The organism is Arthrobacter sp. HLT1-20 (assembly GCF_054510895.1).
In genome coordinates this window covers 1-55,480 of record NZ_JBTNDR010000021.1, presented here as the reverse complement: position 1 = coordinate 55,480, position 55,480 = coordinate 1, and the positions used below count along the sequence as shown (strand labels likewise).

Sequence of the window (55,480 nt, the reverse complement as noted above, 5' to 3'; positions counted from 1 at the left end):
CATGTAAACCACGCATTCAAGGCCCAGCAGGGCGGCGGCGGTGGCGCTGGCCACGCCGTGCTGGCCCGCGCCAGTTTCGGCAATGATGCGGGTCTTGCCCATGCGCTTGGCCAACAATGCCTGGCCCAGGACGTTGTTGATCTTGTGGGAACCTGTGTGGTTCAAGTCCTCGCGCTTGAGGAAGACGCGGGCGCCGCCAGCGTGCTTGCTGAAGTTCTTGGCCTCGGTCAACAGGGACGGACGGCCAGAATAGTTCTTGTTCAACTCGGCAATCTGCTCGAGGAACTCCGGATCAACCTTGGCTTTTTCAAAGGTGTCTTCAAGCTCATCCAGGGCCGCAATGAGCGACTCCGGCATCCAGCGGCCACCATAATTGCCAAAGTAGGGCCCGGGCGCGTGCCGCAGCGAATGCTCGCCGGAGAATTCCGGCGCTGCTGTGCCGCCCTGTAAGAATGCTGTTGCCGGATCCACCATGTCAGCGGGATCCTGAGACGAAGCTGCTGGCACGTTAGCCATCAGTTCCACCGTCCTGTTCCTGGATAATTGTGCACTAATAGTCTTAGGCGGCAGCTACGGACCCTAAACTGCCATTTATTGCCATGAAGCCTGGCTGCCGCACCCTGCGAAGGGGCGCGGCAGCCAGGCAGGGGCTGCTTTAGCGGGCGCTGATGGCCAGTGCCCCGGCGGCCTTGAATTCGGTGATGCGCTCACGCGGTGTGGAATCCTTCACCAACGCTTCGCCCACCAAGATGGCGTGGGCGCCGTGGGCGCTGTAATGCTGAACATCGGCAACGTCGCGGACACCGGACTCGGCAACCACAATGGGGCCGGCAGGAATGGTTCCGGCGAGGGCCGCAAACACGCCCCGGTCAACGTCCAAGGTCTTCAGGTTGCGCACATTGATGCCAATGATCTTGGCATTAACCGCCACGGCCCGGGCAATCTCCTCCGCCGTGTGTGTTTCCACCACGGCGTTCATGCCCAGCTGGTGAGTCAACTCCAGGTAGCTGCGCAGTTCCTCATCGCTCAGGGCCGCAACAATGAGCAGCACCAGGTCTGCCCCGTGGGCGCGCGCTTCCCAAATCATGTACGGATCGCAGGTGAAATCCTTGCGCAGCACCGGGATGTCCACAGCTGCGCGAACGGCGTCCAAATCAGCCAGGGAACCGCTGAAGCGGCGCTCCTCGGTGAGGACGCTAATGACACTGGCGCCGCCGTCGCGGTACTGCACAGCCAGTGCGGCAGGATCGGCAATGCCGGCCAGCTCGCCCTTGGAGGGGCTGCGGCGCTTGACCTCGGCAATGACCATCAGCTCAGGGCGTTGCGCCAGGTTTCCGCCCAGGGCAGCCCACGCGTCCAGTGCCGGGGCAACGTGGCCGACCCGCTCCTGAAGCTCGGCCAAACTCACCAGTTCCTGGCGGGCCCGAAGGTCCTCCCGAACTCCGGCAATGATGTCCAGCAAAACACTCACGATTAGTGGCCGGTGTTTTTCAGCTTGCTGCCGCCAACACCGTAGCCCGCCGACCGCAGGACCGGGCCCGCGATGAGGCCAACAACAATGACGCCCACGCCGATCCAAAACAGGGTGGTTGCGCTCTCGCCAATGACGAAGGCGATGCAGCCGATGATGGTACCAACCAGCATGATGGTCACGCTGGTCCATGCTGCCGGGCTGTTGCCGTGACCCAGTTCAATGCTGTGATCAACGGGCTCGTGTTCGGTAACTGCCTGCGCCGACTTGTTGCTCATGGTAAATCTCCCTATTTAACGCGGATACTGAAATACATTCTGCCATTAGTTAGCCAAGGAAACCGAAACTGCTGGGCCTCTTGGATGCGTGCCGTGCCTAGGCTGTGGGGTCTTCCCCGCGGCTGAGCTGGTCCCACCGGTCAATTTCGTCCATCGGCTCACCGGCGTTGGCGCCCGGCGTGGTCTTGGCGGCGTCATATTTGGTGCGCACGGTCCAGCCACGCCCAAACCATAGAACGGCCAGCGCGGCCAGGGCCAGCACCGCCGCGGCGGCTACGGCCAGGACGGGAAAAATGGTGGTGGTGGCGTCCGAATTTTGGCCGATGATGCCCGTTGCAGCCCCTACCTCGGACATGGCCGCCGCTGCCGGATTCGTCAGAACCCCCAGCACGACGGCGATGATCCCCACCGCGCCCAGCAAGACGATGGAGGAGGCGACAACACGGGCCACTTTGCCGGCAATGGTGATGGCCAGCGCTCCGGCCAGGGCCACCAGCGCCAACGCCGAGACGGCCACGGCTGCCTTGCTGCCGGGAATATTGAGGTCCGTCTGGGCCACTTCACCGGGTGCAATAGCCACGTGGATCCATGTTTGGGTGGTGGTGCCGAAAACGGCCAGCGCAGCCAGGATGGCCAACAGGATCAACGTTGACTTGCGCTGCCACGGCGCCGTCTTGGTGGCACTGGTGTGCGGCGCCACCGAACCCAGGACGTCGTCACCGTCGTGCTCGTGTGATTCCGGAACGGAACTGCTCACAACTCTTCACCGACATTCTCGTCAAGGGCCCGCAGGGAGGCGGCGGCATAAACGGCGCGCAGGGGTGCTGCCGCCTTGTTGACTGTTTCCAGGGCTTCGGTCTCGTTGACGGAGTCCGCCACGATGCCGCCGCCAGCCTGGACATAGGCTTTGCCGTCACGCAGCAGGGCCGACCGGATGGCGATGGCCATGTCCATGTTGCCGGCAAAGTCCAGGTAGCCCACCACTCCGCCGTAGATGCCGCGTCGGTGGGGCTCCAGTTCGTCAATGAGACGCAGCGCCCTCGGCTTCGGCGCACCGGAAAGGGTTCCGGCGGGGAACGTCGCGGCCAGGACGTCATAGGCATTCTTGTCCGGGCTGAGGGTGCCCACCACGGTGGAGACCAGGTGCATGATGTGGCTGAAACGCTCCACCTCCATGAACTGGGTGACATCCACTGTGCCGGGGACGCACACCTTGGAGAGGTCATTGCGGGAAAGATCCACCAGCATCAGGTGCTCGGAGCGTTCCTTGTCATCCTCGAGCAGGTCCTTGGACAGCCATTTGTCATCCTCAACCGTGCCGCCGCGTGGGCGCGAGCCTGCGATGGGGTGGGTGATGACTTCATTGCCGCTGACGCTGACCAGGGCTTCCGGCGAGGAGCCCACAATGGAGTAGGGGGCACCGTTGGAGTCCTCGAAGCTGTACAGGTACATGTACGGGCTGGGGTTGGTGTTGCGCAGGACGCGGTAAACGTCCAGGGCCGTGGCCTGGCATGCCATTTCAAAGCGGCGCGAAATCACCACCTGGAACACCTCACCGTCCACAATGGCTTCCTTGCTGCGGTCAAGCGCGGCAAGGTACTGGTTCCGGTCCCAGCGTTCCTGCACGCTCTCGGCAAAGCTGGCTGCCGGGACGTCCACCACTGACATGGGCTGGACCACTGGCCTGCGCAACTGCTCCACCATGGAACGGACCCGGGCCACGGCGTCATGCCACGCGCCGTCAACGTTCTCGTCGGTGCCGTTGGCGTTGATGGCGTTGGCAATCAACAGCACAGTGCCTTCATTGTTGTCATGCACTGCCATGTCGGCCACAAGGTTCAGCGCCACCTCGGGCAGGTGCAGGTCATCGACGGGCGGCTGCGGGAGTTTTTCCCAGTGCCGCACGGCCTCCCACCCCACAAAGCCCACCAAGCCCGAGGTGAACGGCGGCAAACCCTCAAACCGCTCGGTGCCCAACAGTTTCAGGGTCGCCTCCATGGCATCCACCGGGCTGCCACCCAAGGGCACGCCTACGGGAGGTTCGCCCTGCCAGAACGTCTCGCCGTCGCGCGTTGTCAGTGTTGCGCTGGAGCGCACACCAATGAACGAGTAGCGGGACCACACCCCGCCCACGGCGGCCGATTCCATCAAGAACGTCCCCGGGGCCTCGGCCGCGAGGGAACGGTACAGGCCAATGGGCGTTTGCGCGTCGGCGAGGACCTTCAGATGGACGGGGACAACCCGGCGGCTGCGGGCCAATTCCCGAAATTCCGCCAGGGAGGGGCTGATGACACCTAGATCTTGCATGAAATGGTTGGCTTCCTTGAGTCAATCGGGTGAATGAAGCAAAACTAAAAAGCGCTGCGGCTCGTGGGGGCTATTCGCCGCGGTGACCCACCACTGCCGTGAGTTCACGGTTGTCGAAGCAGGTGTGGGTGCCGGTGTGGCAGGCCGCGCCAACCTGGTCAACCGCGATCAGGAGGGCGTCGCCGTCGCAGTCCAGGGCCACGGATTTCACATACTGGAAGTGCCCGGAGGTGTCGCCCTTGCGCCAGTATTCCTGGCGTGAGCGCGAGTAGAAGGTGACACGCCCGCTGCTCAGGGTCCGGCGCAGCGCCTCATCGTCCATCCAGCCGAGCATGAGCACCTCTTGGGTGTCGAACTGTTGGATGATGGCAGCCACAAGTCCCGCATCATCATGCTTGAGCAGGGCGGCCACCTCGGCGGGCAGATGCACGGCGTCGGTGACGGCTTCGGCAGCGCTTGGCTGCGTGGCGGAATTGGCGGGCATTGACTGGGGTTCTGGGCTGTGCTGCATCAGTGCCAATTCTAGTGCCAGAAAGCGTCTCAAACCGTCATCGGGCGGCCGCCGCGACCTTAACCAAGAAGGAATTCTCGAAGCCATGGGCAGCAAAGCGGCGGTTCCTAATGCCAATTGGCGCCAATACATGCTAATTTCACAAGTGATGCGATTTGTAGAGCCGTCCCGAGAAGTGCTCGCCGAGACCTTGCTGGCTGCAGGGCCGGGAGCAGACACCCTCTGTGCAGGATGGCGGACCCAGGAACTGGCCGCTCACCTTTACCTGCGCGAACACAATCCCCGCGCCGGCCTAGGCATGGTACTCAAACCCTGGCGCAAGGCCACCGAGAAGGCCATCGCCAAGCTCGCGGCCGAGTCCAGCACGCCCGAGGCCTTCGCCGCCTTGGTGGAGAAGTTCCGTGCCGGGCCGCCTAAGATTTCCCCGTTTGCGCTGAAGGCCGTTGACCACAGCGCAAACCTCACGGAGTTCTTCATCCACACGGAGGACGTTCGCCGCGCCACGGACAGGTGGGCTCCGCGCGCACTCGACGCCGACTACTCACAAGCACTCTGGGCTGAATTAATCACCCGGGCAGCCATCCTTTACCGCAGCGTTGATCTAGGTGTTGTGCTGGTCAATTCCAGCGGACCCCGGCACGTTGCCAAGCGGGCTCCCGTGTCCGTGGCCATTATTGGCGAACCCGGCGAGCTGCTCATGCACGCCAGCGGCCGCACGGGCCAAGCCCTGGTGTCCTTTGAGGGCCAGCAGGACGCCGTGGCACTTTTGCAGACAGCACCGGTGGGGCTGTAGTTTTTTGCTAGTTATCCTGGGCCGCCGGCGGACACATCTAGTGGATGGAGAAGTTCATGAGTGCACTTGACTGGGGCAACGCCGGAACGAAGGAGTCCCCGTGGCTGCTGAAAACCCCGCCCGGCACCTCCGAGTACACCATGTACCGTGACGAGTCGGTGGATCCGGCGGAACTCGTGTGCACTGTGGGTAAAACCGTGTTGAAATACCAGCTGCGCCTGGTGGCCGACTTGGCCGCCATGCTTACCGAGCACGGCGACTGGATGGAACTCGGCAGCGCCGACGAGCAGAAAGCCGCCAAGGACGGCACGGTGGAGGCCTGGGCCCGCGCAGAGTCCAACCCCGTGGGTGGCTGGTACGGGTTGAAGAAGGGCTACCGTGGACGGGTGGGCATGTATCTGCCCCCGCTGCTGGAGTCTCTGGGCCTGGCCGAGGTGGAACACAACCCGCGCAACAACCGGATGCGCGCCCTCTAACCCCGCCTCGCGAACGTACAGTTAATGCCGATGTTTGACTGAAACATCGGCATTAACTGTACGTTCGCGAGGCGGGGGGCGGGACTAGCGGACTTCGTAGCCGGCGTCGCGAATGGCCTTTTTGACATCGGCTATGGCGTGGTCCGGACCAAAGTGGAACACGGATGCGGCCAGCACGGCGTTGGCGCCTGCAGCAACAGCCGGCGGGAAGTGCTCCGGCTTGCCGGCGCCACCGGAGGCGATGATGGGGATGTGCACGGCGGCGCGAACCAGCCGGATCAGCTCCAGGTCGAAGCCTTCCTTGGTGCCGTCGGCGTCGATCGAGTTGAGCAGGATCTCCCCCACACCGCGGTCGGCAGCTTCCTTGGCCCATTCGATGGCATCCATGCCGGTGCCCTCGCGGCCACCGTGGGTTGTCACTTCATAGCCCGACGGCGTGTTCCCGCCCTGGGTGCGCCGCGCGTCAACGCTGAGCACCAGAACCTGGGAACCGAACCGGTGGGTAATTTCATTGATGACGGCGGGACGGGCGATGGCGGCCGTGTTGATGGAGGCCTTGTCGGCCCCAAAACGCAGCAGCTTGTCCACATCGGAAACCTCGCGCACTCCCCCGCCAACTGTCAGCGGGATGAAGATCTGCTCGGCCGCGCGGGAAACAACATCGAAGGTTGTCTCCCTGTTGCCGGAGGACGCCGTGACATCCAGGAACGTCAGCTCATCCGCCCCGGCCAGGTCGTAACGTTTGGCCAGCTCAACCGGGTCACCGGCGTCGCGCAGGTTTTGGAACTTGACGCCCTTGACCACGCGGCCGGCGTCGACGTCGAGGCAGGGAATGACTCTGATGGCAACACTCATGGGGCTTCTCCCTAGATGCGGCAGGCGTGGATGTTGCTGACCAGGATGGCGCGAGCACCAAGATCGTACAACTCGTCCATGATGCGGTTGGTGTCCTTGGACAAAACCATGGAGCGCACAGCCACCCAGTCCGAGTCGCGCAGCGGCGAAACCGTAGGCGATTCCAGGCCAGGGGTCAGGGCCGTGGCCTTCTCCATCAGCGTCTTGGGCACATCGTAGTCAAGGAGCACGTACTGGCGCGCCACCAAAACACTGTGCAGGCGGCGGATCAAAACCTCCACACCGGCCGGCGGGGTGACGCCGCGGCGGCCAATCAGCAGGGCCTCCGAGTTCAGGATGGGTTCGCCAAAGATTTCCATGCCGGCAGCCTTGAGCGTGCTGCCGGTTTCCACGACGTCGGCAATGGCGTCAGCAACGCCCAACCGCACGGAGGACTCTACGGCGCCGTCGAGGCGGACCACCTTGGCGTTGATGCCAAGCTCGGCCAGGTATTCACGCAGCAGGCCGTCATAGCTGGTAGCCAGGCGCTTGCCCTCGAGCTCGGCGGCCTTACTGAAGTGGCCCACGGGGCCGGCAAAGCGGAACGTGGATCGGGCAAAGCCCAGCGGCAGCAGTTCCTCGGCATCCACTTGGGCGTCCATGAGCAGGTCACGGCCGGTGATACCAACATCCAGAGTTCCGGCGCCAACATATACGGCGATGTCGCGGGGACGGAGGAAGAAGAATTCAACGTTGTTCTCGGGGTCAACCATGACCAGCTCGCGGCTGTCGCGGCGCTGGCGGTATCCAGCCTCCGACAACATGGCTGAAGCGGCTTCGGACAGGGCACCCTTGTTGGGGACGGCAACACGCAGCATGTGAAAGTTTCTTTCAGATCGGGTCAAGCAAAAGGTTTTTCGGGCGTTTTCAACGCCATTTCAGGGGTCGGTTAAAGCAGCCACAGCGCGTGGCTATAGATGCTTGTAAACGTCCTGAAGGGTCAGTCCTTTGGCGATCATCATGACCTGCAGGTGGTAGAACAGCTGGGAAATCTCTTCGGCACAGGCCTCTTCCGACTCATACTCGGCGGCCATCCACACCTCAGCAGCTTCCTCAACCACTTTCTTGCCGATACCGTGAATGCCGGATTCAAGTTCGGCGACGGTACGGGAGCCAGCGGGCCGGGCTGCGGCTTTCGCACTGAGCTCATCAAAAAGGGATTCGAAGGTCTTCACGGTGTCCAGCTTACTTGCTTTGATCGCCGTCCAAGGATTCGCGCACCAGCTGCGTCCACCATGTGGACGGTTTCATGGCGGGTTCGTGGCCGGCGTCGGACAACAACGTGGCGTAAATGTGCGCTTTGGCGGCTTGTCGGCGGTTCATAAACCGCAGGCAAGCCGCCAAAGCGCCGGCAAGCCGCCAAGGCGCAGTTAGACGCCGAGCTGGGCCAGGGTGAGGGCTGCTGCAAGGGCAGCCGTGATGGCCTCATGCCCCTTGTCCTCCACCGAGCCCGGTAGTCCGGCACGGTCAAGGCCCTGCTGTTCGGTGTCGCAGGTGAGCACGCCGAAACCAACGGGCACGCCGGTGCGGACACTGACGTCGGTGAGACCCATCGTGGCAGCCTGGCACACGTAGTCAAAGTGCGGGGTGCCGCCGCGGATCACCACTCCCAGGGCGACTACGGCGTCGAACTTGGGTGCCAGCCGCGCAGCCGCAACGGGTAGCTCAAAACTGCCGGGCACCCGCACCACGGTGGGCTCGGCGATGCCCGCGTCGGCAGCCCCGCGCAGGGCGCCGGCGAGCAGGCCGTCCATGATCTCGGTGTGCCAGCTCGCGGCAACGATGGCAACCTTCAGCGTTGACGTGTGGGATTTTTCTTCCGGGGTGAATCCGATGACTGGTGCTCCGTGGCCGCTCATGCTGAGGGTCCTTCCTGGGGGTTTGAGGTGGTGTGCTTGTTGTCTTCTTGGGGCGTGCTGACGTTGAGCACATGGCGCATCCGGTCACGCTTGGTTTTCAGGTAGCGGAGGTTCTCGCTGCGCGCCGGAACCTCGGTGGCCACGATCTCGCTGATGGCGATGCCGTGGCGGCCCAGTTCCTCCGACTTCAACGGGTTATTGCTGAGCAATTTGATCCGGTTCAGGCCCAGTGCCTCCAGAATTCCTGCGGCTGAGGCGTAGTCGCGCGCATCCGCGGGGAATCCCAGTTGCTCGTTGGCGTCCACTGTGTCCGCACCGGCCTCCTGCAGGGCGTAGGCGCGCATCTTGTTGGCCAGGCCAATGCCCCTGCCCTCATGGCCGCGCAGGTAAACCAGTGTTCCGCCGTGGCTGTAGATGAGCCCCAGCGCGTAGTCCAGTTGCTCACCGCAATCGCACCGGTAGGAGCCAAACGCATCTCCCGTGAGGCACTCCGAATGCAGCCGGACCAGGGGATCACCCGCCGCAGCATTCGGTGAGGTGACGCTGAGGTGCTCGGCGCCCGTGACCGTGTCCGTCCACGCCTGGGCGGCGAACACACCAAACTTGGTGGGCAGCGAAACCAGTGGGCCGCCGCTGACACAGCTCTCAGTCATGGCCGGGCCCCTCGGCCAGGTGCTCCACCAGGTCGGCGATGGAAATCAGAAGCAGGCCCTGCTCATCCGCGAACTGGCGCAGGCCGGGCAGCCTGACCATTTCCCCGGAATCATCCACCACCTCGGCAATGACCCCCACCGGCTGCAATCCCGCCAACTTGCACAGGTCAACGGCCGCTTCGGTGTGGCCGGGGCGCTGCCGCACTCCCCCAGCCACAGCGCGAAGGGGGAACATGTGCCCGGGCCGGGTGACGGCGTCGGGCAGCGAGGCTGGGTCTGCCAAAACTGTTGCGCTCAAGGACCTGTCGGTGGCGCTGATGCCCGTGGACACTCCATGCGCGGCGTCGCAGCTAACCGTGTAGGCCGTACCCTTAGCGTCCTGGTTGACCTCCACCATGGGAGGCAGGGCCATGGCGTCGGCGCGGCCGTGGTCCATGGGTATGCAGATGACCCCTGAGCTGTGGCGGATGGTCCAGCCCATGAGAGCTGGCGTGCTGTGCTGGGCGGCAAAAATGATGTCGCCCTCGTTTTCCCTGTCCGCGTCATCCACCACTAGGACCGCCTCGCCCCGGGCCATCGCGGCAATGGCCAGCGGGACGGGGTCCAGCAGTGTGACGGGATCTGTTACGGCGCTCACGGGGCATCCGCCCCGGGTGTGCTAAATTCCAGCAGGCGCTGAGCGTATTTGGCCAGCACGTCCACTTCCAGGTTGACGGTGCCGCCCACGCCCTTGGCGCCAAGGCCCGTCTTTTCCAGCGTGACGGGAATCAAGCCCACCTCAAACCACTGTTCAGGCAAGGCCGCCGGGCTGACGGCCGTGACGGTGAGGGATACGCCGTCGATAGCGATGGACCCCTTCTCGGCAATGTAGCGCGATAACTCGCGGGGCACAGCAAAGCGCAGGCGGTCCCACTTGCCCTGGTTCTCGCGTTCTTGCAGGGAGCCAACACCGTCCACGTGGCCTTGCACAACATGGCCGTCCAACCGCCCCCCAGCCACGACGCAGCGTTCCAGGTTCACGGTGTCGCCCACCTGCAGCGCACCCGTTGTGGTGCGCTTGAGCGTCTCGCCCATGACATCAACTTCAACCGTTCCGGCGTCCAGGCGCACGGCGCTCAGGCATACACCGTTGACGGCGAGGGAGCCGCCAAGGTTGAGCCCGTCCAGCACCGATCCGGCCCGGAGCACCAGCACGGCGCTGTCCGACTCCGGCTGCTGCTCAAGACTTACCACAGTGCCGCGGCCCTCAATAATTCCAGTAAACATGCGCTATTTTCCTTCCACGCTGGCGGCCTTGGCCGGCATCAACGTCAATTTTAGGTCCGGGCCCAGAATTTCCACGGGCCCCCGGGTGGTGCTGTCCCATTCCCAACGTTGGGCGTTTTCCAGGGTTCCAATGCCCAGATCGGTCAGGGCCGGAATGCCGGCGCCCAACAGGGTCGGGGCAAGGTAGACAACCAGCTCATCCACCAGCCCCTGCGCCAGGAACGCCGCGTTGATCATGGCGCCGCCCTCAATCATCAGGTGCCCCACTCCGCGTGACTTCAATTCCCGTACGACGGCGGCCGGATCGTGGGTTTGCAGCGCCAGGAAGTCGTCGGCGCCAGCATCGCCACGGACGGCTGCGTCCGCAGGAATCTCGCGCATGCCCATCACCACGCGCAGGGGTTGCCTGGCTGCTGCCGTGCCGTCGGCGGCGCGGGCGTTGAGCCTCGGGTTGTCTGCAATCACGGTTCCGGTGCCCACCACAATGGCATCCACCCGGGCGCGCAGCTCGTGGGAGTCCTGCCGGGATTCCTTGGAGGTGATCCACTGGCTGGTGCCGTCAACCGCCGCAATCCGCCCGTCAACTGTTTGGGCCAGCCTGGCGGTAATGAAGGGCCGGTTCTCCCGGACGGCAACAAACCACTGCCGGTTGAGGTCTTCGGCCTCGGCGGCCATCAACCCCATGCGGACGTTGATGCCCTCATTGTGCAGGATCTCCGCTCCCCCGGCCGACATCTCGTTCGGATCCGACACCGCAAACACCACATTGCCAATTCCGGCGTCCAAAATGGCCTGGGTGCAGGGCCCGGTCCGGCCCACGTGGCTGCACGGCTCGAGGGTGACGATGAGGGTTGCCGCCGAGAGGTCGCGCTTCACACCGGTGCCGAGCAGGCGGTTGATCACATCAGCTTCGGCGTGCGCAGTGCCGGCCCCCTTGTGATAGCCGATGGCCAGGAACGTACCGTCGGCGTCGATGATTACAGCCCCCACCAACGGGTTGGAGCTGCGGACGCCCTGACGAGCCGCCGAGAGCGCAGTCTCCATGCCGAGCACCTCAGCGTGGGTGAAGTGCTCGGGTTCGGGGCTCGAACCGCCCTGGTCCAGGGTGCTGAAATTCATGATTTGACCTCTCGATTGCTCACAGTGATGTCGGGGAACGTGGCATCCACTGATACCTGGCCAGCCAAGGCGTCGCTGGTGCGCCGCACCCGCCACCACACAAAGAATCCAGCCAGCGTAAAGGCGCCGTAGAAGATATACATGAACGCTGAGGCATAGTAGCCGGCGCTAAAGAGCAGCGGGACGCCCACCAGGTCCACGGCCACCCAGATGAGCCAGAACTCCACCCAGCCCTTGGCCATCCCGTAGGTTGCCAAAAGGGAGCCCATGAAAATCCAGGCGTCGGCCCAGACGGGTTCGTAAGAACCCATGGCGCGGAAAATGGGGGTGAGAATTGCTGTGCCGGCGATCATGGTGCCCACCAGGGCCCAGCGTACGCGGACTCCGGCCCAGCGCGGCTCAACGGCCTCGCCAACGTGGGTGCCGCCGTCGAGCTTCCCATGACGGGTTTGGCTCCACCGGTGCCAGCCGTACACGGAGACCGCGATGAACATGATTTGGCGGCCGGCCTGGCCCAGCAGGTTGACGTGATCGGCCGAGCCGAAGACTGAGCCCATGAAAACTGTGAACAGCAGGACGTTGCCAATGATGCCCACGGGCCATGCCCAGATTTTACGGCGCATTCCGCCGAGGGCGCTGGCGAGCCCAAAAAGATTGCCTATGACTTCACGCCAGAGCAGGAATCCGCCACCGGCGAATTCAAGTTTGGCGTCAAAGAGCCATCGCAGAAAGTCCATCGTTACCTTTACCCTTTCAAGACCGCGATGGCTCCGGGGGTAACGACAGAATGGGCTCACCCGTACGACGGCGGCAACAGCGTATGCTGCTGCGACACCTTTGGCGGGTGGCCAAAACTGTTCGTGCTTCTCCCATCCAGACTTTAACTGTCGGTTCCGGAATTTCACCAGATCAACCGTGCGCTGCAAGCTGTTTCCAGCTGGCTGCGCGCGGGTCGCGGACTATAACCGCCGGTTCGGAATTACACCGACCCCGGAGCACGTGATACTTCTTTTTTGCTGCCCGCAATTGCGAACAGCACTTACAGTATGGCACCTTTTACGGCGCCATTTGCATTGCTTACTTCTTGTGTAATGCGCGGTGAGTCCGATTCATTCCCGCCCCTAAATCTGTGGCGCAGTTATTGCACCGAATTCCGCCAGGAAAGCGTTATCCGATGCAACTACTGCGTCATAGTTGGGCGGAGGCGGGCTTAGCCGAAGGCCAGCTGACCCTTGGCCCGCAAGGATTCGATGGCTGCCTCCGGCGAAGGCTTGCCGTAAACGGCCGATCCGGCCACAAAAATGTTGGCCCCGGCCTCGGCGGCACGGGTGATGGTTTCCTCGGTAATGCCGCCGTCCACCTGAATGGCCACGTTGACGCCGCTGCCTTCGATGGCTGCCCTGGCCCGGCGGATCTTGGGCAGGGTCAGCTCTAGGAACGACTGCCCACCGAAACCCGGTTCAACCGTCATGATGAGCAACATGTCCAGTTCGGTGAGCAGGTCCAGATAGGGTTCCACGGGCGTGGCCGGGCGCAGCGCCATGCCCGCCTTGGACCCGCGGGCACGCAGTTCACGGGCCAGTTTAATGGGGGCGTTGGATGCCTCAACATGGAACGTCACCGAGGCCAGGCCGGCGTCCGCATACTGCGGGGCCCACCTGTCCACGTCGGCGATCATCAGATGCGCGTCCAAGGGAATGGGGCTGACCTGCTGGATCCGCTCCACTACAGGAAGCCCCAGGGTCAGATTCGGCACAAAGTGATTGTCCATGACGTCAACGTGGACGGCGTCGGCGTTGCTGATGCGCGCCAACTCCGCTTGGAGGTTGACAAAGTCGGCGGACAAAATGCTCGGGTTGATGCAGCATTTGAGCGGATTACTGGTCACGAAGAAGCCTCATCTTTTCTGCTGGGATTTTCTGCTGTGCCACGTGTAGCGCCTGTGGCGGTGCAGGCGGGCTAGTTCTTGCGGATCAACGCAAGGAACATGGCATCGCTTTGGTGGATGTGCGGCCACAGCTGCGCCATTTTCTGGTGGGCAGGCACGGCCGAGGTGGTGTTGCCGGCACCCACGTTGTGGCTGAGGCTGACAGCGTCAAGGGCCGCACCGGCGTCGAGCAGTTCAAGATCGTCACGCTTGCGCATCACGTCCTCCACCACGGCGATGGTCTCGGCCACGTGCGGGGAGCAGGTCACGTACGCAACCACGCCGCCGGGCTTCACCGCCGAGAGTGCCGATGTCAGCAGTTCACGCTGCAGCGGGCCCAGCTGGGTCACGTCGGAGAGCTTGCGGCGCCACCGGGATTCCGGGCGACGGCGCAAGGCCCCCAGTCCCGTGCAGGGCGCGTCAACCAGGATCCTGTCAAAGGCTTCCGGGTGCTCCTTGCCAATGTCGCGGCCGTCGCCCGTGCGCACGGTCCAGGTGTCGGCAGGGACTGCCGCGAGGGCTTGGGAGACCAGCTTGGCGCGGTGCACGGAGGGCTCGTTCGCCAAAATCCAGGCACCCTTTTCCGCGGCGAGGGCTGCCAGTAGGGCCGCCTTTCCACCGGGGCCGGCACACAGGTCAAGCCAGCGCTCCTCGCCGTCGTTCGGCTCGGAGGTGATCTCCACGGCCGCCAAAGCCCTGGCCACCAGCTGCGAACCGGCGTCTTGAACCCGGACTGAACCGTCACGGACACTCTCCAGACGGCTCAAGTCGCCGCCGGAGGACAACGCGGAATCGGCCACCAATTCACCGGGCGTGAAGCCGGCCTCGAACGCCTCGGACAGATCACCCAGGCCCGGCAGGGCCACAAGGTTCACCACGGGGGCCTCGTTGTCGGCCTCCAGCAATGCCGTGATCTCGGAGACGTCACGGCCGTGGGCCACCAGGGCCTGGCGCATGGAACGCACAATCCATTCCGGGTGGGAATGCTCAATCGAGGCAATCTTCACGTCGTCGCTGAGACCCTCGGTGAGCTCGCTGAGCCACTGCGGCAATTCCTTGGCAGCCACCTTGCGCAGCACAGCATTGACCAAGCCCGACGGGCCTGCACCAATGACGGCGCGGGCCAAGCCAACAGTCTGGTCCAGGGCGGCGTGCGTGGGCACGCGCATGGCCATGAGCTGGTGGGCGCCAATGCGCAGGGCATCCAAAATGGCCGGGTCCAGCTCGCTAAGTGGGCGGTCCACGCACTGGGCAAGGATGGCATCATAGGTGCCCTGGGCGCGCAAGGCACCATAGGTGAGTTCCGTGGCGAAGCCGGCGTCGCGGCGGTCCAGGCCGTGCTTGCGGATCCGCGTGGGCAGGACCAGGTTGGCGTAGGCGTCGTCAGCGGAGACTGCCCGCAATACTTCGAAGGCCACCAGGCGCGCCGGATCGGCTACTCGGGTGCGCTGCCCGGGAGCAGTATCTGTCCGGTTGCGCGTGGTGCTGCGGTTCCGCTCGCGCCCTGCATCATCACGACGCCGGACACCTCCGGAATTGCCGCCCTGCCCCGATCGGTTGCCTTGGTGGCTCGAACGTCCGCCTTGCTCGCTGGTCATTCAAACACCACATCTTCCTTGTTGGCCAGGCCACGGGCCCAGTCTGTTGCTTTCATAAGTTTTTTGCCTGCTGGTTGCACGCTCACTAGCTCAATGGCGTGCGATCCCGTGCCCACCAGCACAGATTTTGCCTCGGCGCGAAGCTGCCCCGGCGCAAGATCGGTGACATCCGGACGCAGCACTACCGGTTCCAGTTTGAAGCGTTGGCCGCCGAGTAGCGTCCACGCGCCGGGTTCGTTGGTGACCCCGCGCACTCGCCGGTCGATCGCCAGGGCCGGATCGCTCCAGCGCACGTGGCCGTCTTCCAGGGTCAGTTTGGGGGCCAACGAAATGTCGCCGTGCTGGGTAACACCGCTGAGCGCCCCTGCGGCCAGGCCGTCAATGGTTTGGGCCAGGAGCACCGCACCGCTGTGGGAGAGCCGTTCCAGCAGCTCGGCGCTGGTGTCTGTGGGGCGGATGCCCTCAGTCATGGTGCCGTACACGGGGCCCGTGTCCAGGCCCTTTTCCAGCTGGAAGGTGGCGGCACCCGTCACCTGGTCCCCGTTGATGACGGAGTGCTGTACGGGGGCTGCGCCGCGCCACGATGGGAGCAAGGAGAAGTGCAGGTTGATCCAGCCAAGGCTGGGAATGGTCAGCGCGGCTTCGGGAATCAACGCACCATAGGCAACAATGGCGCCCACCTGCGGCGCTGCGGCGGCGATGGCCGCGGCAGTTTCGGCGTCGATCGTGTTGGCCTTGATGACGGGCAGGCCAAGTTCCTGCGCGCGGGCAGCAACGGGCGACGGCGTGAGCACCCGTTTGCGGCCCAGCGGCGCGTCGGGGCGGGTCAGGACGGCAACAATCTCGTGCCCGGCGGCGCGCAGGGCCTCCAGGGACGGCAGTGCCACAGCTGGTGTTCCGGCAAAAAGTACCCTCATTGGGCGGCGCCTGCACCAAATGCGGAGCCCACGGTGCGGGCCCGCTTGGCAACAGTTTGTGCCGTCACATCGTGGTAGTTGGCGGTGCGAATGGCGCGCAGGGCGTCCTTGCGGTCCTCTCCTTCAAGGCGGTCAACATAGAGCTTGCCCATCAGGTGGTCCGTCTCGTGCTGGAAGCACTTGGCCAGAACGCCTGTAGCCTCCATGTCGATGGGGTGACCGTTCTTGTCCACGCCCGTGATGCGCACCCACCTGTGACGCTCAACCTTGTAGCCCAACCCCGGCACTGACAAGCAACCTTCAGCATCCTGCGCAGGCGCAAAGTCGTCGCTGGCCACCAGGATGGGATTGATGATGTGGCCTTCCTGGCCATCCACCGAATACGTGAAGATCTGCTTGTTGACACCAACTTGGGGTGCCGCCAGGCCGGCTCCGCGAACATCCACCATTGTCTGATGCATGTCGTCAATGAGCTTGGCCAGTTCGGGACCAAAGGTTGTCACTTCCTCGGCCACTGTTCGCAGGACAGGGTCGCCAATGATGCGAATGCTCAGGATGGCCATGGGTGGGGACCTCACTTTGGAATTGATGCGTTCCGGTTCAGGGGAATGCTGGGGCTTCTAAGTCTAGTTGGCGCTCAACGTCCGGGCGGCGAAATTTCCAGCAAAGGTGTCCCTGCGGCGGCGGCATCCAATGAGGTTTGCCACACACGGCGCAGCGAGGCGAACTTAAACCAGTGGGCCTTGAGCACTTCAGGGTTGGCCCGCAGTGTGCGGACTTCGGTTTCGCCGATGGCAACGCCGAGCAGGATGGGGTCAGCACCGTACTTCCAGGGTTCCCAGGTGCCGGCGGATTCGTCAACAACGGACTCCTCGGCCTTCATGCCGGCAACCAACTGCATGACCACCTTGGCATCTAGGCTCTTGACCTGTCCGTTCCTGTCGGTGCCCTTGGTTTTGTAGTCGATGATGCAGAGCTTGCCGCCAATGGTGGCCACCAGGTCCAGGGTCCCGGCATAGCCCAGTGTTTCATTCCAGACGGTGACCTCCGGGGCCAGTGGCTTGACCTGGTAGTCCTCCCACCACGTGTCAAAACGCAGGGCGAAGTTTTCTTCGCCCTGCTCGGCCAGGGCCTCACGGGCCTCCGCCAATTGGTGTGGCCTGTCCAGGGCGCGCAGGGCCACCTGTTCGCAGTAGTTGTGCACCCTGTCGCCACGGGCCGCCGCCGCGTCGCGGAACTGCTCAGCCGCGTTGGAGCTGTCCCGCACCACTGTGCGCAACTGACCCGGATTGCCCACGGCGGCACCCAGATCAGGGTGTTTCGCCACGGCGGTTGCCGCCATGTAACCAATCCAGCCGTCCAGGGTGTTGGATTGCTGGCCAATGACCGTGGTGATGGAAGGGACCTTGGGCGGGTCCTGCAGGGAACGGGCGTACATGCGCCCCAATTCGGTGCTGTGTGCCAAAGCTGGTGCTGTCATACCTCTACTATTCCACTACCGTCGGACACCGCGGCGCACTAGGGGGCTCAGCTGTGGATAAGTCCACCCAGCGTAAGCTCACGGGTTAAACAGAAATGCCGGAACCCTGTGGATTCCGGCATTTCTTTATTGAGCGGTTGACGAGATTCGAACTCGCGACATCCACCTTGGCAAGGTGGTGCTCTACCAGCTGAGCTACAACCGCATTTACTGCTGTACCGATTTGCATCAGCTGAACGAGCTAGGCTCATTCGTGGGCGATACTGGGATCGAACCAGTGACCTCTTCCGTGTCAGGGAAGCGCGCTACCGCTGCGCCAATCGCCCAAAGTGCGCCAAAATACAGAGCACCGCATAAAACTGCCGGAATCCAACAGGATTCCGGCAGTTTTTTTGCATACATCCGAGCGGTTGACGAGATTCGAACTCGCGACATCCACCTTGGCAAGGTGGTGCTCTACCAGCTGAGCTACAACCGCATTTACTGCTTACTGATTTGCATCAGCTGAACGAGCTAGGCTCATTCGTGGGCGATACTGGGATCGAACCAGTGACCTCTTCCGTGTCAGGGAAGCGCGCTACCGCTGCGCCAATCGCCCAATGCATCCCGCTGAACTATACAGCAAAATACCTTGTGTCAGTCAAACTGGAGGTGGGAACGGGATTCGAACCCGTGTGCACGGATTTGCAGTCCGTTGCCTCGCCTCTCGGCCACCCCACCATGAATACTGAACTGTGTCATGCGAGCGGTTGACGAGATTCGAACTCGCGACATCCACCTTGGCAAGGTGGTGCTCTACCAGCTGAGCTACAACCGCATGAGTAACATTTTCTCCGTTTGCGTCTCCGCTTCGGTAGTCCGTGTTGCTGCGGTAAAAACAATACCCGAGGCCTTTCCCAATCACCAAATCGACCACGCACTCCTGAGCGCCCTGGCCGTGACAGTCACTCAAGATCGTTGAGATGGCGCGGCGGATGGCACTTTCATTCGAATTACAACCATGTGATTCCTGGGCGTTTTCGGGGTGTTTTTGCCACGTTCACCCACAATTTCCCGTGAGGCGCTCGTCACATTTCCACTATTAATGTTCGACGCCGGCCACTCGCCCACTGCTTTTAGGCCACCTTGGGTGCCGCAGTAGTGGGGCGATCGGTACGCACGCTGCGGAGACAGCGTGTGGCAGCACTGCATGAGAAAACGGGCGATTATGAGCACGGGAAAGTTTGAGCTATTGTTTTGAACGCACCACAGGAACGCGCATGTATCGCTTGGCGATTATGCAGTTCATCTTGGGCGATTGGCGCAGTGGTAGCGCGTTCCGTTCACACCGGAGAGGTCGCTGGTTCGAACCCAGTATCGCCCACCCAAAGATAAAGCCCCTCTGATCAGCACCAACGCTGACCAGAGGGGCTTTTTCGTGCCCAAAACGAGCTGCGGGGGCAGAGCGCTGCCGATGTGGCAATTCGCTGCCCATATATCAACAGCGAATCACCACTTCGGCAGCGCGGCGTGCCGGGCCCGCCATTTCGAAGGGTTAGTGGGCGAGCTTGAGCCCCACGATGCAGCCCACCAGGCCCAGCAACAGCAGGATCTTCAGCAGTGAGACGGCTTCCGTGCCGGTGATCATGGCGTAGGCAACCGTTAGCGTTGCGCCAATGCCCACCCACACCGCGTACGAGGTCCCAATGGGGAGGGTGCGCATGGCCCAGGCAAGCCCGGCCATGCTGGCAATCAACGCCACAACAAACACAATGCTGGGGGCTAATTTACTAAAGCCCTCGCTCTTTCCCAGGGCCGTGGCCCACACAGCCTCGAGCAATCCCGAGACGATCAAAATAATCCAGGCCATGACTTTTTCTCCTAGACGCCGTCTTGTCGCTGGCCGGGTACGGCGCACCTCGTCCGGGTGCCATCTGGCATCATCCAGTCTGGCACATCTAGCGGGGGAGCAAAAAAGATACGGCAAACTGCCAGCAAAAATACGGTTGACAACATGTCCTCACCCACTAGGCTGGAAAAAGTTGGGGCGCAAAAGACCCCAGGAGCGAAGGGAGGTGCCTATTGTCTATTTTTGACGATATCAAGGGCAAGGCTGAGGGACTGATCGCCGGCAAGGAAGACGCCATCAAGAATGGCATTGAAAAAGTTGGTGACTTTGTCGATGAGAAGACTGGTGACAAGTTCAAGGACCAGATCGACTCAGCGCAGCAGGCCGCGTCAGGTTTTGTAGACGGCGCAGCAAAGTAACTCACTTCGCTCTTGATCAGAGCGTCAAGGGGGCGTCGGTCCCGTCGAGAGACGGCACCGACGCCTTCCGCGTTTAAGCGCCGAGCCGGCTACCCCACGGGCGCGGGCACACTCAGTTCCTGGGCCTCACGGGCCAGCGCCGTTAGTCGCGAAACGGCACGGAAGTACTTTTTCTGGTAGCCGCCGGCCATCATTTCCGGGGTGAACAGCTGATCCAAGGGAGCTCCACTGGCCAGGATCGGCACATCCTTGTCGTACAGCCGGTCGGCCAGCACCACAAAACGCAGCGCAACGGACTGCTCGGTGATGGTGTGGACGTTGCGCCACACCACCGCGTCAATGCCGGCGAGCATCTGGCGGTACCGCGACGGGTGGACGCCGGCCAGGTGGTCAACCAGCGTGCCAAAGTCATCCACGGCCACTGTGCGCCCGGCAAAGTCCTGGCGCATGCGCGCATCCAGGTCGCTGTTGGCAACCGGCTCCGGAGGGGTGGGCAGGCCGCGGTGGCGGAAGTCTTCCCCGTCAATGTGCAGGATCTCGAACTGGTCCGCCAGCACCTGGATCTCGCGCTGGAAGTCAACGGCCGCAAAGCGCCCGTCGCCCAGGGACCCCGGCAGGGTGTTGGAGGTGGCAGCGAGCTTCACACCGGCGTCGGCCAGTTCACGCATGAGACGCGACATCAGCACGGTGTCTCCGGGATCGTCCAACTCAAACTCGTCAATGCAGACCAGCTTGTAGGCACTGAGCGCCTCGACGGTTTTGCGGAAGGACAAGGCGCCCACCAGGTTGGTGTACTCAACGAAGGTGCCGATAGCTTTGGGGCCCTTCACTTGGTGCCACAGGGAGGACAGCAGGTGGGTCTTGCCCACGCCAAAGCCGCCGTCGAGGTAGATTCCGGCGCGACCGGCGGGGACCTTGGGCTTTCCGCCGAAGAGTTTCCGCAGGCCGGTGGCGGGCTTGTGCGCGGCGCCGGCAGCAAATTCTTGCAGCATGGTCACGGCCTCGGCCTGTGAGGGCTGGGAAGGGTCCGGGCGGTAGGTGGCGAAGGCAACCTCACCAAAACGCGGCGACGGGACGAATCCCGCCAGCAGTTCCTCCACCGAAACTGCCGGGCGGCGGGTGGAAAGTTGCTCAACGTGTACCAAGGATGTTTCCCATCATCAAAAATTTTCAGGCGTTCGTGATAGGCGCATCACGGATACAAGAATACCCACCCCATATTGCCTTGCGTTAACGGCCGGGAAGTAAAGCGAGCCCCAACTGGTTACGCTGATAGTCAGGAACAGCCGCCGCACCTCAATTCGCGGCGGCACGCTTTATACGAAGGGGCATCATGCCTATTGCAGTTGAATCAAACGAGAAATTCGCCGCCTACGCCCACCCGGAGCGCCTGGTTTCCACGCAGTGGCTCGCGGACGCCCTGGCCAGCGGTGCCACGGCAGACGGCGCCCTAGTGGTGGTGGAGTCCGACGAGGACGTGCTGCTGTACGAGACAGGCCACATCCCCGGCTCGGTCAAGATTGACTGGCACACTGACCTGAACGACGACGTTACCCGGGACTACATCGACGGCGCGGCTTTTGCCCTCCTCTCCACCGCCAAGGGCATCTCGCGCGACACCACGGTGGTTGTCTATGGCGACAAGTCCAACTGGTGGGCTGCCTACGCATTGTGGGTTTTCACCTTGTTCGGCCACGAAGATGTCCGCCTGCTCGACGGCGGCCGCGACAAGTGGATTGCCGAGGGGCGCGAACTGACCACCGAGTCCACACCCTCCTCCCCCTCCGCCGGTTACCCGGTGGTGGAACGCAACGACGCCCCCATCCGCGCCTACAAGGATGACGTGCTGGCACACCTGGGCAAGCCGCTGATCGATGTCCGCTCCACCGAGGAGTACACCGGCGAGCGCACCCACATGCCCGCCTACCCCCAGGAAGGTACCCTGCGGGGCGGCCACATTCCCACGGCCGCGTCCATCCCGTGGGCTCGCGCCGCAGCAGAAGACGGTAGCTACCGCAGCCGCGAAGAACTCGAAGCCCTGTACCTGGATGAGGCTGGATTGGTTCCCGGCGACGACGTTGTGGCGTACTGCCGCATCGGCGAGCGCTCCAGCCACACCTGGTTCGCGTTGAAGTACCTGTTGGGCTTTGACACGGTGCGCAACTACGACGGTTCCTGGACCGAATGGGGCAACGCTGTCCGTGTTCCCATCGCCATTGGTTCCGAGCGTGGCGAACTGCCCACGACCAACTGATCCCCAGCTACCGGGTTATGAGAAAGAATCGTACTGTTTAGAGAATGACTACTTCACCAGCACTTCCGCCGTCACTGGCCGAGATCGTCAACGATTTCCAGGAACTAGAGGAGCGCGACCGTCTCACCCTGCTTCTGGAGTTCTCGCGGTCCCTGCCGGACTTGCCCGAACGTCTCACTAACCATCCCGAGCTGTTGGAACAGGTGATGGAATGCCAGTCGCCGCTGTTCCTGACGGTTGAGTCTGAGCAGACTGACACGGGTGAGGTTATCCGACTCTTCTTCAAGGCTCCCCCGGAAGCACCCACCACCCGGGGCTTTGCCTCGGTCCTGTTCGAGGGACTGGATGGTTTGACGGCTGCGGAGATCCTGGCCATTCCCGATGACATGCCTGAGCAATTGGGACTGACACGCGCCATCTCGCCCCTGCGCATGCGCGGCATGTCCGCCATGTTGGGACGCGTTAAGCGCAAGATCACTGCCGGTGTTCGCCCCGCTGCTTAACAACAAATGTCCTCATGAAATGCCCCACCATGTCTCCCTCTCGTAATGGAGACATGGTGGGGCATTTTTCATGGCCGCATTCTCCGCAGCCCGATTTTTCGCAGGGCAGTAGCACGCTGACATAATGTCTGCATGGCCAAAAAGACCCCGCCCGCCAGTGCAGGCACCCCGGCGACGCTCGCTCTCACGGCAGCGGGAGTTCCGTTCACCGCCCACAGCTATGCGCATGATCCCGCCAACACTAGCTACGGCATGGAGGCAGCAGAGGTTCTTGGCGTCCCGCCGGAGCGTGTCTTCAAAACCCTCATGGCGGATGTGGCCGGAACCCTGATGGTGGCCATTGTCCCGGTCAACGGGATGCTGGATCTGAAGGCCCTGGCCCAGGCGGTTGGCCACAAGAAGGCAACGATGGCCGATCCCGCCGCAGCCCAGCGCCGCACAGGCTATGTGTTGGGCGGCATTTCACCCCTTGGCCAGCGCCAGCAATCCCCCACGGTGTTGGATGAATCGGCATTGCTCAGTGAGTCCATCTACGTCTCCGGCGGCCGGCGTGGGTTCGACGTGGAGCTCTCCCCCACCGACCTCATCAGCCTGACCAAGGCGACCACGGCCAAGATCGGCGCCCCGGGCTAGGCGGGACGCCGCAACGCGCTACTCTCGCGGCAGCCCGTACCGGCCCAGGCGGGGTCGCAGCCAGGTTTCCACGGCGCTTTCCCAACGCTGCGGGTCAACGTTCCACTCCTTGGTGTGCCGTGCCTTGCTGAACGGTTCAAAAGTGACCATCTCCGGGTTGCGCCGGGCGAGTTCGGCGGTGGGCTCGTAGGGGACAAAGTCGTCGTCAATGCTGTGCAGGATCAACGACGGCGTCCGCAGCTCAATGGCGCGGGCCACCCAGTCCATGCTCTTGAAGTCCACGGGCGCTGCCAGGCCCGTGATGCGCCGGCCCAGCGGATGGCTGAGCATGAGCTGGCCGTACCGGCCAATATAGTCCGGGATCCGGTTCACCTGGGCCTGGTGGGCTAAGACATTGACCCAGCTGATGACGGGGGCGTCGAGCACCATGGCCAGAACATGCTTGCGGTTGCGGGCCTGGTCGGCTGCCTGCAGGCTGATGGCCCCGCCCATGGAATTCCCAAACAGGACCACGTCCTTGGCACCGCGGGAGATGGCAAAGTCAATGGCCACCTCCACGTCCTGCCACTCGGTGATGCCTAGACCGTACCTGCCATCCGGGGTGGCTGGCGCTTCGCCGTCGTTCCGGTAGGACATCAGCAGCGCGCTCATGCCCAGCCGGTGCGCCGTGGCAATGGCACGCAATCCTTCGGTGCGGGTGGCACCGCGGCCATGGACCATGATGGCCCAGGTGGGTCCGGGGTTCAGCGCCGGAATCAGCCAGGCCGGCGCCTCGCCAACCGGCAGGTTGAGTGTGACATCCTCGTACGGCAGGTCCAGCTGTTCGGGATGGGAATACAGGTTGCCGGACCACCATCCTGCCGTTGCCATGCGAAGATCGCCGCCATAGACGGCGAGCACCTCGCGGGTGATGCTGCCTTCGCGCGGCACATAGGAAATGATCCGGCCAATGATGGCGTGGGCTGTGCTGTCATTGAAGTACAGGCCGTAGCTGCCCTCAATGATGGTGTCAGCTGTGGCCTCAAGCACCACCTGCTGCTCGGGGCCGTTGGCTATGACGGCCAGGATGGCGATGTCGGCAACACGCTGCTTCTCAGGTGTCACCACCCTGCGGGCAAAATAAGCTGCCAGCCCGGAGGTGGCCGTGACCACCACCGCGGCCCCAATTCCTGCCGCTCCGGCGCCCAGGGCGCCCCATTTAAGCCATTTGTTGGACTGCTGCACCGAGGTAGCCATAGGACCATTGTGCCCACCACGCCGGGGCGCGTCGAGCGGCACACCGGACACATCCGTAACTTTCTTCGCACAACTTGCCCGCGTGGCATTGTTTATAGTCCACGGAAGCCTAAGCTGGTGCCATGAGCGATACGATCATCATCCTGACCGAAGAACCGCTGACCGCCGTGGACGTGACCAACATTTCCGATTTGTATGGCCCCGAGGACGACGTGGAACTGGTGCTGCTGGTTCCTGCCGACACCAAACGGAATTTGTTTGTGGATGTCATTGACCAGTTGACCATGCTGGATCTGCCCGGTGCCCTGCGTGAAATCCGGGAGAAGCCAGACGCCGACGCCGTGCGTGCCGAGGCCAATGAGACGCTGGCGGAGTCCCTGGCCGTCTTGGCGGCTTCCGGTGTCAAGTTCAGCGGCAGCGTTGCCGTGGGCGACGCCGTTGCCTCCCTGGTTGCCAAGGTCACCGAGACTGGTGCCCGGCAGGCAGTTGTGGTCACCCGCCCCCATGCAGTAGCCGACACCTTCCGGCAGGACTGGGCGCATCAGGCACAGCGCAAGCTCGGTCTGCCCGTTTTGCATTTGTACTCGGGTTCGGGATTTATTGGCGACTCCTAAACGTTGGAACAACTATGACCACCTCTGAAAACCAGGCCACGCCTGCAGTAGTAAAGACCGAGCAACAATGGCGCAACGAGCTCACTCCGGCGGAGTATCAGGTGCTGCGCCAGGCCGGCACCGAAAGGCCGTACACCGGAGAATACTGGGACTCCACCCAGGAAGGCGTCTACGAGTGCCGGGCCTGTGGCGCCGAACTGTTCACCTCCAAGGAAAAGTTCTCCGCACATTGCGGCTGGCCCGCCTTCTATGCCCCGCTGGCAGAGGGCACCGTGCGCTACCTGCATGACACCACCTTGGGGATGAAGCGCATTGAGGTGCGGTGCATGGCGTGCGATTCGCACCTGGGCCACCTTTTTGAGGGCGAGGGCTATGGCACTCCCACGGACCAACGTTTTTGCATCAACTCGGTGAGCCTGAAACTGCGTGAGGGTCCGGTGGCGCTGTTGCCAGAAGCACCAGAAAACACCTGAGCACGAGAGTTTCTTATGCTCGAGGCATTTGCACATTAGATTTGCTGTTCCGTTGCTACGCTCGGGAAAAGACCTGAACGCACAGTAGTAAAGGACAAATCCCATGACTCTTTCCTTGGCATCGGCATCCGTGGCAACAACGGATGCCAGCACATTTGACTACGGCACGCTGGCAGCCGATCCTGCCTGGCTGGCCCTGAAAAACGCGGCCACGCAGTTGGCATTGCTGCAAGTCAAGGACGGCTCCGTGCCCGAGCCACAGGATCATGGCGCCGCCGCGTCCTTGATCGAAACCATCACGGTTTCCATCAAGGACCTGGCCCCGCACTTCCCGCACGACGGCGAATACCTGCACCTTTTGGTGCAGGACTTTGACACGTGGGTGGGGCAGGGCCTGGGCGTCCCAGACTTCCTGGACTCACTGCTGGCCTTCAACCCGCAGGAACACCGGATCAACGGCCTGGGTCACCTGGTGGTGTTCCCCATGTACACCCAAAACGGCTCAACCTCCCGCCTGGTGGAAGCCGTTCTGGTGGAGGTCATCTGGCCCGAGTTCATCGGCGAGCTGGAAGCCGGCAACTACTCCAACAAGCTTTTCGTCCCGCTGCGCTTCATTGACTTCACCCCCGGCTATGACAGCAACTCAGCTGTGCTGTTCCCGGAGAGCGTGGCCGTGCGGGAGACACCGACCTTCACCTGGGGCGCCATCTTCCAGGACCGTGAGGCTGCCCGCTTCCGCCGGGTGGTGCGCGAGGCCGCCAAGGTCACCCGCCTGGAACTGCCGGCCGACGCCCTGGAACTGTTGGAGAACCAGGCGCTCACCCAGGAAACCTTCGTCATGTGGGACTTGATCCACGACAGGACCCACATGCGCGGCGACCTGCCCTTTGACCCGTTCATGATCAAGCAGCGCATGCCGTACTTCCTGTACTCGCTGGAGGAACTGCGCTGCGACTTGACGGCATACCGCGAATCGGTGGCCATTGAACATGACGAGGCCGCCTCCCCCGAAGCCCGTCAGCACGCCAAGTTGGTGCAGTACGCCGTGATCTTTGACAGGATCTTCCGTTTCGCGATCACCGGTTCCCGTGTCCGCAACTATGACGGACTGGGCGGGCAGCTGCTCTTCGCCTGGCTGCACCAGCACCACGTGCTGCACTGGACGGACACCCGCCTGACCATCGATTGGGACCAGGTTCCGGAGGTGGTGATTGCGCTGGGTCGTGAGATCGAGGACCTCTACTGGCGCTCGATCGACCGTCCCAAGCTGGCGCACTGGTTGGCCGCTTACCAGCTGGTGGCAACCACCCTGACCCCGAATCCCGCCTCCACCTGGGCCAAGGGTCCCGATGCCCTGCCGCTGACAGCACCGCTGCGTGAAATCACGGACCAGGTCATGGATGACGAATTCCCGCTGTCCATGTTTTACGAGGCCCTGAACAAGAAAATGGCCGCCGTCATTGAGTCCACCTCCGGCATGACGGGTACCAGTGCTGCCTAAGTGGGTACTCTAGAAACCATGACAACTCCCCTGGTACTCATTGCCGGCGGCAGCAGCGCCGCCGGCATTGCCGTGGCCCGCGAACTGCTCGGCGCGGGCATGCGCGTGCTCACGGTAGGGTCCGACGCCGGACGCATCAGTGCCGCCGCCACGCTCACCGCCGGCGCCGTCCCCCTGGTGTGTGAGCTGTCCGATCCGGCGGCCGTGGCCCAATTGGCGGACACGGTCCACACGGAGTTTGGCCCGCTTGACGGGCTCATCCACCTGGTGGGCGGCTGGCGCGGCGGAGCAGGCATCGCCGAACAAAGCGACACCGACTGGGACTTCCTGCACGCCTCGGTGCTGGGGACCATGCGCAACACCAGCAAGGCGTTCTTTGCCGACCTTGCGGCGTCCCCTGTGGGCCGGTTGGCCATCGTCTCCTCCACCTCCGTCACGGCACCCACCGCCAGCAATGCCAACTACGCCGCCATCAAGGCAGCGGCGGAAACGTGGGTGCAGGCCGTGGCCCAGGGCTTCGAGGCCGAGGCGGGCAAGCAGACGGGGGCGGGCGGGGCCCCCAACTCCAGTGCCGCCGTCGTCCTGGTGGTGAAGGCCCTGGTGGATGACACCATGCGGGCCCGCTCCCCCGAACGCACATTTCCCGGCTTCACCGACGTGGGCCTGCTGGGCCGCACCGTGGCGGAGCTGTTTTCCACCGACGCCAGCGAGCTTAACGGCGCGCGCGTCATCCTTAACTAGAGAAGGTCTCTGTGAACCCCGACTCCACCCAGCTTCACGACCCCGCTGTGATCAGCTTCGCCTCGGACAACTACTCCGGCATCCACCCGGAAGTCTTGGCGGCCGTGGCCGCGGCCAATGGCGGGCACCAGGTGGCTTACGGCGAGGACGACTACACCACCCGTCTGCGCCAGGAGATGGGGCTGCTCTTTGGCCGCGACGTTGAGGTGTTCCCCGTTTTCAACGGCACCGGCGCCAATGTGCTGGCCCTGCAGTCGCTGTTGCCGCGCTGGGGTGCCGTGGTGTGCGCCGCAACCGCTCACATCAACATGGATGAGAACGGCGCCCCGGAGCGGGTAGGTGGCATGAAGCTGCTGGCCGTCCCCACCGACAACGGCAAGCTGACACCCGAGCTGATTGACAAGGAGGCGTGGGGGTTCGGCGATGAACACCGCGCCCAGCCGCTGGCCGTCTCCATCACCCAGACCACTGAGCTGGGCACCTGCTACACCCCGGCCGAGGTGCGTGCCATCTGCGAGCACGCGCACTCCCTGGGCATGAAGGTCCACATGGACGGGGCCCGGCTGGCCAACGCGGCCGCCCACCTGGGCGTTCCCGTGCGTGAATTCACCGCCGACGCCGGCGTGGATGTCCTGTCCTTTGGCGGCACTAAGAACGGGATCATGTTTGGCGAGGCGGTGGTGGCGTTGAACCCGCAGGCCACCGATGGGCTGATTTACCTGCGCAAGATGAACATGCAGCTTTCCTCGAAGATGCGTTTCATCTCCGCCCAGCTGCTGGCCCTGCTGGCCGATGACCTCTGGCTGCGGTCGGCGTCGCACGCCAACGCCATGGCCGCCCGGCTGCGGGCAGCCGTAGCGGACTTGCCCGGCGTGCAGTGCACCCAGCCCACCGAATCGAACGGCGTGTTTGCCATCTTGCCCGACGGCGTGGCCGAACGTTTGCGGGAGAAGTTCCGTTTCTACGACTGGGACCAGGCCGCCCGCGAGGTGCGCTGGATGTGCTCCTTTGACACCCAGGAATCAGATGTTGACGCTTTTGTGGCCGCCCTGCAGGCGGAGCTGGCAGCCTAGAGCGGCACCCTGATTGCGGCGCGCCTGCCGAGGTTTAGGCCGGCGTCGTCATAATCTGCCAAGGTGAGTCAAATCCCACAGCTTCCCGCTGACTTCCAAACCGCCTTGGCGTCCCTGCGGGCGGGGCGAAGCCGCAGCGAATTGACGCTGGCCGAAGTCCCCGCCCCGGCACGGCTTGCCCCCTTCGGCGTGGCACTTGGTGCCGAGGTCATGGTGGACGGCGACGAACTTGCCACGGGACGCTTCATCCTGCTCCACGACCCCCACGGCTCGGAGCTGTGGGACGGCACCTTCCGCATTGTCACCTATGTGCGGGCGCAGCTTGAGGCGGACATGGGAAACGACGCCCTGCTGGGCAACGTGGCCTGGGCCTGGCTGGTGGAGGCCCTTGAGGCAGCGGATGCCCGGTACCGCTGCGCGGGCGGCACGGCCACCCGCGTCCTCTCCGAAGGCTTTGGCGCCCTGGCTTCCCGCCCCGATTCCATTGACATTGAACTGCGCGCCTCATGGACTCCGGAGGGGCCCGATGTCCGCGCGCACCTGCAAGCGTGGAGCAATCTGGTCTGCACGTTTGCCGGCCTGCCTCCCGTGCCGCATGGTGTGACACTACTCCCACAGCGGCGCCACAACAGCGGCTGGTGACGCTGCGTGGGAGGCTCGGCGCGGCCGGCGGCGGTTCCCACCCCAGCAGATCCTGCACCATTCGGTAGACTAAGGGCATCATGACCAACCCAGAATCCAGCGCACACAGCCGCGCCCGGGCCAAAAAGTCCGTTGCACACCATGGCACCGACTCCCCCTCCAACACCCCGGCGGGCACAGGGGCCGCACACGAAGCCGCCACCGCCGTCGAACTGGCCCCCGCACCGCTGACCAGCGTGGTCATTGACGGTGTCCGGGTGGAACTCGGCGACCTGCCCGATTTGGTGGTGCTGGATATGCCACAGGACGGGATTCCCGCCGTCGTGGAAACCCAGCCCGCCCTGGCACGGTGCGCCGCGGCACTGGCCAGCGGGCACGGACCTGCCGCCGTTGACACGGAACGTGCCTCCGGTTTCCGGTACGGCCAGCGCGCCATGCTGGTGCAGATCCGCCGCGAAGGTGCCGGCACCTGGCTCATCGACCCCGAGGCCTTCGATGACCTGAAGATTATTGACGAGGCCCTGGACGGGGTGGAGTGGATCTTGCACGCCGCCAGCCAGGACCTGCCGTGCCTGGCAGGTGTTGGCATGTGGCCCAGTAAACTTTTTGACACGGAACTGGCTGCGCGCCTGGCCGGGCTGCCGCGCGTCGGTCTCGGCGCCGTGGTGGAATCCCTGCTGGGCTACCACCTGGCCAAGGAGCACTCGGCCGCCGACTGGTCCCAGCGCCCCCTGCCCGAGCCGTGGCTGCGCTACGCCGCCCTCGACGTTGAGGTCCTGGTTGATCTGCAAGAGGAACTCGTGGCGCTGCTGGAAAAGGACGGCAAGCTCGATTACGCCGCCCAGGAGTTCCAACACCTGATTGACGCCGGCGTACCCGCCCCGCGCGTTGACCCGTGGCGGCGCACCTCCGGCTCCCACACCATCCGCAACCGGGTCCAGCTGGGCGTGGTCCGCGAGCTTTGGTACACGCGGGAGAAATTGGCCGAACACCGGGACATCGCCCCCAGCCGGCTCATCCCGGACTCGGCCATTGTGGCCGCCGCCAAAGGCATGCCCACAACGGTTCCGGCCCTGCTGGGCCTGTCCGGTTTCCACGGACGCGCCGCCAAACGCGACGCACCCAAGTGGCTCCACGCCATCCAAACCGCCAAGAACAGCACCGACCTGCCGCCCCTGCAGGTCTCCACCAACACCCCTCCCCCGCCGCGGGTGTGGGCCGAGCGGGATCCCGAGGCTGCGGCCAGGTACGCCACGGCACGCCAGCGCCTGAACGATCTCGCCGAGTCCATCAACATTCCCGGCGAAAATGTTCTCACACCGGACTTCCTGCGGCGGGTGTGCTGGCGGCCGCCGTCGAGCATCAATGTGGAGAGCGTCTCAGCCCAGCTGGCCGAACTTGGCGCCCGCCCGTGGCAGATTGAAAAAACTGCGGAACTACTCGCCGACTCCCTCCTGAACCCGGAGCCGCTGCCACCGAAGGAACCGAAGACCCCCAGGTCCGAGGAAGCGACCACCTAGCCCCTCTGCCTCCGCCGACGGCGTGCCAAACGGGCGATGACGTGTGAAATTTCATGCGTCATCGCCCGTTTGGCACGCCGTCGGACTTTGAGCGGGGATTTTGACTCTAAGTTACTCGCGGGTAACATGATGTGTGACACAGTCGTCCCCAAATTTCTTGGGCCGGCGACATCCGTTGAACGCACTCAAGGAGCACCAGGTGAGCCAGAATCGGCAGATTAGGGACGTGGTCTTTGTTGACGGCGTCCGCACACCCTTTGGACGGGCCGGGGAAAAGGGCATTTACGCCACCACCCGGGCAGATGACCTGGTGGTCAAGTGCATCCGCGAGCTCATGCGCCGCAACCCCTCGCTGCCGCCGGAGCGCGTCGACGAGGTGGCCATTGCCGCCACCACCCAGACGGGTGACCAAGGCCTGACCATTGGCCGCACGGCAGCGCTGCTGGCAGGGCTGCCGCAATCGGTTCCCGGCTTTGCCATCGACAGGATGTGTGCCGGTGCCATGACAGCCGTGACCACCACAGCCTCCGGCATCGGTTTCGGCGCCTACGACGTGGTCATTGCCGGCGGCGTGGAGCACATGGGCCACCACCCCATGGGAGTTGGTGCGGACCCGAACCCTCGGTTCATGTCCGAGCGGATTGTTGACCCGGCGGCCCTGAACATGGGCAACACCGCCGAGAACTTGCACGACCGCTTCCCGGCCATCACCAAGGACCGCACCGACGCCTACGCCGTTGCGAGCCAGAACAAGCTCTCCGCAGCGTACGCCAACGGCCAGATCCAGCCCGATCTGGTGCCCGTGGCCACCCTCAAACCCGAGCAGGGCTGGACCCTGAACACCGTGGACGAGCCCCCGCGCCTCGGCACCACAGTTGCAGACCTGGCCACACTGAATACCCCCTTCCGCGCCCACGGCCGCGTGACTGCTGGCAACGCCGCCGGTTTGAACGACGGCGCCACCGTGGCACTGCTGGCCTCCGCGGAGACCGCCGAGGAGCTTGGGTTACCGGTCAAGATGCGCATGGTCACCTACGCGTTCGCCGGCGTGGCGCCGGAAGTCATGGGCATCGGACCCGTGCCCGCCACCGAGAAGGCCCTCAAACTGGCCGGTCTGAGCATCGATGACATTGGCCTGTTTGAGATTAACGAGGCGTTCGCCGTTCAGGTCCTGTCCTTCCTTGACCACTATGGAATTGCCGACGACGATCCCCGGGTCAACAAGTATGGCGGCGCCATCGCCGTGGGCCACCCCCTGGCCTCCTCCGGTGTCCGCCTCATGACCCAGCTGGCCCGCCAATTCCAGGAAGACCCCTCGGTCCGCTACGGCCTCACCACCATGTGCATCGGCCTGGGCATGGGCGCCACCGTCATCTGGGAAAACCCGCACTTCAACACCGCAGCCACGTCAGCCACCGCAGCCACCTCAGCCACCTCAGCCACCGAAGGGAGCGCCGCATGAGCGCCCAGGACTTTCACCAGCTCGCAGCCCTGTTCCCAGACGAGGTGGTCACCCACTCGTATGTGAAGGACATCGCACTCCCGGGCGTTGACGGCGCTGCCAGCGCTGGCACCTTTGCCCTCATCACCTTGGACAACGGCCTGGACCACCGCCGCCCCAGCACCCTGGGTCCCAACACTCTGGTGGAGCTGGGCACTGTCCTTCAAGAGCAGCGTGGACGCGCGGCCCGCGGCGAGATTGTTGGTGTGGGCGTCACCGGTAAGCCGTATTTCTTGGCTGCCGGTGCCGACCTGTCAGCCGTCAAGAGCCTCAAGGACCGCGAAGCCGGGCTCTGGATGGCCCAGCTGGGCCACGATGTGTACTCAACGCTGAATGACCTTGGCGTCCCCAGCTTTGTGTTCATCAACGGACTGGCCCTGGGCGGCGGTTTGGAGATCGCACTCAACGCCAACTACAGGACAGTCTCCACCGGCGCCGGCGCCCTAGCCTTGCCCGAGGCGTTCCTTGGATTGGTCCCAGGCTGGGGCGGAGTGTATCTGCTCCCCCGCCTGATCGGACCCGGCAACGCCGTGACCGTCATGCTGGAGAACGCGCTCAGCAACAACCGTACGCTCAGCGGGCCGGCCGCCTACAAGCTCGGCATTGCCGATGCCTTGTTCGAGCCAGCCGACTTCCTGGAGCAGTCGCTCGCCTGGGCGGCCCGTGTTCTGGCCGGTGGCGAGGTCAGCCGCCCCAACGCCGTCTCCGAGCCGCTGAGCGAGGAAAACAGCGCGGCCTGGGACGCCGCCGTCGTGCGCGCCAAGGCGTTTGTTGAGGCGAAAACGTCCAACGCCGCCCCCGCCCCGGCCCGCGTCATCGAGCTGCTGGAGAAGGGCAAGCATTACACCAAGGAGCAGTCCTTCGCCGCCGAGGATGAGGCGCTGGCCGATCTGATGCAAACGCCGCAATTCCGCGACACCGTCTATGCGTTCCTCGACCTGGTCCAGAAACGTGCCAAGCGGCCTGCCGGGGCGCCCGATGCCAAGCTGGCGCGCCCCGTCACCAAGGTTGGCGTGGTGGGCGCGGGCCTCATGGCGGGCCAGTTTGCGCTGCTCTTTGCCCGCCAGCTCAAAGTGCCCGTGGTCATGACGGACATTGATCAGGCGCGCGTGGACAAGGGCGTGGGCTACGTCCATGGCGAGGTGGACAAGCTGCTCGCCAAGGGCCGCCTGAGCCAGGACGCGGCCAACCGTACCAAGGCTCTCGTGACGGGTTCCGTGTCCAAGGAGGCGTTTGCGGATGCCGACTTCGTGATCGAGGCCGTGTTTGAGGAACTAAACGTCAAGAAGGCCGTGTTTGCCGAGGTGGAGGCAATTGTTTCGCCCGAGTGCATCCTCGCCACGAACACCTCCTCCTTGTCAGTGACGGCCATGGCCGAGGACCTGTTGCACCCCGAACGCCTGGTCGGTTTCCACTTCTTCAACCCCGTGGCAGTCATGCCGCTGCTGGAGATTGTCCGGGCACCCAAGACCGACGACGCCGTGCTGGCCACTGCCTTTGCCACCGCCAAGGCGCTGCGCAAGACGGCGGTGCTGGTCAAGGATGCGGCGGCGTTTGTGGTGAACCGGGTGCTGCTGCGCCTCATGGCCGAAGTTTCCGCGGCCTTCGATGAGGGCACCGATCCCCACGTTGCGGACAACGCGCTGCGCCCCATGGGCCTGCCCATGACGCCGTTCACCTTGCTCGCCATGGTGGGCATCCCCGTGGCGCAGCACGTGACGGAGTCGCTGCACACGGCCTTTGGCGACCGCTTCCACGTCTCGGCCAACCAGCAGGCATTGATCGACGCCGGCATCAAGGGACTGTGGGAGAGTGCACCGGATGGCAGCGTGTCCATCCCGGAGAGCACGCTGGCGTTGCTGAGCTTTGGCAATTCGCCGTCGACGGCTGAGGAGTTGCTGCAGAAGACGCAGGATGCGCTGGCCGAGGAGATCGGGTTCATGCTGGAAGAGGGAGTGGTGGCGGGCCCCGAGGACATCGATTTGTGCATGATCCTGGGCGCCGGCTGGCCCCTGCACTTGGGCGGCATCACACCCTACCTGGACAGGGTGGGCGCCTCGGAGCGGGTCAACGGGAAGCTCTTCCACCCCGCCGCCTGATGCTGCCTGCCGCTGCCTGCCGAACGTACAGTAGATGCTGATGTGCCGCCGCAACATCGGCATCTACTGTACTTTCGAATTAAGCTGACAGAATGGATGCATGACGGCTGAACCGACCCTGACCCGACGAAACGCCCTGCGGACCACAACAGCAGCCACCGGCGCCGCCTGCGCACTGGCCCTGGTGGGCTGCACCCCCAACGGAGCTACGAGCCCCGCCCAAGGAAACGTTCCGTCAGAGATCCCCACGGGCGGAACCCCCTACCAGGTGGGTAAAGTGTCCGAGCTCCCCGTGGGCAGCTCCGCAGCCGGAACCGCCAATGGTGTTGATGTGATGTTGTTCCGCCCGGATGAAACCACGGTTCTGGCCTACACAGACATTTGCACCCACGCCGGTTGCAAGGTTGCCCCCAATGGGGCGGACTTCAAGTGCCCCTGCCACGGATCAACTTTCAAAGGCGCAGACGGCACGGTGGTGTCCGGCCCGGCGAAGGCCGCACTGCCCCGCTTCGGCGCTGCCATAGACGGGGAATGGATCACCGTCAGCATGTAGGGTGGCAGCAGTTGTCCGGAAAGCGCTAGAACAGGGCCACTTTGGGGGTCCGCGGGAAGATCAGATCCAGCTCAGCCAGATCCTCGGCAGTAGGTTTCCAGCCCGCGGCTGCGGCATTTTGGCGCACCTGCTCCGGCTTGGTGGCACCGGCGATGACGCTGGCCACCGACGGCTGCGCTACCAGCCAGGAGAACGCCACCTGAACTTCTGTTAGTCCACGGGCTGCAGCGAAGGCACCAAATGCGGTGAACTGCTCCTGGTCCGCTGCCTGGACCAGGTGCTGGCGGGTGTGTGAGAGCCGGCTGCCTGCGGGCACCGCACCTCCACTGTATTTGCCCGTCAGCAAGCCGTTGGCGAGCGGGAAGTACGGCATCACGCCTAACCCATACGCCTCGGCAGCCGGGGTGACCTCCTGCTCGGCGCGGCGGTCCAGCAAATTGTAGTGGTTTTGGCTGGCCACAAACCGCTCTGAGCCCAAGGAACGGGCGGTATATTCGGCGTCGGCAATCTGCCACCCGGGCAGATTTGAGTGCCCGATGTAGCGCACCTTGCCGGCGTGGACCAGGTCATCCAGGGCCGAGAGCGTCTCCGCCATGGGGGTGTGGCTGTCGGGGGTGTGGTAGTAAAAGAGGTCAATGTAGTCGGTGCCCAGCCGGCGCAACGACGCCTCCACGGACTGCAAAATGTACTTGCGCGAGCCTCGCCGACCCCAATCCACACCGTTGGCGCCCTGGGCATCCATGCCGAACTTGGTCGCCACAATCACTTTCTCGCGGTGCGCACCGAGTGCCTTGCCCAGGATGGTTTCACTCAGGCCCGGGCTCATCCCGTAAACATCCGCCACGTCAAAGTGCGTGATGCCAGCCTCCAGGGCGGCATGCACGACGGCGTCACTGCCCTCTTGCGTTTGGGTCACAGTCCCGCTGCGGCCCAGGTTGTTGCACCCCAGCCCCACAGTTGAAACGGTCAGTCCGGAACGGCCCACTTGCCGGTATTCAATGTGGTTCTCAGTCATGGTTCAACAATAGCCAGTCCTGGACGCACCCAAGCAACCCAAGCAATCCAAAACGCTCTCGCAGCAATGGTGACATTTTCACGGACGCTCTCGCAGTGAACTGAGAGAGCGTCCGTGAAAATCCAGCCATTGCTGCGAGAGCGTCGAAGAAAAACACACCATTGCTGCGAGAGCGTCGGTGGGGAGACGGGTTAGAGGCTGAAGGCCGTGCTGCCGCTGCTGCTGTGCTTGGCCCGCAGCTCATCGAGCTGGTCGGCCGGTGCCACGGCTACGGTGAGCTTGGTGAAGTCGAGCTTCTCTTCACGGATGCACACCTTGATGTTGGCCACTGCACGGGCCGGATCCGGTGCCAGGATGTACACATTCAGCTTGCCGGTGCTGTGCGGGCCCTTGGTGAATTCAATCTTCTCCACAATTCCGCTGCCGCGCCATGCCAGGTGTGCCGTCAGGGCTGCCTTGGCGCTGGCGCCGAGGGTCTTGTCCCGGTCGGTGACCCTGTCACTCTTCAACGCAATCTGGGCCACCACGGTGAACTGCTCATCACGGCCGAGTACGGCAAAGCCATCCTCAGCGCACTGCGCAGCAAACGCTTCGAGCATTCCACGGGCTTCATCCAGCGAGGCCGCGCGAACGTCCTTGGACGTGCTTTGGTGGCCTACGGCGCCGTGGTTGACCACAAAGTAAATCTCAGTGGGCTCCGCCGGGGCTGCCTCGGCGTCGTCCTCCTGGGGCATCCCGGCGTCAATCCACGCCTCGCGGAAGGTCCAGGCCCCGGCGTCGTCTTTCTTGTACATCCGCACAATGTTGGGGTCCAGATCATGTGATTCCACGGAACCGTTGCTGTCTTGTCCTTCGGTGCTGCTCATGGCAGTGTCCTTCCTAGCGTGAACCAGGCCGTTTCCCGGCCCTCAAAAGGTGCCTGACGGGCCGCGACGGCCTCCATCAGGGCGTCCGCTGCTCGTTCCATGCGGGTGCACAGTTCGGGCGGATAATTCATGGTGACGCGGTGCTGGGCGAATTCGTCTTCATCGTCAACATAGAGGCCCCGCGGCTTGGTGCGCACAACATCCAAATCCATGTCGATCATATGAAATTCCACGACCGCTGGCCGGATGCGACGCCAGTGCAGGTCAGTGGCCAGATCTATATAAAGTTCGACGCCGGACGGGTGGCTTTGATCGTAAAACGTCGCCACCCACTCGCCCTCGTGGGGAATGAGGAGCACGGCGTCGGATTCCGCATAGAAGGCTGCACCGGGCCGGGACACAAATTCGCCCGTGCCCTGGAACACCCAGTGGCCGGCGTCATCGGAGCCCAGGTAACGCCCGGGCACCACCCAGTGGGCCGTGCCGTCGTACTTGCGGTTGCGGGCCACGACCAGATCCCCGGCCTGAGGTATAGCCGTCGATTGCGTGTCAGGAAATGCCGTCACAGGATAGGCATCTGACCTGTGCGGGGCGCGGGCTGGCCGGGCAGCGGCCGGGCAAAGGGCACCTTGGTGCCCAGAACCTGCTCCACCACATCCTGGGCCACGCGCTGGGCGGTCAACCCCACACGCTCCAGCACCTGCGAACGGCTGCCGTGGGCGAGGAACTCCACGGGCAGGCCCACCTCGTTCAGGGCCGTGTCAATACCGGCTGAGCGCAGTTCCTGCCGGATGCGTGAGCCCACTCCCCCGGCCCGGACACCGTCCTCAATGACAATCACAATCCTGTGCTGTGAAGCCAGCTGCACAATGGAGCGCGGCACGGGCATCACCCAGCGAGGGTCAACCACGGTGGAACTGATGCCCTGCTGGTCAATGCGCGCGGCAACATCCAACGCAAGTTCGCTCATGGCCCCAACACTGACAATCAAAACATCGGTTTGGGGTTCGCTGCCGGACTCCGGCATGTCGTGATGGGTGCGCGCCAGGACGTCGACGCCGTCGTACAGGCGCTCAAGGGCCACAATCTCCGGCCCCACCGTACCCTTGGAATACCTGACCACACTGGGTGCATCGGAAATCGCCACGGCCTCGCGCAATTCCTCGCGCAGGCGCACAGCGTCCCGCGGGGCAGCCAGGTGCAGGCCCGGCACAATCTGCAGCATGGACATGTCCCACATGCCGTGGTGGCTGGGACCGTCAGGCCCCGTCACACCGGCACGGTCCAGAACAATCGTCACCCCGGCCTTGTGCAGGGCAACGTCCATCAGGAGCTGGTCGAAGGCCCTGTTCAGGAACGTGGCGTAGATGGCCACCACCGGGTGCAGGCCGCCAAAGGCCATGCCTGCGGCCATGGTCAGGGCGTGCTGCTCGGCAATACCCACATCAATGACGCGGTCGGGGAACTTTTGGGCGAACTTGGCAAATCCAACGGGAATCAACATGGCCCCGGTGATGGCCACAATGTCGCTTCGTTCCTCGGCGATCTTGGCGATTTCCTCCCCAAAAACACCCGTCCAGGACTTGCCGCTGGGTTCCTCCACGGAAACGCCTGTCTCGGGATTGATCACCCCGACGGCGTGGAACTGGTCATCCTGGTGCGCCCGGGCCGGGGCATAGCCGCGGCCCTTTTCGGTGAAGGCGTGCACAATGACGGGTCCGCCGTAGTTCTTGGCCAGCAGCAGGGCTGACTCCATGGCCTTCTCGTCGTGGCCGTCGACCGGGCCCACATACTTCATGCCAAGGTCGTCGAACAGGCCCTGAGGTGCCCACCAGTCCTTCACGCCCTTCTTGGCGGCGTGCAAACTCTTGTACACAAACTGGCCGGCGGCGTTGCCGTCCTGCAGGCGCTTCTTGCCCCACGACATGGAGGCTTCGTACTTTTTGTGCGTGCGCACGTGGTCAATGGCCGGGCGCAGGGACGCCAGGTACTCCGCCACGCCGCCCACGGTGGGGGCGTAGGAGCGGCCGTTGTCGTTGACAACAATCACCACGCGCCTGTCCTTGTCGGCGGCAATGTTGTTCAGGGCCTCCCAGGTCATCCCGCCGGTCAGGGCGCCGTCGCCAATGACAGCCACCACGTAGCGGTCGCCCTCACCGGTGAGCTGGCGGGCGCGGGAGATTCCATCCGCCCAGGAAATGGAGGACGATGCGTGGGAACTTTCCACAATGTCATGTTCGGATTCGGCCCGGTCGGGGTAGCCCGACAGTCCACCCTGCTGGCGCAGGGTGGAGAAGTCTTGGCGGCCCGTGACGAGTTTGTGCACATAGGACTGGTGCCCCGTGTCAAAGACGATGCTGTCGCGGGGGGAATCAAACACCCGGTGGATGGCAAGGGTCAGCTCCACCACGCCAAGATTGGGGCCGAGATGGCCACCAGTCTGGGACACGTTGGTTACCAGGAAATCCCTGATCTCCTGGGCCAGGGTCTCCATCTGGCTCGGGCTGAGCTTACTGAGATCGCGCGGATGCGTGATGGTTTCTAAAAGTCCCATTGGTACCTCCCTGGGTCCACTATCAACGTCTAACAATATCGTGTCCAACAGCCATGACTGAGCGTATCGCTTGGTTTCGGTGGCACAAAGCACATTAAACGTAAGTAAGGGCGGGCATCCGGTTTCCCGAATGCCCGCCCTTACGGAGCGTGGATCACAAAACGTGGGACCACAGGCCCGGGCCCACGCTTCCGAGCGCCCCATCCGGCGACGCGCCCTAGCGCGGCGCCGGATGGGAGGGCCTGGGGATTAGCTCGCTGCGGAGATCTGACGCAGCACGTACTGCAGGATGCCGCCGTTACGGTAGTAATCGGCTTCACCGGGGGTGTCGATGCGCAGCACGGCGTCGAAGCTGACGGTGGTGCCGTCTTCTGCAACGGCCGTAACCTTCAGCGTCTTCGGCGTGGTGCCGTTGTTGAGCTCGGTGACACCTTCAACGGAGAACGTTTCCGTACCCGTCAGGCCCAGGGAGGCAGCGTTCACGCCGGCCGGGTACTGCAGGGGAAGGACGCCCATGCCGATGAGGTTGGAGCGGTGGATGCGCTCGTAGCTCTCGGCAACAACAGCCTTCACGCCCAACAGGGCGGTGCCCTTGGCAGCCCAGTCGCGTGAGGATCCCGAACCGTATTCCTTGCCAGCCAGAACAACCAGCGGGGTGCCGGCGGCCTGGTAGTTGACCGAGGCGTCGTAGATGTACGCCTGCGGGCCGTCGGCCTGGGTGAAGTCGCGGGTGAAGCCACCCTCAACGTTGTCCAGGATCTGGTTGCGGATGCGGATGTTCGCGAAGGTTCCGCGAATCATGACCTCGTGGTTTCCACGGCGTGAACCGTAGGAGTTGAAGTCCTTGCGCTCAACACCGTTGGCCAGCAGGTACTGGCCCGCCGGGGTCTCGGACTTGAACGACCCGGCGGGGCTGATGTGGTCGGTGGTGACCGAATCGCCCAGCTTGAGCAGAACGCGTGCACCGGCAATGTCGGCAACGGGGTCGGCTTCGGCCTTCATGCCCTCAAAGTACGGGGGCTTGCGCACGTACGTTGACTTGGGATCCCACTCGAAGGTGTTGCCTTCGGGGGTTTCCAGGGACTTCCAGCGGTCGTCACCATCAAAGATGGTGGCGTAGGAGTTGGTGAACATCTCACGGTCAATCGAGGCGTCCATAACTTCCTGGACCTCGACGGCGTTGGGCCAGATGTCCTTCAGGAAGACATCGTTGCCGTCGGCATCCTGACCCAGGGCGTCAGTTTCAAAGTCGAAGTCCATGGTGCCGGCCAGGGCGTAGGCGATGACCAACGGCGGTGAGGCCAGGTAGTTCATCTTGACGTCCGGGTTGATGCGGCCTTCGAAGTTGCGGTTACCGGAGAGAACGGCTGTCACGGACAGGTCGTTCTCGGCGATGGCTGCGGAAACTTCGGTGTCCAGCGGGCCGGAGTTGCCGATGCAGGTGGCGCAACCGTAACCAACCGTGTAGAAGCCCAACTTCTCCAAGAACGGAACAAGCCCTGACTTCTCGTAGTAGTCGGTGACAACCTTGGAACCGGGGGCAACAGAAGTCTTGACCCACGGCTTGGAGGACAAACCCTTGTTGACGGCGTTGCGTGCCAGGACGGCAGCAGCGAGCATCACTGAAGGGTTGGAGGTGTTGGTGCAGGAGGTGATCGAGGCGATGGAAACCGCGCCGTGATCAAGCTCGAACTCAACGCCTGATTCGTTCTTCACATGGATCGGTGCGGACGGTCGGCCGTTGGCACCGGCAGCAGCGGAGACCACTACGCGCTCGGTATCGTGGGTGTGGTTGTCTGCGTGGGTGAAGGACGGGGCGTCGGAGGCCGGGAAGGATTCTTCCAGGGACTCGTCAACCGTGTTGCCGTCAGCGTTAGCATCGGCCGCAACGTAGTTCTGCAGATCCGAACGGAACTGCGGCTTCGCGTTGCTCAGCTCAATGCGGTCCTGGGGACGCTTGGGGCCGGAGATGGAAGGAACCACTGTTGAGAGGTCCAGTTCCAGGTACTCGGAGAACTGGATCTCCACCGAAGGATCGTGCCAGAGGCCCTGCTCCTTGGCGTACGCCTCAACCAGTGCCAGCTGCTCTTCGCTGCGGCCGGTCAGGCGCAGGTAGTCAACGGTGACGCTGTCGATCGGGAACATGGCGGCCGTGGAACCGAATTCCGGGCTCATGTTGCCGATGGTGGCGCGGTTTGCCAACGGCACTGCCGCAACGCCTTCGCCATAGAATTCCACGAACTTACCCACCACGCCGTGCTTGCGGAGCTGCTCGGTGATGGTCAAAACAACATCGGTTGCCGTGGCGCCGGCCGGGATGGACCCGGTCAGCTTGAAACCTACGACGCGCGGGATCAGCATGGAAACAGGCTGGCCCAACATGGCTGCTTCGGCCTCGATGCCACCAACGCCCCAACCCAGAACACCCAGGCCGTTGACCATGGTGGTGTGTGAGTCGGTGCCGACCAGTGTGTCCGGGTAGGCGCGCAGAACGCCGTCGACCATGCGGGTCATGACGGTGCGGGCCAAGTACTCAATGTTGACCTGGTGCACAATACCCATGCCCGGGGGGACCACCTTGAAGTCTTCAAAGGCTGTCTGGCCCCAGCGCAGGAACTGGTAGCGCTCACCATTGCGCTGGTATTCAATCTCCATGTTGCGCTCGACGGCGTTGGAGTTGCCGAATACGTCGATCTGCACGGAGTGGTCAATGACCATTTCGGCAGGAGCCAGCGGGTTTACCCGGGTGGGGTCTCCGCCGAGTTCCTTGACGGCTTCACGCATGGTGGCCAGGTCGACGATGCAGGGAACTCCAGTGAAGTCCTGCATGATGACGCGGGCCGGGGTGAACTGAATTTCTGTGTCGGGCTCCGCATTGGGATCCCAACCTGCCAACGCACGCACGTGGTCGGCAGTAATATTCGCACCGTCTTCGGTGCGCAGGAGGTTCTCAAGCAAAACCTTGAGGCTGAACGGAAGGCTCTTCGCGCCTTCAACCGAGCTCAGTCGGAAAATCTCGTATTCGGTCCCGGCAACATTAAGTACGCCTTTGGAACCAAAACTGTCCACATTAGTCATCGATGGACTCCTCTCGCCACTGCTTTTATCTTTGTCACGCAAGGGCACGGATGCCAGTTAGGCACGCCTTACTCGCGCTCGGAGACGGCGCCGCGCTTCTTTAGGAAACGGTAGAGCAGCTCGATCGCCAAACACCCTGCGACAGTTACGCCCATAGTAGCCGCTAGCAGCGGCCCTGCGGGGATGTCGAGGGCGAAGAAATTCCTGGCGAACGGAATGGCCATGATCAGACCCAGGCCAAGGACCATGGCACCGACCAGGATGGCCCGCCATTTGTCAAAGGGCCGCGCCAAGGTGCCCAGCACCCACAGGGCTACCAGCAGCACCGTCATGGTGGTTGCCGTTTGAGCCACCGTGACAGCCTCCTCGGCGCTCAGCGCCGGATCTGGAAAAGCCCTGGCGAAGGAGTAAACAGCCATGATGCAGCCAGCCACAATGGTGCCCGAGGGGATGGCAAACATGAGCGTCCGGCGCAGAAAACCGGGCTGGTAGCGCCTGGCATTGGGCAGCAGGGCAAGGAAAAACGCCGGAATTCCAATGGTCATGGAGCTGACAATGGACAGTTGCCGCGGCAGGAAGGGGTAACGCCACATGAGCACCCCAATGACCACGGAAATGATGATGGCGTAGGTGGTTTTTGTCAGGAACAGGTTTGCCACCCGCTCCACATTGGCAATGACCCGCCGCCCCTGCGCCACTACCGAGGGGAGGTGGCTGAACTGGCCGTCAAGGAGCACCAGGCGGGAGACGGCCTTGGTGGCCGCGGCGCCGCTGCCCATGGCGATGCCAATGTCCGCATGCTTCAGGGCCAGGGCGTCGTTGACGCCGTCGCCCGTCATGGCCACCACGTGGCCGCGGCTTTGCAGGGCCAGCACAATGGCCTTCTTTTGCTCGGGCGTGACCCTGCCCAAAACGCTTTCACGGGCCAAAACATCGGCCATGGCGGCCATGTCTTCTGGCAGTTCCCGCGCGTCATATCCGTCTCCGGTGAAGTCAAAACCAACCTCACGGGCCACGGCCGCCACTGTCCGGGGGTTGTCGCCGGAGATAATCTTCAGCGCCACGCCCTGTTCGCGGAAGTACGCCAGGGTCTGCGCTGCGTCGGGCCTGACTTTTTCATGGAACAACAGCAGGGCCACCGGCTCCAGCCCGGCCAGCGAGAAGTCGGCGGGCTCACCGTGGGTGATTGAAATCTCACCATGGTGAACTGTTTGTAGCGGCCTGTGCGCCAGCAGTAGCGCCCGCAGGCCGCGCCCTGCCGCCTCGTGCGCGCCGGCCAGCGCCTCACTGTGAGCTTGCCCCGCCAAGACCATCTCCGGGGCGCCCAGCACCCAATCACCGGCAAGCACGCCGGGACCGAAGGTGACTGCACTGAATTTCCGGGCACTGTTGAACGGTATTTGTACAACTGGCAGCTCCGCGGGCAGCGCCGTATAGTCGCCGGCCAGTGCCGCCGCCGTCGCATTGGCATTGGGATGGGCGCCCTGCCACGCAAGGACCTGCTGCCAGCCGGAAACGGCGGCAAACTCGCGTGTGCTGGCCAATTCCATCCTGCCCTCGGTGAGCGTCCCGGTCTTGTCCAAGCAGACCATGTCCACGCGGGCCAGTCCTTCAACGGCCGGCAGCTCCTGCACCAAGACCTGCTGCCTGGCCAGGCTCACCGCCGCCATACCAAAGGAAATGCTTGTCAGCAGCACCAGGCCTTCGGGGATCATGGCCACAATGCTGGCCACGGCGCTCACCACGGCGATGCGCCATTCGCCGGAGGCAATGGCCCGTGCCCAGCCGCCGTGGGCGCTCATCTGGCCGTTGATGACCAGCACAATGATGGGGATCAACGCCCACGCAATGTACAAGATGATCCGGTTGATGGAATTGCGGATCTCCGAATTGACCAGGGAGAAGCGGCGCGCCTCAGCCGTCAGCTGCGACGCGTACGACTCCGCCCCTACCCGGTGCACCCGGGCAGTGCCGAAGCCCGCCACCACGGCAGATCCTGACAACGTCAAGTCCCCGGGGTGCTTCTCCACGGGATCGGACTCCCCCGTCAGCAGGGATTCATCGATCTCCAAGGAGTCCGCGTCCACAACCATCGCATCAGCGGGGATCTGATCGCCCGTGCGTAGCACGAGCACGTCGTCGAAAACCACGTCGGCAACCGCCAGCTCCACGTCAACACCGTCACGGCGCACCCGGGCCCTGGGTGCATGCAGCACGGCGAGCTTGTCCAGGGTCCGTTTGGCCCGGTACTCCTGAACCACACCAATGGCGGCATTGGCCAACACAATGAAACCAAAGAGCGCGTCCCGCGGGTCGCCCACAATGAGCACCAACACCAGGCAGGCACCCAACACCGTGTTGAACAAGGTGAATACGTTGGCCCGCACAATGGCCCAAATGCTGCGGCTGCTCTCATGCCGCACGGCATTGCTCAGCTCCGCATCGTGGCGCTCACGAACCTGCGCCGCCGTCAGTCCGTCGCGTTCCAGTAGCACCTCATCAACGGGCGCCAACCCGGCCCGGGCCGCAGCCATGGCCGCCCTGCGGTGCTCGTCGCGCCGCTCGGCCAGGAGCGTCCCCTTGGGCTTGTTGCGCGTCAGGTCCCGCCGCTGGGGCCGCACCTTCGGTGGTGGCTGGTTCAAGAGGCTCCTCGGGGTTCGCTGGCGGGTGGCGGGCGTCAGCTTTTGTTAGCCGTCGATGGCAGCTGCGGGAACCAGCAGGGCCACGGTTTCCACGTGGTGGGTGTGCGGGTACAGGTCAAAGGCCCGGACCTTGGCCAGGCGCCAGCCCGCGTTGGCAAAGTACTTCACGTCCCGGGCAAAGGCTGCCGGATCGCAGGAAACGTAGGCGATGGCCTTGGGCTGCGTGGCGACCAGGGCGCGGACAACCACCTTGCCGGCTCCTGCGCGCGGCGGGTCAAGCACGACGGCGTCAAATCGCCTGCGCTGTCCGGCCGCCGACTGCGAGGCCCGCGACTGGGTGCCCAGGATCTTTTCCACACGGCCCTGCAGGATTTCCACGTGCTCGCTGGCGTGCAGGTTCTTGCGTGCGTCCCGGCTGGTGCCCGGCGAGCCTTCCACGGACAGCACGCTGCCCTCGGAGCCCACGGCATCAGCCAACGGTGCCGTGAACAGACCGGCCCCGGCATAGAGGTCCGCAACGTCGGCGCCGTCGTTCAGGTAGCCACCCTCGAGCAGGAAGCCCAAGGCGGCATCCGTGAGGACCTTGGGGGCGTTGCGGTGGATCTGCCAAAACCCGTCACCGGTGACGCGGAACTCGTGATCGGCTGTGGTTTCCTTGACCCAGCCGCGGCCGCTGACCACTTCGATGGCACTGTTTTCAGGGTTCCAACGGGCCACCGACGGGGGTGTTTCCAGGGCGGCCAGGGCACGGGCAATCCGCTTGACGGCGTGGCCGGCAGCCTTCTCGCTCAAGCCGTGGGCAGGAGCCAGGAGCACCAGCACGCCGGATCCGTTGGCGGGGGCAGCCACTTCAACGCGGTCAATGCCAGTGAAGTCCAGCTCCCACAGGCGCAGCTCATCAACGGCCGGCAGGGCCAGCGGCATGTCGGCGATGGGAAGTACCGTGTGTGAGCGGTGGGCGTGCATACCCAGCTTGCCCGACGGCGTCACGGCGAAGCCCACGCGTGTACGCCAGCCCAAACCGGCCTGCTGTGCCTGCGTTCCCGAGCTGTCCACATCCTCAACACCTGCGGCGAAAAGCTCATTCAGGCGCTCGGTGGGGACGCCGCCGAGGCGTTCGAGCTGTTCGCGGACAACGTCTGTTTTGAGCTTGAGCTGGCCGGGGCGTGAAATGTGGCCAAATTCGGCACCACCAATGGGTGAGGTACCGCGGGCGCCGGCCCGCAGCGCGTCGGCCTCGGGCCAGAAGTGACTCACACGCTCCGGGGACCCTTCCACCACACGGGTGACATCCGCGCGCCAAAACTTGGCGTCGGCGTCGTGCTCGGTGAGAGCGATCTCCACGGTCTCCCCCGGAATGGCATGGCGGACAAAGATCACGCGTCCGTCATGCCTGGCAACGCAGTGGCCGCCGTGGGCCACCGGTCCGACTGTGACGGTGAGGCGGGGGGTGCTAGTGGGCTCGCTCATATGCTGTTTGCTCTTCTATTCTTGGTACTTCTTCGCGTCTGTGGAGGACTTCAGCTGCCAAGGCACACTGGCCACCACAACGCCGGGTTCAAAATGCAGCCGCGTCTTAATGCGCAGGGCAGTCTGGTTGTGCACCAGCTGCTCCCACCATTTTCCCACCACGTATTCCGGGATGTACACCACTATCAAGTCGCGAGGGGCGTCCCTCCGCATGGCCTTGATGTGGCTGATGAGCGGTGTCAGCGTTTCCCTGTACGGGCTCGCCAACACTGTCAACGGTACCGGGATGCTCAGCCTCGCCCAATCCGCAACGGTTTGGGCGGTCTCCGCCGGGTCCAGATCAACGGTGATGGCCTCCAGCGTTGACGGCCGTGAGGCCCGGGCAAAGGCCACGGCCCGCATGACAGGCTTGCGCACATGGGAGACCAAAATCACAGCGTGAATCCGGGCCGGAAGCGCCCTGATCGCAAAATCTGGCTCAACTTCCAATTCCTTGGCCACGTTGTCGTAGTGGGACTTGATGCTCCACATGATGGCAAACAGGACCGCCATGGCCAGCAACGCAATCCAGGCGCCTTGTTCAAATTTGGTGACCAACACAATCAACAGCACCGTCAACGTCATGCTGAAGCCGATGGAGTTGATGATCCGTGAACGCTTCATCTTGAAGCGGACCGATTTGTCCTTGATCTTCACCAGTTCCCTAGTCCAATGCCGGATCATGCCCAGCTGGCTGGCCGTGAAGGAAATAAACACGCCCACAATGTACAGCTGGATGAGCCGGGTGACATCGGCGTCGAAGGCAATGATGAGCACCAGCGCTCCAGCAGCCAGCAGCAGCACCCCGTTGCTGAAGGTCAGTCGGTCGCCGCGGTTGCGCAGTTGGCGGGGAAGGTAGCCGTCCCCGGCGAGGATGGAGGCCAGTACGGGAAAACCGTTGAACGCCGTGTTGGAGGCGAAGACCAAGATGGCGCCCGTGGCGGCAACAATAATGAAGAATGGAATGGAGCCGGCCCCAAAAATGGTGGAGGCGATCTGGCTGATCGAGGGGTTCTGCACATAGTCGGTTCCCGGCGCCACGCCGTTGACCAGGAACTCGGTGTGCGGATCGGCAACAATGTGCACGTCCGTGGCGTTCGCCAGGAATAAGATGCTGGCCATCATGCCGGCAGCAATGGCGCCCAGCATGAGCAAAGTGGTGGCGGCGTTCTTGCTTTTTGGCTTGCGGAAATTCGGCACACCGTTGCTGATGGCCTCCACCCCGGTCAACGCAGCAGCGCCGGAAGAAAAGGCTCGCAGGAGCAAAAATGCCCCCGCCAGGCCCACCAGGCCTTGGTTGAATGCTGCTTCAGGCACAATCTCAAAGTCGGCCGACGGCGCCCGGCCCAAGGTTCCCGTGGCGGCCTGGAACAAGCCCACGGCTGTCATGGCGAAGATGCAGAACATGAAGATGTAGGTGGGTACGGCGAAAACTGTCCCGGCTTCCTTGATGCCGCGCAGGTTGACCAGGGCCAAGATGATGACACCCACCACCGCAATGGCCGCTTGGGTGCCATGCCAGCCCGGGACTGCCGTAGCCAGATAATTCGCGGCTGCTGACATGGACACTGCCACTGTCAGGACATAGTCCACCATGAGGGCGGAGGCCACCGTGAGTCCTGCGGACCTGCCAAGGTTGACGGTGGCAATCTCGTAGTCGCCGCCACCGGAGGGGTAGGCGTGCACGTTTTGGCGGTAGGAGGCCACAACTGTCAGCAACACAACCATGACGGCCAGGCCCACCCACGGTGACAGCGACACGGCGGCCACACCGGCCAACGCCAGGGTCAACAGGATTTCATCCGGCGCATAGGCCACGGAGGACAATGCGTCGGAGGCAAAAACCGGCAGCGCGATGCGTTTGGGCAGGAGCGTATGGGCGAGTTTTTCGTTGCGGAATGGACGTCCCACAAGGACTCGCTTGAACGCGTTGAAGAAGTTCAGCACGCGGGTAACGCTAGCACCACTGGGCGCCGCCCGGGTGTCCAATGTCATTGCCACCGCCGCCATGTCACACTAGGGCTAGTGTTTTTGGCATTACGCGGCCCCGTCCCCAACTTGACCGGAGGGCCGCAACTATCGTGAAATTAGTACCCGCACCGCATGGCAAAGCATGCGGCACCAGCAGCGGCCCACCGAGAATCCTCGGCAATCCGCTATAACAAGGAGCACCAGTGGCACATTTTGTGATCATGGGTTGCGGTCGGGTGGGCGCCACATTGGCCCACACCTTGGAGGACTCAGGTCACTCCGTGGCGATCATTGACCAGGACGAGCGGGCGTTTAGGCGTTTGCGCACAGGTTTTGGCGGACGCAAAATCACAGGTGTTGGCTTTGACCAGGAAACCCTCAAGCAGGCCGACATTGAACACGCCTACGCTTTTGCAGCTGTTTCCAGCGGTGACAACTCCAATATTCTGGCAACCCGGGTGGCCCGCGAGACGTTCCATGTGGAGCACGTGGTGGCCCGCATCTATGATCCCGGCAGAGCGGAAATCTACCAGCGCCTGGGCATCCCCACGGTTGCTGCTGTGCGGTGGAGCGCTGACCAGGTGCTGCGCCGGATTCTGCCTGAAACTGCTATCAAGGGTGACTTCCGTGAACCGTCCGGGCGTTTGATCCTGACCGAACTGGCGCTGCACCCGGACTGGATTGGGCGGCACATTTTGGATATTGAATCCGCAGCCAAGGTGCGCGTTGCCTATTTGACGCGTTTTGGCGAAGGCATCCTGCCGGGTCCGGACACCAGCTACCAGCAGGGGGACACCGTCCACGCCATGATAGCCAGCGCCCAGTTCACCGACGTGGCGCACACTCTTGCAGCCGCCCCCGCGAAGGAGAATTAGCATGATTGTTGTCATTGTGGGTGCCGGCAGCGTTGGTTGTTCCATCGCCAAGGAACTGCTCTCCAACGGGCACGACACCCTCCTCATTGACCCCAAGCCCGAGGTGATTGGCAAAAGTGGTTTGCGTGGTGCCCGGTGGCTGGTGGGCGACGCCTGCGAAATCAGCACCCTGCGCGAGGCCAAATTGGAGGAGGCCGATGTTGTGGTCTCGGCCACCGGGGATGACAAGGTCAACTTGGTGGTCTCCCTGCTGGCCAAAACTGAATTTGGTGTGGGCCGCACGGTGGGCCGGGTCAACAATCCCAGGAACGACTGGATGTTTGACGACTCCTGGGGCGTTGACGTTGCCGTGAACACCCCGCGCCTCATGACGGCACTGGTGGAGGAAGCCGTGGAAATTGGCGACCTTGTCCGCCTGCTGACACTGCAAACGGGGGTGGCCTCGTTGGTGGAGTTCACGGTTCCGGAGGATTCACACGTGATTGGTTCCATGGTCAGCGCCATCCAATGGCCGCACGATTCAACACTCGTGGCGATTCTGCGCGATGAGGCACCCATCACCCCTAGCGGCGATGACGTGGTGGAAGCCCACGACGAGCTGTTCTTCATCACCACCATTGCGGCCGAACACGAGCTGCGCACCCTGCTCACCAATGAGCCCGGCACCTAAAGACAACTGACCCGCAGAAAACGCCGAAAAACACGTCAAAATCGTGTTTTTTCGGCGTTTTCTGCGGGTCAGTTGTCTAAGCGTGGGTTTCGGCGTCGCTTGCTGCGGACGCGGTCGCCACGGGGCGGCTGACCAGCCAGGCGATCCACAAGCCAAACGCGTAGAGCGGCACGCCCATGATCAGGCGCATGGCCCCGAGCGCGTCAACGGCACCGGCGAAGTACAGCGGCAATTGCACCGCCAGCCGGGCTCCCATGACGCCCACCAGAATCCAAGTAGCAACCCGGTAGGCACGGAGCCGCTCGGGCTCCTGGCGCCAGCGAACACCCTCATTGCGCGCGTAACCGAACAACAGCCCCAGCACGGGCCAGCGCACAGCGATCGAAACCACCATGGCCAGGATGTACCCGGCGTTCGTGTAGAAGCCCACCGTGTAGTAGTCCTCGGCCTTGCCTGTTTTCATGGCCAGGAATGCCGAAAGTGCGACGCCGACAATGCCGGCCAACGCTTGCGTCAAGGGTGTGCGCTGGACCAGCCGGGCAACGAGGAAGACGGCAGCCATCGCCACCGAACCAACCAGGGCAACCGTCAGGTCCCGGGTCAGGGTGAAGGCAACGAGGAAGACCAGGCCGGGCAGAATGCTCTCGGCAATGCCCCTGGCTCCCCCGGCCGCAGCCAGCAGGTCGATGTGCCCGTTTTCTTTGCGCACCAAGGGGTTCTTGGCAGCCAGTTCCTGGGCCATGTCAGCGAAACCTCCTGAGGGCTTGGCTGCCGGGGAGTCGTCTTCGGGGCTCTGCTGGCTCAACTAGCTCTCCTGGGTTCCAATGATCTCGTAACGGGGGTTGTACATGGTAGGCAGTCCCTGGCGCAGGGACACCATGCCTTCAACGCGCAGGCGCGTGCCGGCCGCAATGCCGGGCACCCGGCGTCGACCAATCCACACCAGGCGCAGCCGGTGGTTGCCCGCTGCGGGATCCGCCGTGCGTGACTCCCTGTCGGTGACAATGGCCGTGTAGGCGGGCGTTGCCGAGGCCGGCAAAATGGTCACGGCATCGACAACGCCGCAGCACACGGCCCGGCCGCGCTGGGGCAGCTCATTGATGGCAACTGCCGGCGGCCAATCGCCGTCTAGCGTGGGCACCGAACTAGCCGATCGCCGTGATTTCAGGTCCCCGGCGGAAGGGTTCCCCGCCCTGGGCCGGTGTGGCGTGGTCGGCCGCGACGGCGCCTTCCGGGCTGGGGGCCGCATCCTTGGGCAGGCGCAGTAGCAGCAGATCACGCGGGGGTAGCGGTGTTTCGCCACGGACCACCACGACACCGCGGAACAGGTTCTCCAGGTCAGCGGCGGCTTCGCTGTCCACAGCGGCGTTTCCGCCCAACACACCGCGCAGGAACCAACGGGGACCGTCGATGCCAATGAAGCGGGCAACGCGGAAACCGTTGCTGCCGTCGGCACCCTGGGCCGGCACCTTGGCCAGGACTTCCTTGCCGAAGGTGCCGTCAAGAATTTCAATCTCGCCGCCCTGCGAACCGACCGACAGGCCGATCTGCTCGCGGATGTCGCGCCACAACTGCTCGGACCGTGAGGCGGCGAAAGCCTGCAGCTGCAGGCTGGAACCGTCCAAGTCAAGCGTCACGGCGATGACACGTGAGGTGCTTTCCTCCACTTCCAGGCGCAGGGAGAGCCCTTCGCGCGGGGTGATGAGCAAGGCGCCCAAATCGACGTAGCCGTCAGTTCCTTCCACTTCGGAAGCATCCAAGGGACCGTGCAGGGCACGGTCGTAGAGGGTGTCGGCCGGATCCGGCGGGAGGTTCAACAAGGCTGTGGCGCCCTCAGGGCCCTGGGCCGCGTCGGCCGCAGCCCCGGAGGCACCCTCGGCCCCACCTGTGTGGTCGTTGTCTTCGCTGATCTTCTTTTTCTTACCGAACCCGAAAGCCATGGGATTAAAGACTCCTTGTGAAAGATGAAACGGCAATCAGCCGTTGGTGGTCGCTGAGGTGGCGCTGCCGTTTGTGGACGGGGCAAAACCACCGGTGGATCCGAAGCCGCCGGTGCCGCGCACCGAGTCGGGCAGTTGATCCACAGCAACAAAGTTGGCGATTTCCACGCGCTGGATGACCATTTGTGCAATTCTATCGCCCCGGGACAGGGAGATGGAGTGGTGCGAATCGGTATTCAGCAGTGTTACCGAAATCTCGCCGCGGTAGCCTGCATCCACCGTACCGGGGCTGTTGACAATGGTCAGCCCGTGCTTGGTGGCCAGCCCGGAGCGCGGGTGAATCAAGGCCACCAGGCCAAAGGGAAGGGCAATGCTGACACCCGTGGGAACTAGTACGCGCTCGCCCGGGGCAAGGACAACGTCTATCCGGGTGCGCAGGTCTGCGCCGGCATCGCCCGGGTGAGCGTAGCTGGGAGGTTCGATCCCGGCGTCGAGCATGCACAACTGCACGCTCACAGGTGCGCCGGGCTGATCCGGTTCTTGGTTTGAGGCAAAAGTCTGATGGGTCACAACAGCTCAGTCTATCCCCAAGCGAACACTGGTGGCGGCGCCGCCGCGGGCCCGAAGTGAATTACTGCCGGAAAGATGAAAAGCTACATACATGTCATCTGAATCGCCGCACGGCGCCATGTCCCCCGCCACGGCCAACTACACCGAGAAGCTGTGGCCCACCCTCTGGATTTGGGTCATTGTGCTGGGACTTTCCGCCGCCGGCATCTTGATCTTCATCCCCATTAGCCCCTTTGCCGGCTATGCGGCATTCGCCGTGTTACTGGTGTTGCAGGTGGTGATGCTGGTGACTTCCACCCCCACTATCTCCGTGACGCCGGAGACACTGCAAGTGGGCCGGGCCCAGATTGACCGGAAGTATGTTGGCGATGTCAGTTACTACTACGGCGACGACGCCACGGCCCAGCGAGGAACCCAGCTCAATGGCCTGGCCTATCTGTGCATTCGCGGCTGGATCCAACCTGTGGTCAAGATTGAGATCACCGATCCCGATGACAAGACGCCCTACTGGTTGACGTCCTCTCGCAATCCGGAGCACCTGGCCGCAGCACTGGGCGGCGCCGTGCCCAAGAAATCCAGCTAACAACACATGCCACAATGGCCACCCCAAGACAACGGGGTGGCCATTTTTGTGGGCGCCTAGCCTTCGCAGTCCTTGCAGTATTTCAGGCCGTTCTTCTCCCGAGCCAGCTGCGAACGGTGCCGCACCAGGAAACAAGAACCGCAGGTGAATTCATCGGCCTGCTGGGCCACGATCTCCAGGGCTAACTCCTCGGGCGATACCTCGGCGCCGGGAAGTTCGTAGAGTTCCGCCAGTTCCGATTCGGCCAGGTCGATCACGGCCGAGGGTTGCGCTGATCGTCCAGCCGTGCGGGGTGCGTGAAAGCTGGTGGTCATGACTACATCCTCACTTCGCTGCCAAGTGCGGCAGATACTAAATACTGCCAATACCCTAAGGCGCAAACGACTGGCCCGTGCCCGGTCCCGCCCGGAGTTCGCAGCTGGCTTAAGATGGGCGCGCTCCGGGACACCTCGGGCACCTCCCTGCGGCCCGGCCAGTGGTCCGCCCGGTGGCCCGGCCGGTGGCCCGGTCAGTGGTCTGGCAGGGACGAAATGGTACTTTTTCCTAGCCATCTCGCGCCACGCCTGCCAAGGTAGTAGGAATTGCACCCGTTCGGTGGCAAAGTTTCGAGGGGAAACTAGAAGATTTGGGAGAACGGCATGGCTGATTTGCGGCTGGTGGGTGTCCACGACGACGGCGAACACCTGTTGCTCAGTGGTCCCGATGGAGAAAACTACCTGCTCCCCCTCGATGAGGCCTTACGTGCGGCCGCGGCGAAGTCCGCCATCCGCAGCTCCCGGGTGCAGCAAAGCACCACCCGGATGACCCCGCGGGAGATCCAATCGTTGATCCGGGGCGGGGCCAGCGCAGCCTCTGTGGCGGAGCAGTCCTCCTTGTCGCTGGAGCAGGTGCGCCGGTACGAGGGACCCGTCCTGGCTGAGCGCGAGCACATTGCCAACCAGGCCCGCATTGTTGAGGTTGCCGCACCCACGCCCCACAATGAGGGCTACCGATCCGCGTTTGGCGAAAGCCCCACAACGTTGGAAGAAATGGTCATGCACCGCCTGGGCGCCTTCGGCATCGATGCGAAGTCCCTTCGCTGGGATGCCTGGCGTGACAGCGCCGGCGCGTGGACCATCAGCGCGGATTTTGAACCCGGGACGCAGTGGGCCGCCACCAGCATTGGCGAACCTCCCCCCGCCCTGTGGCGTTTCCACCCAGGACGCAAGGCATTGCACAATGCCAACCGTTGGGCCCAGCAACTCAGCGAACTTGAGCCCATGGACAGTCCCGTGCCTGAGCGCCGCCTCAGCGCCGTACTGGATGCACCCTTTGATGTTGAGGCCGACGCCGAACCCGAGCTTGAGGACGTACCTGCGGTTCCAGAGGTGGCTGAGTCCGAGGAGTACCCGGGGCACGGTTTCCTGGACATGCTCCGGTCCCGGCGCGGCGTCCGGCTGGGCATTGATGAAAACGGCGACGACGAACTGGCAGCAATGCTGGGCACGCACGTCCCCGGCGCGCATCCCAGGGATGAGGCCCTGTACGCCCCCGCCGAAGCCGCCGACATTGAGCCCGTTCCGGATGCGCCCAAGCCCAGCGCCAAGGACAGGCTGCGTGCTATGCCGCTGCTGTCGCTGGCACCCAGTCTGGACGCCGACCACCACCATGACATGGACGGTGTTGCCGAGGTCAGCACCGAGACCCGTGAAATAGTCCTGTCCGGTGAGCCTGGCACGCCGTGGCGCCCCGCACCGGCTGTGGCTCCCGCTGTTGAAGCTGAATCCGTGATGGAAGAGACCACTGACAGCGGTCCCAGCGACAGCGAAGTTGCTGCACGCCTGGAACGAAAAGCCGCCGCCAAACCCAAACGCTCCAGCGTCCCCAGCTGGGACGAGATCGTGTTTGGCACCAAGGGCGACTAGCTCTTTAAACAACTGACCCGCAGAAAACGGCGAAAACTCACGGTTTTACCGTGATTTTCGCCGTTTTCTGCGGGACCCTTCTATATTTGTCAAGCCGAGGCCGGGGTCTCGATTTTTGAGTTGAGGATTTTGTAGACGGTGCGGGCGAGGTAGCGTTTGATGCA

At 63.4% G+C, this 55,480-nt stretch carries 57 protein-coding genes, 7 tRNA genes and 2 riboswitches (1 of these 66 cut by a window edge); of the genes, 21 read left to right on the top strand and 43 right to left on the bottom strand.

Going from position 1 to position 55,480, the window contains the following annotated elements:
• The 6 genes from trpB to hisI all read right to left on the bottom strand — a co-directional run.
• Positions 1-516, bottom strand: the 5' portion of a protein-coding gene (trpB, locus tag ACX80Q_RS12360) for a tryptophan synthase subunit beta (RefSeq protein WP_459330822.1). The gene continues 897 nt to the left of window position 1, outside the view; 516 of the gene's 1,413 nt are visible here — the first part of the coding sequence; it begins with the start codon at positions 514-516; its stop codon lies off the left edge, out of view.
• 139 nt (positions 517-655) lie between these two features.
• Positions 656-1,471: an indole-3-glycerol phosphate synthase TrpC gene (trpC, locus tag ACX80Q_RS12355; protein WP_459330821.1), complete on the bottom strand. Its 816-nt coding sequence runs from the start codon at positions 1,469-1,471 to the stop codon at positions 656-658.
• Positions 1,472-1,473: 2 nt separating this feature from the next.
• Positions 1,474-1,749: an HGxxPAAW family protein gene (locus ACX80Q_RS12350; protein ID WP_459330820.1), complete on the bottom strand. Its 276-nt coding sequence runs from the start codon at positions 1,747-1,749 to the stop codon at positions 1,474-1,476.
• Positions 1,750-1,846: 97 nt separating this feature from the next.
• Complete coding sequence (locus ACX80Q_RS12345; protein WP_459330819.1) at positions 1,847-2,506, bottom strand: Trp biosynthesis-associated membrane protein; 660 nt, start codon at positions 2,504-2,506, stop codon at positions 1,847-1,849.
• The gene (locus ACX80Q_RS12340) at positions 2,503-4,056 is read right to left on the bottom strand and encodes an anthranilate synthase component I (protein WP_459330818.1); all 1,554 of its coding nucleotides are present in this window, start codon (positions 4,054-4,056) and stop codon (positions 2,503-2,505) included. The genes ACX80Q_RS12345 and ACX80Q_RS12340 overlap by 4 nt, the downstream gene beginning before the upstream one ends.
• 70 nt (positions 4,057-4,126) lie before the next feature.
• On the bottom strand, positions 4,127-4,540 hold the full coding sequence (gene hisI, locus ACX80Q_RS12335; protein WP_459330830.1) for a phosphoribosyl-AMP cyclohydrolase: 414 nt from the start codon (positions 4,538-4,540) through the stop codon (positions 4,127-4,129).
• A 175-nt stretch (positions 4,541-4,715) separates the two neighbouring features.
• Here hisI and ACX80Q_RS12330 point away from each other — a divergent pair, with 175 nt between their 5' ends.
• Positions 4,716-5,360, top strand: coding sequence for a TIGR03085 family metal-binding protein (locus ACX80Q_RS12330; protein ID WP_459330829.1), 645 nt, complete (start codon positions 4,716-4,718; stop codon positions 5,358-5,360).
• A 56-nt stretch (positions 5,361-5,416) separates the two neighbouring features.
• Positions 5,417-5,836 (top strand): DUF6855 family protein, encoded by a 420-nt coding sequence (locus ACX80Q_RS12325; protein WP_459330817.1) that lies wholly within the window; start codon positions 5,417-5,419, stop codon positions 5,834-5,836.
• Positions 5,837-5,920: 84 nt separating this feature from the next.
• Here ACX80Q_RS12325 and hisF read toward each other — a convergent pair whose 3' ends face one another.
• The 21 genes from hisF to ACX80Q_RS12220 form a co-directional block, all read right to left on the bottom strand.
• On the bottom strand, positions 5,921-6,691 hold the full coding sequence (gene hisF / locus ACX80Q_RS12320) for an imidazole glycerol phosphate synthase subunit HisF (protein WP_459330816.1): 771 nt from the start codon (positions 6,689-6,691) through the stop codon (positions 5,921-5,923).
• An 11-nt stretch (positions 6,692-6,702) separates the two neighbouring features.
• The gene (gene hisG, locus ACX80Q_RS12315; protein WP_459330815.1) at positions 6,703-7,548 is read right to left on the bottom strand and encodes an ATP phosphoribosyltransferase; all 846 of its coding nucleotides are present in this window, start codon (positions 7,546-7,548) and stop codon (positions 6,703-6,705) included.
• Positions 7,549-7,641: 93 nt separating this feature from the next.
• Positions 7,642-7,905: a phosphoribosyl-ATP diphosphatase gene (locus tag ACX80Q_RS12310; RefSeq protein WP_103465949.1), complete on the bottom strand. Its 264-nt coding sequence runs from the start codon at positions 7,903-7,905 to the stop codon at positions 7,642-7,644.
• A 10-nt stretch (positions 7,906-7,915) separates the two neighbouring features.
• A complete protein-coding gene (locus ACX80Q_RS12305; protein ID WP_459330814.1) occupies positions 7,916-8,053 on the bottom strand; it encodes a hypothetical protein in 138 nt (45 codons plus the stop codon).
• A 47-nt stretch (positions 8,054-8,100) separates the two neighbouring features.
• Positions 8,101-8,589, bottom strand: a complete 489-nt coding sequence (ribH, locus tag ACX80Q_RS12300; RefSeq protein ID WP_459330813.1) for a 6,7-dimethyl-8-ribityllumazine synthase — start codon at positions 8,587-8,589, stop codon at positions 8,101-8,103.
• The gene (gene ribA, locus ACX80Q_RS12295) at positions 8,586-9,242 is read right to left on the bottom strand and encodes a GTP cyclohydrolase II (RefSeq protein ID WP_459330812.1); all 657 of its coding nucleotides are present in this window, start codon (positions 9,240-9,242) and stop codon (positions 8,586-8,588) included. The genes ribH and ribA overlap by 4 nt, the downstream gene beginning before the upstream one ends.
• On the bottom strand, positions 9,235-9,819 hold the full coding sequence (gene ribB, locus ACX80Q_RS12290; protein ID WP_459330828.1) for a 3,4-dihydroxy-2-butanone-4-phosphate synthase: 585 nt from the start codon (positions 9,817-9,819) through the stop codon (positions 9,235-9,237). The genes ribA and ribB overlap by 8 nt, the downstream gene beginning before the upstream one ends.
• Positions 9,820-9,875: 56 nt before the next feature.
• Positions 9,876-10,508: a riboflavin synthase gene (locus ACX80Q_RS12285; RefSeq protein WP_459330811.1), complete on the bottom strand. Its 633-nt coding sequence runs from the start codon at positions 10,506-10,508 to the stop codon at positions 9,876-9,878.
• A gap of 3 nt (positions 10,509-10,511) precedes the next feature.
• Positions 10,512-11,627: a bifunctional diaminohydroxyphosphoribosylaminopyrimidine deaminase/5-amino-6-(5-phosphoribosylamino)uracil reductase RibD gene (ribD, locus tag ACX80Q_RS12280; RefSeq protein WP_459330810.1), complete on the bottom strand. Its 1,116-nt coding sequence runs from the start codon at positions 11,625-11,627 to the stop codon at positions 10,512-10,514.
• Complete coding sequence (pnuC, locus tag ACX80Q_RS12275; RefSeq protein WP_459330809.1) at positions 11,624-12,364, bottom strand: nicotinamide riboside transporter PnuC; 741 nt, start codon at positions 12,362-12,364, stop codon at positions 11,624-11,626. The genes ribD and pnuC overlap by 4 nt, the downstream gene beginning before the upstream one ends.
• A gap of 120 nt (positions 12,365-12,484) precedes the next feature.
• Positions 12,485-12,629, bottom strand: a riboswitch (FMN riboswitch).
• Positions 12,630-12,837: 208 nt separating this feature from the next.
• Entirely contained in the window at positions 12,838-13,515 is a 678-nt protein-coding gene (gene rpe, locus ACX80Q_RS12270) for a ribulose-phosphate 3-epimerase (RefSeq protein WP_459330808.1), read from the bottom strand.
• 71 nt (positions 13,516-13,586) lie between these two features.
• Positions 13,587-15,152 carry an RsmB/NOP family class I SAM-dependent RNA methyltransferase gene (locus ACX80Q_RS12265; protein WP_459330807.1) on the bottom strand — a complete coding sequence of 522 codons (1,566 nt, stop codon included), beginning with the start codon at positions 15,150-15,152 and terminating at the stop codon, positions 13,587-13,589.
• Entirely contained in the window at positions 15,149-16,069 is a 921-nt protein-coding gene (fmt, locus tag ACX80Q_RS12260; RefSeq protein WP_459330806.1) for a methionyl-tRNA formyltransferase, read from the bottom strand. The genes ACX80Q_RS12265 and fmt overlap by 4 nt, the downstream gene beginning before the upstream one ends.
• Complete coding sequence (gene def, locus ACX80Q_RS12255; protein ID WP_459330827.1) at positions 16,066-16,632, bottom strand: peptide deformylase; 567 nt, start codon at positions 16,630-16,632, stop codon at positions 16,066-16,068. Before def ends, fmt begins: the two co-directional genes overlap by 4 nt.
• A 74-nt stretch (positions 16,633-16,706) precedes the next feature.
• On the bottom strand, positions 16,707-17,549 hold the full coding sequence (locus ACX80Q_RS12250; RefSeq protein WP_459330805.1) for a PD-(D/E)XK nuclease family protein: 843 nt from the start codon (positions 17,547-17,549) through the stop codon (positions 16,707-16,709).
• Positions 17,550-17,681: 132 nt separating this feature from the next.
• Positions 17,682-17,754 (bottom strand) — tRNA-Gly (locus ACX80Q_RS12245).
• A gap of 49 nt (positions 17,755-17,803) precedes the next feature.
• Positions 17,804-17,875 (bottom strand) — tRNA-Val (locus tag ACX80Q_RS12240).
• A 79-nt stretch (positions 17,876-17,954) separates the two neighbouring features.
• A tRNA-Gly gene (locus ACX80Q_RS12235) sits at positions 17,955-18,027 on the bottom strand.
• 48 nt (positions 18,028-18,075) lie between these two features.
• Positions 18,076-18,147: transfer RNA gene (locus ACX80Q_RS12230), tRNA-Val, on the bottom strand.
• A 48-nt stretch (positions 18,148-18,195) separates the two neighbouring features.
• Positions 18,196-18,269, bottom strand: a tRNA-Cys gene (locus ACX80Q_RS12225).
• 24 nt (positions 18,270-18,293) lie between these two features.
• Positions 18,294-18,366: transfer RNA gene (locus ACX80Q_RS12220), tRNA-Gly, on the bottom strand.
• A 474-nt stretch (positions 18,367-18,840) separates the two neighbouring features.
• Between ACX80Q_RS12220 and ACX80Q_RS12215 the strand changes: the two genes are divergently transcribed.
• A tRNA-Val gene (locus ACX80Q_RS12215) sits at positions 18,841-18,912 on the top strand.
• A 171-nt stretch (positions 18,913-19,083) separates the two neighbouring features.
• Here the strand turns inward: ACX80Q_RS12215 and ACX80Q_RS12210 are convergent.
• Positions 19,084-19,398 (bottom strand): DMT family transporter, encoded by a 315-nt coding sequence (locus ACX80Q_RS12210; RefSeq protein ID WP_459330804.1) that lies wholly within the window; start codon positions 19,396-19,398, stop codon positions 19,084-19,086.
• Positions 19,399-19,410: 12 nt separating this feature from the next.
• Positions 19,411-19,472, bottom strand: a riboswitch (guanidine-III (ykkC-III) riboswitch).
• A 138-nt stretch (positions 19,473-19,610) separates the two neighbouring features.
• Here ACX80Q_RS12210 and ACX80Q_RS12205 point away from each other — a divergent pair.
• Positions 19,611-19,796: an antitoxin gene (locus tag ACX80Q_RS12205; RefSeq protein ID WP_459330803.1), complete on the top strand. Its 186-nt coding sequence runs from the start codon at positions 19,611-19,613 to the stop codon at positions 19,794-19,796.
• Positions 19,797-19,885: 89 nt separating this feature from the next.
• Here the strand turns inward: ACX80Q_RS12205 and zapE are convergent, their stop codons facing one another.
• On the bottom strand, positions 19,886-20,941 hold the full coding sequence (zapE, locus tag ACX80Q_RS12200) for a cell division protein ZapE (RefSeq protein WP_459330802.1): 1,056 nt from the start codon (positions 20,939-20,941) through the stop codon (positions 19,886-19,888).
• Positions 20,942-21,129: 188 nt separating this feature from the next.
• Between zapE and ACX80Q_RS12195 the strand changes: the two genes are divergently transcribed.
• The 3 genes from ACX80Q_RS12195 (at position 21,130) to ybaK (ending at position 23,186) form a co-directional block, all read left to right on the top strand.
• Positions 21,130-22,050, top strand: coding sequence for a sulfurtransferase (locus ACX80Q_RS12195; RefSeq protein ID WP_459330801.1), 921 nt, complete (start codon positions 21,130-21,132; stop codon positions 22,048-22,050).
• Between the two features lie 44 nt (positions 22,051-22,094).
• Positions 22,095-22,553 carry a SufE family protein gene (locus ACX80Q_RS12190; RefSeq protein ID WP_459330800.1) on the top strand — a complete coding sequence of 153 codons (459 nt, stop codon included), beginning with the start codon at positions 22,095-22,097 and terminating at the stop codon, positions 22,551-22,553.
• A gap of 132 nt (positions 22,554-22,685) precedes the next feature.
• Positions 22,686-23,186 (top strand): Cys-tRNA(Pro) deacylase, encoded by a 501-nt coding sequence (ybaK, locus tag ACX80Q_RS12185; protein WP_459330799.1) that lies wholly within the window; start codon positions 22,686-22,688, stop codon positions 23,184-23,186.
• Positions 23,187-23,204: 18 nt separating this feature from the next.
• On the opposite strand, the gene ACX80Q_RS12180 is transcribed toward ybaK, so the two are convergent.
• Positions 23,205-24,422 carry an alpha/beta hydrolase family protein gene (locus tag ACX80Q_RS12180; RefSeq protein WP_459330798.1) on the bottom strand — a complete coding sequence of 406 codons (1,218 nt, stop codon included), beginning with the start codon at positions 24,420-24,422 and terminating at the stop codon, positions 23,205-23,207.
• Positions 24,423-24,544: 122 nt separating this feature from the next.
• On the opposite strand from ACX80Q_RS12180, the gene ACX80Q_RS12175 reads away from it, so the two are divergent.
• The 10 genes from ACX80Q_RS12175 to ACX80Q_RS12130 all read left to right on the top strand — a co-directional run bounded on the left by ACX80Q_RS12175 (position 24,545) and on the right by ACX80Q_RS12130 (position 35,139).
• Positions 24,545-25,036: a hypothetical protein gene (locus ACX80Q_RS12175; protein ID WP_459330797.1), complete on the top strand. Its 492-nt coding sequence runs from the start codon at positions 24,545-24,547 to the stop codon at positions 25,034-25,036.
• A gap of 14 nt (positions 25,037-25,050) precedes the next feature.
• A complete protein-coding gene (msrB, locus tag ACX80Q_RS12170; protein ID WP_459330796.1) occupies positions 25,051-25,509 on the top strand; it encodes a peptide-methionine (R)-S-oxide reductase MsrB in 459 nt (152 codons plus the stop codon).
• 103 nt (positions 25,510-25,612) lie between these two features.
• Positions 25,613-27,010, top strand: coding sequence for a DUF6421 family protein (locus ACX80Q_RS12165; RefSeq protein WP_459330795.1), 1,398 nt, complete (start codon positions 25,613-25,615; stop codon positions 27,008-27,010).
• Between the two features lie 18 nt (positions 27,011-27,028).
• Positions 27,029-27,751 carry an SDR family NAD(P)-dependent oxidoreductase gene (locus tag ACX80Q_RS12160; protein ID WP_459330794.1) on the top strand — a complete coding sequence of 241 codons (723 nt, stop codon included), beginning with the start codon at positions 27,029-27,031 and terminating at the stop codon, positions 27,749-27,751.
• Positions 27,752-27,762: 11 nt separating this feature from the next.
• Positions 27,763-28,824, top strand: a complete 1,062-nt coding sequence (locus tag ACX80Q_RS12155; RefSeq protein WP_459330793.1) for a threonine aldolase family protein — start codon at positions 27,763-27,765, stop codon at positions 28,822-28,824.
• Between the two features lie 63 nt (positions 28,825-28,887).
• A complete protein-coding gene (locus ACX80Q_RS12150; protein ID WP_459330792.1) occupies positions 28,888-29,466 on the top strand; it encodes a DUF3000 domain-containing protein in 579 nt (192 codons plus the stop codon).
• Positions 29,467-29,546: 80 nt separating this feature from the next.
• Positions 29,547-30,986: an HRDC domain-containing protein gene (locus ACX80Q_RS12145; protein ID WP_459330791.1), complete on the top strand. Its 1,440-nt coding sequence runs from the start codon at positions 29,547-29,549 to the stop codon at positions 30,984-30,986.
• 199 nt (positions 30,987-31,185) lie between these two features.
• Positions 31,186-32,448, top strand: a complete 1,263-nt coding sequence (locus ACX80Q_RS12140) for a thiolase family protein (RefSeq protein ID WP_459330790.1) — start codon at positions 31,186-31,188, stop codon at positions 32,446-32,448.
• Positions 32,445-34,586 (top strand): 3-hydroxyacyl-CoA dehydrogenase NAD-binding domain-containing protein, encoded by a 2,142-nt coding sequence (locus ACX80Q_RS12135; protein WP_459330789.1) that lies wholly within the window; start codon positions 32,445-32,447, stop codon positions 34,584-34,586. The genes ACX80Q_RS12140 and ACX80Q_RS12135 overlap by 4 nt, the downstream gene beginning before the upstream one ends.
• 100 nt (positions 34,587-34,686) lie before the next feature.
• A complete protein-coding gene (locus tag ACX80Q_RS12130; RefSeq protein WP_459330788.1) occupies positions 34,687-35,139 on the top strand; it encodes a QcrA and Rieske domain-containing protein in 453 nt (150 codons plus the stop codon).
• A 25-nt stretch (positions 35,140-35,164) separates the two neighbouring features.
• On the opposite strand, the gene ACX80Q_RS12125 is transcribed toward ACX80Q_RS12130, so the two are convergent.
• The 8 genes from ACX80Q_RS12125 to ACX80Q_RS12090 all read right to left on the bottom strand — a co-directional run bounded on the left by ACX80Q_RS12125 (position 35,165) and on the right by ACX80Q_RS12090 (position 48,798).
• On the bottom strand, positions 35,165-36,154 hold the full coding sequence (locus ACX80Q_RS12125; RefSeq protein ID WP_459330787.1) for an aldo/keto reductase: 990 nt from the start codon (positions 36,152-36,154) through the stop codon (positions 35,165-35,167).
• A 191-nt stretch (positions 36,155-36,345) separates the two neighbouring features.
• Positions 36,346-37,020: a hypothetical protein gene (locus ACX80Q_RS12120; RefSeq protein ID WP_459330786.1), complete on the bottom strand. Its 675-nt coding sequence runs from the start codon at positions 37,018-37,020 to the stop codon at positions 36,346-36,348.
• On the bottom strand, positions 37,017-37,529 hold the full coding sequence (locus ACX80Q_RS12115) for a DUF402 domain-containing protein (protein ID WP_459330785.1): 513 nt from the start codon (positions 37,527-37,529) through the stop codon (positions 37,017-37,019). The genes ACX80Q_RS12120 and ACX80Q_RS12115 overlap by 4 nt, the downstream gene beginning before the upstream one ends.
• Positions 37,530-37,582: 53 nt before the next feature.
• The gene (gene dxs / locus ACX80Q_RS12110) at positions 37,583-39,574 is read right to left on the bottom strand and encodes a 1-deoxy-D-xylulose-5-phosphate synthase (protein WP_459330784.1); all 1,992 of its coding nucleotides are present in this window, start codon (positions 39,572-39,574) and stop codon (positions 37,583-37,585) included.
• Between the two features lie 249 nt (positions 39,575-39,823).
• Entirely contained in the window at positions 39,824-42,652 is a 2,829-nt protein-coding gene (locus tag ACX80Q_RS12105; protein WP_459330783.1) for an aconitate hydratase, read from the bottom strand.
• Between the two features lie 68 nt (positions 42,653-42,720).
• Positions 42,721-45,294 carry an HAD-IC family P-type ATPase gene (locus ACX80Q_RS12100; protein ID WP_459330782.1) on the bottom strand — a complete coding sequence of 858 codons (2,574 nt, stop codon included), beginning with the start codon at positions 45,292-45,294 and terminating at the stop codon, positions 42,721-42,723.
• A 45-nt stretch (positions 45,295-45,339) separates the two neighbouring features.
• Positions 45,340-46,764 carry a class I SAM-dependent RNA methyltransferase gene (locus ACX80Q_RS12095; protein WP_459330781.1) on the bottom strand — a complete coding sequence of 475 codons (1,425 nt, stop codon included), beginning with the start codon at positions 46,762-46,764 and terminating at the stop codon, positions 45,340-45,342.
• Positions 46,765-46,779: 15 nt separating this feature from the next.
• On the bottom strand, positions 46,780-48,798 hold the full coding sequence (locus ACX80Q_RS12090) for an APC family permease (protein ID WP_459330780.1): 2,019 nt from the start codon (positions 48,796-48,798) through the stop codon (positions 46,780-46,782).
• 179 nt (positions 48,799-48,977) lie between these two features.
• On the opposite strand from ACX80Q_RS12090, the gene ACX80Q_RS12085 reads away from it, so the two are divergent.
• Positions 48,978-49,649, top strand: coding sequence for a potassium channel family protein (locus ACX80Q_RS12085; protein WP_459330779.1), 672 nt, complete (start codon positions 48,978-48,980; stop codon positions 49,647-49,649).
• A gap of 1 nt (position 49,650) precedes the next feature.
• Complete coding sequence (locus ACX80Q_RS12080) at positions 49,651-50,319, top strand: potassium channel family protein (protein WP_459330778.1); 669 nt, start codon at positions 49,651-49,653, stop codon at positions 50,317-50,319.
• 76 nt (positions 50,320-50,395) lie between these two features.
• On the opposite strand, the gene ACX80Q_RS12075 is transcribed toward ACX80Q_RS12080, so the two are convergent.
• From ACX80Q_RS12075 to dut, 4 genes are read right to left on the bottom strand one after another with little or no spacing between them, the layout of a single operon-like run.
• A complete protein-coding gene (locus ACX80Q_RS12075; protein ID WP_459330777.1) occupies positions 50,396-51,124 on the bottom strand; it encodes a DUF3159 domain-containing protein in 729 nt (242 codons plus the stop codon).
• The gene (locus ACX80Q_RS12070) at positions 51,125-51,460 is read right to left on the bottom strand and encodes a single stranded DNA-binding domain-containing protein (protein ID WP_459330776.1); all 336 of its coding nucleotides are present in this window, start codon (positions 51,458-51,460) and stop codon (positions 51,125-51,127) included.
• Between the two features lie 4 nt (positions 51,461-51,464).
• Positions 51,465-52,259 (bottom strand): DUF3710 domain-containing protein, encoded by a 795-nt coding sequence (locus ACX80Q_RS12065; RefSeq protein ID WP_459330775.1) that lies wholly within the window; start codon positions 52,257-52,259, stop codon positions 51,465-51,467.
• A gap of 36 nt (positions 52,260-52,295) precedes the next feature.
• Positions 52,296-52,829 carry a dUTP diphosphatase gene (gene dut, locus ACX80Q_RS12060; RefSeq protein WP_459330774.1) on the bottom strand — a complete coding sequence of 178 codons (534 nt, stop codon included), beginning with the start codon at positions 52,827-52,829 and terminating at the stop codon, positions 52,296-52,298.
• Positions 52,830-52,920: 91 nt separating this feature from the next.
• Between dut and ACX80Q_RS12055 the strand changes: the two genes are divergently transcribed.
• Complete coding sequence (locus ACX80Q_RS12055; protein ID WP_459330773.1) at positions 52,921-53,412, top strand: DUF3093 domain-containing protein; 492 nt, start codon at positions 52,921-52,923, stop codon at positions 53,410-53,412.
• Between the two features lie 56 nt (positions 53,413-53,468).
• Here the strand turns inward: ACX80Q_RS12055 and ACX80Q_RS12050 are convergent, their stop codons facing one another.
• Positions 53,469-53,726, bottom strand: coding sequence for a DUF4193 family protein (locus tag ACX80Q_RS12050; RefSeq protein WP_459330772.1), 258 nt, complete (start codon positions 53,724-53,726; stop codon positions 53,469-53,471).
• Between the two features lie 324 nt (positions 53,727-54,050).
• Here ACX80Q_RS12050 and sepH point away from each other — a divergent pair, with 324 nt between their 5' ends.
• A complete protein-coding gene (gene sepH, locus ACX80Q_RS12045) occupies positions 54,051-55,316 on the top strand; it encodes a septation protein SepH (protein WP_459330771.1) in 1,266 nt (421 codons plus the stop codon).
• Positions 55,317-55,480: the final 164 nt, after the last annotated feature.

What these genes read in the sequence shown, in the direction of transcription:
- ACX80Q_RS12055 (WP_459330773.1), top strand. Translation starts at nt 52,921, where the DNA reads ATGTCATCTGAATCGCCGCACGGCGCCATGTCCCCCGCCACGGCCAAC.
- fmt (WP_459330806.1), bottom strand. Translation starts at nt 16,069, where the DNA reads ATGAGGGTACTTTTTGCCGGAACACCAGCTGTGGCACTGCCGTCCCTG.
- ACX80Q_RS12145 (WP_459330791.1), top strand. Translation starts at nt 29,547, where the DNA reads ATGACCAACCCAGAATCCAGCGCACACAGCCGCGCCCGGGCCAAAAAG.
- ribA (WP_459330812.1), bottom strand. Translation starts at nt 9,242, where the DNA reads ATGACTGAGAGCTGTGTCAGCGGCGGCCCACTGGTTTCGCTGCCCACC.
- ACX80Q_RS12065 (WP_459330775.1), bottom strand. Translation starts at nt 52,259, where the DNA reads ATGGCTTTCGGGTTCGGTAAGAAAAAGAAGATCAGCGAAGACAACGAC.
- ribH (WP_459330813.1), bottom strand. Translation starts at nt 8,589, where the DNA reads ATGAGCGGCCACGGAGCACCAGTCATCGGATTCACCCCGGAAGAAAAA.
- pnuC (WP_459330809.1), bottom strand. Translation starts at nt 12,364, where the DNA reads ATGGACTTTCTGCGATGGCTCTTTGACGCCAAACTTGAATTCGCCGGT.
- ribD (WP_459330810.1), bottom strand. Translation starts at nt 11,627, where the DNA reads ATGAATTTCAGCACCCTGGACCAGGGCGGTTCGAGCCCCGAACCCGAG.
- ybaK (WP_459330799.1), top strand. Translation starts at nt 22,686, where the DNA reads ATGGCCAAAAAGACCCCGCCCGCCAGTGCAGGCACCCCGGCGACGCTC.
- ACX80Q_RS12190 (WP_459330800.1), top strand. Translation starts at nt 22,095, where the DNA reads ATGACTACTTCACCAGCACTTCCGCCGTCACTGGCCGAGATCGTCAAC.
- ACX80Q_RS12340 (WP_459330818.1), bottom strand. Translation starts at nt 4,056, where the DNA reads ATGCAAGATCTAGGTGTCATCAGCCCCTCCCTGGCGGAATTTCGGGAA.
- hisF (WP_459330816.1), bottom strand. Translation starts at nt 6,691, where the DNA reads ATGAGTGTTGCCATCAGAGTCATTCCCTGCCTCGACGTCGACGCCGGC.
- ACX80Q_RS12105 (WP_459330783.1), bottom strand. Translation starts at nt 42,652, where the DNA reads ATGACTAATGTGGACAGTTTTGGTTCCAAAGGCGTACTTAATGTTGCC.
- ACX80Q_RS12325 (WP_459330817.1), top strand. Translation starts at nt 5,417, where the DNA reads ATGAGTGCACTTGACTGGGGCAACGCCGGAACGAAGGAGTCCCCGTGG.
- ACX80Q_RS12285 (WP_459330811.1), bottom strand. Translation starts at nt 10,508, where the DNA reads ATGTTTACTGGAATTATTGAGGGCCGCGGCACTGTGGTAAGTCTTGAG.
- ACX80Q_RS12135 (WP_459330789.1), top strand. Translation starts at nt 32,445, where the DNA reads ATGAGCGCCCAGGACTTTCACCAGCTCGCAGCCCTGTTCCCAGACGAG.
- ACX80Q_RS12180 (WP_459330798.1), bottom strand. Translation starts at nt 24,422, where the DNA reads ATGGCTACCTCGGTGCAGCAGTCCAACAAATGGCTTAAATGGGGCGCC.
- ACX80Q_RS12195 (WP_459330801.1), top strand. Translation starts at nt 21,130, where the DNA reads ATGCCTATTGCAGTTGAATCAAACGAGAAATTCGCCGCCTACGCCCAC.
- ACX80Q_RS12165 (WP_459330795.1), top strand. Translation starts at nt 25,613, where the DNA reads ATGACTCTTTCCTTGGCATCGGCATCCGTGGCAACAACGGATGCCAGC.
- ACX80Q_RS12175 (WP_459330797.1), top strand. Translation starts at nt 24,545, where the DNA reads ATGAGCGATACGATCATCATCCTGACCGAAGAACCGCTGACCGCCGTG.
- sepH (WP_459330771.1), top strand. Translation starts at nt 54,051, where the DNA reads ATGGCTGATTTGCGGCTGGTGGGTGTCCACGACGACGGCGAACACCTG.
- ACX80Q_RS12125 (WP_459330787.1), bottom strand. Translation starts at nt 36,154, where the DNA reads ATGACTGAGAACCACATTGAATACCGGCAAGTGGGCCGTTCCGGACTG.
- def (WP_459330827.1), bottom strand. Translation starts at nt 16,632, where the DNA reads ATGGCCATCCTGAGCATTCGCATCATTGGCGACCCTGTCCTGCGAACA.
- ACX80Q_RS12305 (WP_459330814.1), bottom strand. Translation starts at nt 8,053, where the DNA reads ATGAACCGCCGACAAGCCGCCAAAGCGCACATTTACGCCACGTTGTTG.
- ACX80Q_RS12350 (WP_459330820.1), bottom strand. Translation starts at nt 1,749, where the DNA reads ATGAGCAACAAGTCGGCGCAGGCAGTTACCGAACACGAGCCCGTTGAT.
- ACX80Q_RS12265 (WP_459330807.1), bottom strand. Translation starts at nt 15,152, where the DNA reads ATGACCAGCGAGCAAGGCGGACGTTCGAGCCACCAAGGCAACCGATCG.
- ribB (WP_459330828.1), bottom strand. Translation starts at nt 9,819, where the DNA reads ATGGCCCGGGGCGAGGCGGTCCTAGTGGTGGATGACGCGGACAGGGAA.
- ACX80Q_RS12160 (WP_459330794.1), top strand. Translation starts at nt 27,029, where the DNA reads ATGACAACTCCCCTGGTACTCATTGCCGGCGGCAGCAGCGCCGCCGGC.
- ACX80Q_RS12095 (WP_459330781.1), bottom strand. Translation starts at nt 46,764, where the DNA reads ATGAGCGAGCCCACTAGCACCCCCCGCCTCACCGTCACAGTCGGACCG.
- ACX80Q_RS12250 (WP_459330805.1), bottom strand. Translation starts at nt 17,549, where the DNA reads ATGACAGCACCAGCTTTGGCACACAGCACCGAATTGGGGCGCATGTAC.
- msrB (WP_459330796.1), top strand. Translation starts at nt 25,051, where the DNA reads ATGACCACCTCTGAAAACCAGGCCACGCCTGCAGTAGTAAAGACCGAG.
- ACX80Q_RS12120 (WP_459330786.1), bottom strand. Translation starts at nt 37,020, where the DNA reads ATGAGCAGCACCGAAGGACAAGACAGCAACGGTTCCGTGGAATCACAT.
- hisG (WP_459330815.1), bottom strand. Translation starts at nt 7,548, where the DNA reads ATGCTGCGTGTTGCCGTCCCCAACAAGGGTGCCCTGTCCGAAGCCGCT.
- ACX80Q_RS12330 (WP_459330829.1), top strand. Translation starts at nt 4,716, where the DNA reads ATGCGATTTGTAGAGCCGTCCCGAGAAGTGCTCGCCGAGACCTTGCTG.
- ACX80Q_RS12130 (WP_459330788.1), top strand. Translation starts at nt 34,687, where the DNA reads ATGACGGCTGAACCGACCCTGACCCGACGAAACGCCCTGCGGACCACA.
- dxs (WP_459330784.1), bottom strand. Translation starts at nt 39,574, where the DNA reads ATGGGACTTTTAGAAACCATCACGCATCCGCGCGATCTCAGTAAGCTC.
- ACX80Q_RS12050 (WP_459330772.1), bottom strand. Translation starts at nt 53,726, where the DNA reads ATGACCACCAGCTTTCACGCACCCCGCACGGCTGGACGATCAGCGCAA.
- ACX80Q_RS12210 (WP_459330804.1), bottom strand. Translation starts at nt 19,398, where the DNA reads ATGGCCTGGATTATTTTGATCGTCTCGGGATTGCTCGAGGCTGTGTGG.
- ACX80Q_RS12080 (WP_459330778.1), top strand. Translation starts at nt 49,651, where the DNA reads ATGATTGTTGTCATTGTGGGTGCCGGCAGCGTTGGTTGTTCCATCGCC.
- ACX80Q_RS12090 (WP_459330780.1), bottom strand. Translation starts at nt 48,798, where the DNA reads ATGACATTGGACACCCGGGCGGCGCCCAGTGGTGCTAGCGTTACCCGC.
- hisI (WP_459330830.1), bottom strand. Translation starts at nt 4,540, where the DNA reads ATGCCCGCCAATTCCGCCACGCAGCCAAGCGCTGCCGAAGCCGTCACC.